Consider the following 54,800-nt stretch of genomic DNA (forward strand, 5'->3'; position numbering starts at 1 on the left):
CATTGCCTATTTCGTTCGGCGCTGGCAGATCGAGGTCACCTTCGCCGAAACGCGAGCGCATCTTGGCGTGGAAACCCAACGGCAGTGGAACGACAAAGCCATCATGCGCACGACCCCGTCGCTGCTGGCGCTCTACAGCCTCGTCACACTCTGGGCATGCGATCTGCTCGGTCATGGCGTCCTTCCCTATGCCGCCGCCTGGTACAAGAAAACAGAGTTCACCTTCTCCGATGCCATCGGTGCGGTTCGCATGATCCTGTGGGATCAGGATATTTATCGACAGCACCCGCCAGACCCGGACATTCCTGAAACTCAACCAAGCCGCCTCAAGCGGATGACACAAGCACTTTGCTTCGCTGCATAATGTACAAAGTCGAGCTAATGTCCAGGCGCGAAAATATATGACGCGAACGTAAACGTAAATGTATTTTTCGCCATTCGTGGCAACGGTTTTTCGCAATGCAAAAGCTTCGAAATCTTCCACTTCACGCAACTGGTAGTGATTTCGTGGTGAACGGAAGGTTGATTTTCAGATCTTAATATTCCGTAAAATTGTGTCGAAAATCCTTAATCTGCAGGGATCCCGATGTTTAACAAAAATCCAATTTTACCAAGCATTTGCACTTTGTTTGTCTCAAATTAATCATGCATTTTAGGCGTTTTTTGAAAGCCCCTTGGCATAGTGGAGCCATCAAACGAGCGGGGCAAACCCGCCGAACCGAAGGGTTCTAAAGCCGCGATAGACGGCAGGGTCCCAAAGGTAAAACAGGGCAAGTCGACAACAGGCTAAACAGGGATAAACCGATGGCACGCTTTGAAATGCACAATGCTGAAATGGCCACCATGGGTGGCGAGAACAACGCCGACATCTTCTGCGAAATGGGTCTGATGTATGCGACCGGCCGCGGCTGCGCCGTCGATCTGGTCGCCGCTCACAAGTGGCTGAATATCGCGGCGATCAAGGGCAACGACCGCGCCGCGGAGCTTCGCGCCGACGTTGCTGCAAGCATGGACAAGATGCAGCTCGTAGAGGCGCTACGTGCTGCTCGCGAATGGATGACGATCCACTGAGCACCGTCTGCCCGCCAGCGCGGGCGAAACCAATAACAACCTCAAAAGAGGGGTAGGCAGGCGCTTTGGACGGAGCCGATGCAACGAACGGCAGCAACCGCGACCGGCAGGAACAAGGCCGGCGCGGTTCTTTGCATTAACCCAGCGCCTTGAGCACCTGCGGCAATGCTTCCTCGAAAAGCGCCATGTCGGCCTCCGGTCCGACGCTGACGCGGATGCAGCGATTGAGCGGAGCCACACCCGGCATGCGGATGAAGACGCCATACTGCATCAGGCCATCGACGATGGCACGGGCATAGGTGCCGTCGCGTCCGGAATCGATCGCAACGAAATTCGTCGCGGAGGCGAGCGGAAGCAGGTCGTTAGCCTTAGCAATACCGGCGATCCGGTCACGCGCGCCGTGGATATTGGCAACCACCTCGGCGAGATAGGCCTGATCCTTGAGTGCGGCCAGCGCAGCGACCGTTGCCAGCCGGTTCATCCCGAAATGATTGCGGATCTTGTCGAAAGCGCGCGCCGTACCAGGTGTCGAAATGACGTAACCGACCCTGGCGCCGGCGAGGCCGTAGGCTTTCGAGAAGGTGCGCGTGCGCACGATGTTGGGCAGCTCGATCAGTGCGTCGATCGAGGGCAGAGATCCGGCCGGCCCGGTTTCGCTGTAGGCCTCGTCGAGGATGAGCATCGTGGTTTCGGGCAGCGCACGAGCAAATGCGACGATGCTTTCGCCATCCCACCAGCTTCCCATCGGATTGTCCGGATTGGCGAAATAGACCAGAGGCGCGTTCTCGCGCTTGACGGCCTCAAGGAGGCCGTCAAGATCCTCGCGGTCGCTCGCGTAAGGCACGGTGACGAGCCGCCCGCCGAAGCCGGTAACGTGGAAATTGAAGGTTGGATAGCCACCGAGCGATGTCACGACAGGTGCCCCCGGCTCGATCACGAGCCGTACGATCTGGCCGAGCAGTTCGTCGATGCCGCCGCCGATCGCGACAGACCCGATTGCGACGCCGAGATGGTTGGCAAGTGCTTCCCTGAGCACGTAGTTTTCAGGATCGTTGTATTTCCATATCTCGCCAGCCTGCTCACGCATGGCGGCGAGCACCGACGGGGCAGGGCCGAAGCCATTCTCGTTGGCGCCGATGCGCGCCTTGACCTGGAGGCCGCGCTGACGCTCGATCGCTTCTGGGCCGACGAAAGGAACGGTGGAGGGGAGGGCGCTAGCAAGCGGCGTGAAGCGCGAGAAGGCGGACATGCTGGGGCAATTTCCTGGATGCTGTGAAAAATCGGACCGACAATAGGCCCTGCTGCCGCCAAGGCAAGAAACATTATTCCCAGGTCCAGGCGATTTACATGCGCACGGATCCGCGAGCCTCGATAGCTTCCACATTGCCGCTCATGAAGTCGGCGCGAACGACTCGACGCAGAACTTCGGGCTCGATCGTATTGATGAACCGGACGCCGATCCGTTCGTTGTTGCGATAGACTTCGGCGCAACCGATCCGATAGGCAAGGCCAAGAATATTGAGGTAGTAGTGCTTCGGCAGGCCTGCGGTCGATGACACGATAAACGTGGCGCCACCGCGCGAGATATCGACGATCTCCGCACTGCGAATGGAGATACCCGTAAGGCAGGGTCGCACCGCGACGATCCGGGCTGGGCGCCTTACGGTGAATTGTTCCCAACGCGTCTCGTAAACCGCGGATTTCACGGTCGCAAGGTGTGTGGCGCGAAGCATCGACATCCCGCGTGTCTCCCTTGAACCAAGGTGATCTCGGTCCTCTTCGATTGGAGCCTCACACGAATGCTTTGCGCAATTGTCAAAGAAGAAAATACAATTTTAGCGATGCGGCCTTTTTCTGCCCGCACGCAGCCCTTCTGACTATATCCCCTTTACGTGCCGAACGCCGATTGGATCGCCAAGCACCGCGATTGTCGCGAAATGTCATCGAACTCTTTGCCGGCCCGCACGTTTGCCTAATTGTCGGAGACGTCCGGCGCTCCAAAATTGTAAAGCGAGGAAATCACAATGGTTGATGTCAGAGTTCCGTCGAAATCGTGGGTGGTCGTTTGCGATGGTGCCAAGGCATTGATCCTGCGGAACGCAGGCGATGTGGAATTGATGAACCTCAAGGTTGAGGAAATCTTGAGCCAGCCTAATGAACCGGACCGCGAAATAGGCACCGACAAACCGGGTCGAACCCACGCCGCCAATGGCCAGAGCGCTAGTGCTGTGGAGCAAACGGATTGGCACGAGCAGGCCGAAGCCGCGTTTCTGAAGCAGGTTGCCGCAAAGATGGATGAACTGGTGCGCGAAAAGAACGCGCGTCGCATCATTCTGGTTGCGCCGCCAAAGGCACTCGGCACGCTACGCGGCAATCTGACGGCCGATGTTCAGGCTGCGATTTCGGCTGAGGTGCCCAAGGATTATATCAATCTGCCGGTTGACCAGATAGAGCGGCATCTGGCCGCTTGACGCAATATCGTACAAGGTGGGTTTTACCGGTGCTGCGGGTTCTATGCCCCTGGCGCACCCCCTGCGAAAAGCGCCTCGTTTTCAAAAAAGAGCGCTACGAGTCGATCAATGACTGTGCGCACTTCCGGGCGCTGCCGCTCGTCGTCGTGAGCAGTGACCCACATCTCATAAGTCAGTTCATCGATGAGCGGGCCGGCGCGAACGAGGCTCTGATCGGCATCTCCGATGAAGCACGGCAATACCCCGCGTCCGGCACCGCCGCGGATCAGATAAAAGAGCATATGCGGCGTATTCGTCCAGCCTGTGATCCAATAATCCGGTTGCTCGAATGTCCACTTGTCGGCTGGCGTCGTGGCGATGTCGGTGCCGAGTGAAATCCAGTTGCGGTTGCGATCGTCGAAGCTGCGTGCCTGGTAAACGGCGTGTGCAACCGTAACGGATCGGCGGATGGCGACATTGCCGCTGTCGGGGCGGCTATGGCGTATGGCGATGTGCCCCTCGCGATAGGTGAAGTCGACGCCGGCATCGCAAGTCTTGTAGCACATGCGAAAAGCGTCCTTCGGGGTCCAGACGTTGGCAAGGCGGGAAGCGATAAAGCGTGATGTCCAGCTGTCCGCAGCCATTGAGACGATGGGATACGTCAGGACTTCGCCCCGCCAATCCGCAATGGACTGGGCCGCTTCCTGCATCAAGCGCACCCGCTCGAGGAGCGCAACGCCGTCCTTGGCCAGCAAGTATCCTGTCGGGCCGCGGCTGAAGAGCGCGCGTCCCGTCGCACGCTCCAGTGCCAGCATGCGACGGCCGATCGTAGGCGCGCTGAGGCCGGTTTGCGTTGCAGCAGCCGAAAGCCCGCCGCCGGTCGCGACATGAAAGAACAGTTGCAGATCGTCCCAACTCGCATCCTTCATGGATGAAAACCCCCTTTCTCCTGTGCGTCTACATCAAGAGCACCGGACGACTTAGCTCAGTCACTCCAGCAATAGATGGAGGCTGAAGCAATGGATCTCAACTGGGTGGCTCTCTGGAATGCGTTTCAAGATTGTGGTCGGAAAGTTCAAGGGGATCGGTTCGCCGACCCGCTTGAAGGGCTGGAATGGCAGGACCTTCAACTGATCGTTCGGCTCATCGCCTGGCGGGCCGCAAGGCGCAGTGCCGCGAGAAAGGCCGCGCTTTTGCAGGCGAAGTGTGAGAGCGGGCCGGATGGAGGCTACGTTTCGAAGTTCAGCCTCAAGACGTGATGCAGGAATTCCGGATTGATCAACATGTTGAAGCTGATCGTCACAAGGTCGCCCTCGCGCTTGACCACCGTCGAGCCGATCTCGTCATGGATGCCGAGGATCTCGAGGAAGAAGTGGTTCGGGACCTCGAGGTTCGGATTGACCTCCAGCACTGCGCCAGCAAGCGTGATGGTGCGGATCAGGCAGCGGACCTGCGTTCCCGTGCTGAGGTGATGCCCGACGAAGATGATCTTGCCGGGGCGGTCGAGCGCAAATTCCCGGTAAGCCTGCTCGGGCTGCGGGTGCTCTGTGTCGAGGTGCATCTGAAAGGCCATGGTAGCCTCCGCTTGTTGTAGGTTTCGAGATTAGCGCAAGATTGCTGACAACTTCTGAATAATCTCCCTACAATCCGAAGCTTATGCCTGTCTGAAGAGCAGAATGCGTCATTGTTGGGCAGGGATGGGCGGGGCTGAGGTTTAGGCGCCGCTTGACAGCCCGCCGTCCTTCAAGCATATCGGGCGTGGCTCGAGGCTCCGGCCGCTCGCGGACGACAAGTCCATGGTGAAGTCCTCGACAAGACCAGTCACAGCCAATTTGGTGCATGCTGACTGCAGGCAATGCGAGCTCCCTTGTACAGGTCGAAATGGCATGCCTTCCGAAAGGCTGAATCCGTGACCACTGCATATCCGACAATCGAAGAATTGAAATCGCAAGCCAAACGCCTTCGCCAGGCCATGGAAACACGCGGCACTGCGATCTCTCACAGCGCCGTGCTCGAGCTCGTTGCCCAGCAGCACGGCGTGCGCGACTGGAATACGCTCTCCGCGCTCGCCACTCGGCGGAACGAGGAGCCAATCTCCGCCATCTCCGTCGGCTCCCTGGTGAACGGCCGCTATCTGAACCAGCCGTTCACCGGCAAGGTGCTCGCGCTTGCGGGGCAGCCGGGAGGCGGGCTCCACAAGATCACCATCCACTTCGACGAACCGGTGAATGTCGTGACCTTCGAGAGCTTTTCCGCCTTCCGTCAGCGCATCAATGCACAGATCGACGGCAACGGCGTATCGCCGCGCAAGACGTCGAACGGCGTTCCGCATCTCGTGCTCGACATCTGGTGAGGCACCTAGTCTTTGCCGCGCGCGATGCTTGCGGCTGCCGAGGCCTCCTTCAAGGCCTCAGCACATTCCTGACAGCAAACCTCGACGGTTTTTCCGCCGAGTTTCACGCTGATGGTGTCGGGGCCGAGTTCACAGTCGCAGGCGGCACATGTGGTCTTCTTCATGGGATTATCCTCCGTTTGCCGTCCCGGCTTGGGACGATGCCATCAGAGCATTCCACCCACAGGACCGCTGTCGAAATCTTTAGCGATCATGCCCGCAAGCGCGCTGCGCGCTGGAATTCCGCTGGCGTCTGGCCGAAGGCCTGCCTGAAGGACGATGTGAAATGGCTGTGGCTGGAGAAGCCAAGATCGAGCCCGAGCGCCGTCAGATCCTCGTACCTGCCGAGCAGATCGAGCGCACGGGCAAGGCGCAGCCGCAACTGGTAGCGATAGAGCGGCGTCGCCTCCACTTGCTGGAAGACCTGGGTGAGATAGACCGGGGAGACGCCAACCTCTGCCGCGATATCGCTGAGCGTCCAGCGTCGCGAAAGATCGGAAGAGAGCACAAGCTTCGCGCGGTCGACGAGTTTCTGACGGCCGACGCTTGCGCCTGCGGCGTGCGACGTCCGCTCCCCGAGCGAACGTCGCACCAACGTGAGAACCAATGTCTCCGCCTCCAGGGTTTCGGCGGCGCCTCGATGCAGACCATGGCGAAGCAGCGCAACGAGCGCTTGCGCGCGCGGGTCGATGCGTCGCCGCTGGCGATGGAAGGAGACCGGAATGGAGGATTGCAACTGCTCTTTGGGGGCAAGTTCTGCCAACAGCGCCTCATCGATCGCAAGATCGAGGCAGGCATCCCCGCCCTCGACGGGATGGCTGATCCAGTAGCCTTGCGAAGCATTGAAGAACAGCACCTGATTGGCTTCCGCGACGGTGTCGTTACGTCCGGCATGGCGCATGAAGACACCGCGATAGGGATAAACCAAGCTGGTCTTGTGCGCGCATTCTTCATCACTTTTGTGGCGGCACTCGCCGCTGCAGACGACATCGCGAATCGCGATCGTTTTCGTCCTCAGCAGCAGGGCGGTCGAGAATTGCGACATCAGCTTCATTACCTTCTCGGACCGGGCAGCATCATCGGCCTATCCAATGCTAACCACAATCATTGCGATTGCTAGACGAATGCCGGCTGTAGATATGGACATCGCTTTCGGTCTGACCACGGGAGAGGCCGATATCTTTCAGCTGTTCGTCGGAAAGCTCCAGCAGCGCATTACGATCCCGACGTTCGCCCAGCTTGCGCGCGCTCCACCGGATCAGGCCGAGAAGCGTCGCGACCAACCATGGCCCGAACGTTTGCTTTGAAAAGGACCTGTGAAGGGGCAGTGTCTCGGTCGGGTGTGGCATGGCAATCCTCCATCCGTTGATGCTGATGGAGGAATTGAACCATCAGCGCCTTTGCGGCGCTGTCAGATTATTTAGCGATCGTCATCTCGCTTAGGCTTTCAGCAGCCACTCGTGTTCCGGCGCATTGTAGAACTTCCAGATGCGCTTTGGCCCAGCCATGACGTTCAGATAGTAGAGGTCATAGCCGTAGCAGGCCGCGCAAGGATGGTAGCCTTTCGGCACCAGCGTCACGTCGCCGTCCTCGAGCACCATCACTTCGTCCAGCGATCGGTCGTCGGTGTAGACGCGCTGGAAGCCGAAGCCCTGCGGCGGGTTGAGGCGGTGATAGTAGGTCTCTTCCAGCAAACTCTCGTTGGGAAGATCGTCCTGATCGTGCTTGTGCGGCGGGTAGCTCGACGTGTGCCCGCCCGGCGTGATGACTTCGACGACAAGCAGTGAATACGCCGAGGCGTCGTCTTCGGGCATAATGTTGTTGACGTGGCGCACATTGGTGCCCTTGCCGCGCGTCAGCGCCGGGTGGGTGCCGGGCGGAATCGCTTTCGCCTCGTAGGTGCCGCCGCCCGGAGCAGAGCAGACCGCGAGTTCGAGGTCCGTCTCGGCCGTCACCGACCACGCGGATTCCATCGGAATATAGAGCGCATGCGGTGCACCATCGAAGGGGCTCATGCGCTCGCCCAGCGTGCCGAAATCCTTGGTGCCGGCCTTGGCCTTGCCCTTGCCGCTGACCCAGACGAGGCAAACCTCGCGTTCGCCCGTTTCTCCCGAAACGGTTTCATTCGGTTTCAACCGATGCATGTCGAAGCCGACATAGGTCCAGCCGGCATTTTCCGGCGTGACATGAGTAACGCGGCCGTGCGCGCCCGACGGTTTCACCTTGAGGTTTGGCATTCGTGGTACTCCTTGATGATCTGGCTTTCTTGTCCTCGACCCCTCCGCGTTGCGGGAGGGGTCGTGGGAGGAGCAGAAATGCAATTGGCCACACCTGTCGCGGACGGCGCGCTATTCCTTGGGGAAGCCTTCGGTTTCCACCGTGTAACCGGCGGCGGTCATGACGCGCATCAATTCGGCGTGGCCAATCTCGGCCATTTTCTGCGGCGGAGCCCTGCGCGGATCCTGTTCGGCCTCGACGACGAACCATCCCTCGTAGCCGTGATCGGCCAGCCGCTGGACGATGGCGCCGAAATCGAGCGAGCCGTCGCCCGGCACCGTGAAAGCGCCGAGCGCCACCGCATCAAGGAAGGACTGCCGGCTGCGGTCCAACCCGTCCACCACGGGCTTGCGGATGTCCTTGACATGAACGTGGTTGATGCGGGCGTGGTGATTGTCTATGGCGCGCAACACGTCGCCGCCGGCAAAGGCCAGGTGCCCAGCATCGAGCAACAGCGGGATGCCTTGGCCCGAATTGCGCATGAAGGCGTCGAGTTCCGGCTCGGTTTCGACCACGGCGGCCATATGATGGTGATAGGAGAGCGGCATGCCCTCATCGGCACACCATTCCCCGAACTGGGTGACGCGGCGCGCATAGGCCTTCATCTCGTCGTCGGAGAGGCGCGGCTTGGTCGCCAGCGGCTTGGAACGGTCGCCCTGGATGGAGCGGCCGGTTTCGCCATAGACGATGCAGGGCGCATTGACCGCTTTGAACAGCTCGATCATCGGAGCGATGCGGTCCTTGTTGGCGGCAAGTTCCTCGTCGACCAAAGTGCCCGAGAACCAGCCGCCGCAAAGCGTCACGTCGGCGGCGCGTAGAATGGGCAGCATCTCCCTGGGATCGTTGGGGAAGCGGCGGCCCTGTTCCATGCCGGTAAAGCCCGCACTGCGCGATTGGCGCAGGCATTCCTCAAGGGATACATCGTCGCTGAGCTCAGGAAGGTCGTCGTTCCACCACGCGATGGGCGACATGCCAAGTTTGGCCTTCATCAATATTCTCCTTAAACGCATTTTCTGAGGAACGGCAATCGCTCTTCCGAAAAACGACAACAATCAACTAGCTGATACGCTGGGCGGCGCGCGCTTCGACGTAGGCCTTGCGCGCCTTGTTGACCTGCTCGCGCGGGCTGACTTCGGGGACGGCAACATCCCACCAGTAGCCGCCGGCTTCCGTGGTGATCAGCGGGTCGGTGTCGATGACGAAGACCGATGTGCGGTCGTTCCTCTTCGAGTCGGCGATTGCCTTCTCGAGCTCGGCGATCGACGCGACCTTCACGGCAACGGCCCCCATGCTCTCGGCATGGCCCCGGAAATCGATCTCCGGCATCACTTCGTAGTGCGCGTCCTTCAGAAGGTTGTTGAAGTTCGCACCCCCGGTTGCCATCTGCAGGCGGTTGATGCACCCGTAGCCGCGATTGTCGAGCAGGACAATGTTGAGCTTCAGGCCGAGCATGACCGATGTCGCCAGCTCGGAATTCAGCATCATGTAGGAGCCGTCGCCGACGAGGACGAACACTTCCTTTTCGGGATGCGCCATCTTGGCGCCAAGGCCGCCGGCGATCTCGTAGCCCATGCAGGAGAAGCCGTACTCCATATGGTAGCTGCCCGGTGCGGTCGCCGGCCAGAGCTTGTGCATCTCGCCCGGCAAACCGCCCGCTGCGCAGAGGCCGATGGCCTTTTCGAGATCAATCGAGCGTGTAACCGCGCCGATCACCTGGGCATCGGAGGGCAGGGCGGCATTGGTGCTCGCCATCGCCTTGGCGGCTGCCTCCATCCAGACCTGCTTTTCCCGTTCTGCCTTCTGCGCCAATGCAGCCGGTGCCTTCCAGCCGGCGAGGCCGCTCGACACGGCCTTCAGGCCTTCGCGGGCGTCGGCCACCAACGTCTGGCCGTCGTGCTTCGCGGCATCGTAGGCGGCGATGTTCAGGCCGAGAATATTCAGCTTCTCGTTCTGGAAGAGCGCCCACGAACCGGTCGTGAAGTCCTGGCAGCGTGTTCCGACCGCGATGATCAGGTCCGTTTCGACGGCAATCGCATTGGCTGCCGATGTGCCGGTGACACCAACCGAGCCAAGCGCCAGCGGATGCCGCTCGTCGATCGCCGACTTTCCGGCCTGCGTGACGACGACCGGAATGCGGTGCTCCTCGGCGAAGGCGGTCAGTTCCTTGGTCGCCTGCGAGTAGAGGACGCCGCCGCCAGCGATGATGACCGGCTTTTCGGATTTCTTGATGAGCGCAATCGCATTCGCCAGCTCATCGGCATCCGGGCGCGGACGGCGCGTCGTCCAGACGCGTTCCTCAAAGAAGCTCTCTGGATAATCGAAAGCTTCCGCCTGCACGTCCTGGCAAAGAGACAGCGTAACCGGGCCGCAATCCAGCGGATCGGTCAGCACCTGCATGGCACGCTTCAGCGCCGCGATGATCTGTTCCGGCCGCGTGATCCGATCGAAATATCGCGAAACCGGGCGGAAGGCGTCGTTGGCCGACACTGTACCGTCGCCAAAATCCTCGATCTGCTGCAGCACCGGATCCGGCGCGCGGTTGGCGAAGACGTCGCCCGGCAGGAAGAGAACAGGAATGCGATTGACGTGCGCGACACCGGCAGCCGTCACCATGTTGAGTGCGCCGGGGCCGATGGAGGTGGTGCACGCCATGAATCGCTGGCGGAAACTCGCTTTGGCATATGCGATGGCCGCATGCGCCATGCCTTGCTCGTTGTGGGCGCGAAAGGTCGGCAGTTCACCGCGCACCTGATAGAGCGCTTCGCCGATGCCGGCAACGTTGCCGTGCCCGAAGATCGCCCAGACGCCACCGAAGATCGGCACCTTCTTGCCGTCGACGATGGTCATCTGCTTCTTGAGGAAATGCGCAACCGCCTGCGCCATCGTCAATCGTACAGTCTTGCCCATGGGGCACCTCCCAAATGCTCTAATTAATGTAGGCCGCGGGTTTTCAACCAGGCCTCGGTCAATTGGCGGAAGCGTCCGGCCATATCGGCGATCGCCTCCTCGTCGTTCATCTTGCCGGACAGCCAGGCGCGTGCCGCATCGGCAAAAATCGTCCGCCCCACGGCAAAGCCTTTGACGGAAGGGGCGGCCAGCGTCGCCTCGAAGCCCTTCACCAGCTCGTCGGCCGGCGCTTCAAGGCCGAGCAGCACGATGCCGCGGCACCAGGGATCGTGCTTGGCGATCACGGCGTCGATCTTCTTCCAGGCAGCCGTCGAGGCCTGAGGCTCCAGCTTCCACCAGTCGGGCTTGATGCCAAGTGCATAAAGCTCTTCCATCGCCGTCGAGATCGTATCGTCCGTCAACGGCCCGTTCTTGCTTGCAATGATCTCGATGAGCAGTTCGCGGCCGACCTTGCGAGCGGCCTCGAATAGCGTGCGCAGCTTTTCCTGCTGCTCGGTCTTCAGTGCTGCCGGATCATCCGGATGGTAGAAGCACAGGCACTTGATGCAATGGTCGAGCGGCCATTCTACGAGCTGCGAGCCGATGTCCTGGCTGAACTCGAAGCGCAGCGGCTTTGATCCCGGCAGTTCCACAGGGCGACCGATCCAGGCGAAGTTCTTGGTCGCCGCATCGAAGAAGGCGTCGCGCCCGAAGCGCTCATCGATCAACATTCCATAGCCATTGCGGCCATCCGCGACACGCGCGGCGGCTTGAACGGCAAGGCGCTTGAAGGCGACGATTTTCTTGTAATCGACGCCGAGCTCGTCGCAGACGCTTGTGAGCTGCGAGCGATGGTCGATCGCAAGCGCCATGAGAAGCGGAATATCGCCCTTGCGGGTCGAGGCCCAATGGATGTGGTTGATCGCGTCGTCCTTGCGCAGCGCGCGATGCTTGCTGCCGTGCTTCAGGAAGAAATCGAGCTCGGCCCAGGTCGGATATTCCGGCGAGCAGAGCAGGCGGGAAACGGCGAAGGCGCCGCAGGCGTTGGCCCAGGTGGCGCAGGTCTTCAGCGGCTCGTTCTTCAGCCAACCGCGCAAGAGGCCGGACATAAAGGCGTCGCCGGCGCCGAGCACGTTGAACACCTCGATGGGGAAACCTTCGCCGACAATGCCGTCTTCCAGATTGTCGCTGATTGGACCGTCATAGACGATGCAGCCCATGGCGCCGCGCTTGAGAACGATCGTTGCCGGCGACAGGCGGCGGATTTCCTTGAGTGCGCCGAGCACGTCGTCGGCCCCGGAGGCAATCAGGATTTCCTCTTCGGTTCCGACGATCAAATCGCAGTCTGGAAGCGTTTCCTTCATCTTAGATGAGACGCGGTCAGACTTCACATAGCGCTCGAAGCCCTCGGCGTGGCCCGCGAGACCCCAGAGATTCGGCCGATAGTCGATGTCAAAGATCACCTTGCGGCCGTTGGCCTTGGCGATTCGGATTGCCTTGCGCTGCGCGGTTTCGGTGTTCGGTCGGGAGAAATGCGTTCCCGACACCAGCACTGCGCGCGACGATTTTATGAAGCTTTCGTCGATATCGCCTTCATCGAGCGCCATGTCGGCACAATCCGAGCGGTAGAAAATCATCGGCGAAACGCCTTCGGCCTCGACGGCGAGAAGCACCAGCGCCGTCAGGCGTTCCTTATCGGTCCTGATACCTTTCGTCTCGACCCCTTCACGCGCCGATTGCTCGATGATGAAGCGACCCATCTGCTCGTCGCCAACGCGGGTGATCAGGCCGGACTTGAGTCCGAGGCGCGCGGTTCCGATGGCAATGTTGGCGGGGCAGCCTCCGACCGACTTGGCAAAGGAGCCGATATCCTCAAGCCGCGAACCGATCTGCTGCCCGTAGAGGTCGACCGAGGAGCGGCCGATGGTGATCACGTCAAGCGACGGCTCCGGCTGCGAGCCCGGGTTCGGTTGTGCCATGATGTCCTCCCGCTAGATTTTAGCTACGGCTTGATGCCTGCCGATTGCCAGTAATGAAACATCGGTTCCGTATTGTTGTCAATTCGGAATGTTTATTCCATTTTTCATTTCACCGATTTTGCGTGAGTTCTTTTCCGCCGCCGCTCGGCAATGGCGACTGGCAGGGCCATCGTCAGTGCCATCGAGGCCGAGAGCGAGCGGAAACCGGCAAAGTCCGCCTCCGCCACCTCGAACCAGCAGGTGGCGCGAGCAGCAAGCGGCGAAAAAGCCGAATCGGTGATGGCGACGACAGGCACGCCGCGATCCGCCAGTGCTTCCGCCTGGCTCAGGCTATCGGCGGCATAGGGCGAGAAGCTTGCGGCGATTGCCGCATCGTTCGGCGTCGCGAATTGCACCATCTCCGGATCGACGCCGTTTGGCGAAGCGACGATCTGGTGCCGGATATTCAGCTTCGAGAAGGCGTAGGTCATATGCGCAGTCAGCGGATAGGAGCGCCGCTTGGCGATCAGGTAGATCGTCTCCGCAGCCGCGAGAATCTCGACTGCCTTGGCAAAGGTGTCCGTCTGCACCGTGGCCGCCAGCCGGTTGATCGATTGGCTTGCGGCGGAAATGAAGCCGGATAGCAGGCTGGCATCTTCGTCCTCGCCGCTTGCCTTCTCCAGTGTCACGAGCCGCTCTTCATATGACAGTGTGCGGTCGCGAAGGCGCTCGCGAAAGATACTCTGCAGGTCCGAGAAGCCCACGTAACCGAGATGGTGTGCGAGGCGCACGAGGGTCGACGGCTGCACCTCGGATGCCGCCGCGATGCTTGCCGTCGTGCCGAATGCAATTTCATCAGGATTGCCGAGCGCAAAAGCCGCGACCTGTGCAAGGCGCTTAGGCATGTTTGCTTTGCGTTCGATGATGATGCTGCGCAGGCTCTCGAAGTCGCGCGGAACCCTAGCGGTCGTTTTGCTGTCACTGTCCATGCATGCGGTCCATTGAACGAAATAAACATTCCACAATGATCACCATAAATGATTTTCATACCGGAACCCAATTGTTTTTATTGCCTTGAAATCCAAGAGTTTTGAACGGTTCTCAAGTTTCGTGGCGCAAGCGTGCGCGGCAGGGGCGCTTGTCAAAATGATCTAAATATTCCAAAAACCACTCGGCATCTGGAGGAGATATGATGAAAGCACTGGGAATCGGCCTGATCGGCACCGGCTATATGGGCAAATGCCATGCCCTGGCGTGGAATGCGGTCAAAACCGTCTTCGGTGACGTCGAGCGCCCGCGCCTGGTTCATCTGGCCGAAGCCAATGCCGAGCTTGCCGGGAAGCGCGCCTCCGAATTCGGTTTCGAAAAGGCGACGGCCGATTGGCGCACGCTGATCGCCGATCCCGAAGTCGACGTCGTTTCCGTCACGACGCCGAACCAGTTCCATGCCGAGATGGCGATTGCCGCGCTCGACGCGGGCAAGCATGTCTGGTGCGAGAAGCCGATGGCGCCGGCGTACGCCGATGCCGAGCGCATGCTGAAGACGGCACGGGCCTCGGGCAAGGTTGCCGTTCTCGGCTACAACTACATCCAGAATCCCGTGATGCGGCATATCAAGGCGCTGATCGAGGAAGGGGCGATCGGTGCCGTCAATCATATCCGCGTCGAGATGGACGAGGACTTCATGGCCGATCCCCATGTCTTCTTCTATTGGAAGAGCGAACTTTCTGGCGGCTACGGCGCTCTGGATGATTTCGCCGTACATCCGCTGTCGCTGCTCTGGTATCTGTTCGGTCACGTGGAGGCTGTTATCACGGACATGGTGAAGCCGTACGACAGCCGACCGCTGAGGGAGGGTGGCCGTCGCGACGTCGAGAATCACGATGCGGCCAATGTTCTGATGCGCCTCGGCGGGGGCATCTCTGCTGTGCTGATGGCGAACCGCGCCGCTTGGGGGCGAAAAGGTCGAATCGCGCTGCAGATCTTCGGCTCGAAGGGCTCGATTGCCTACGATCAAGAGCGCATGAACGAATTCGAGCTCTACCAGGCGCAAGGCCGCGGCTCCGAACAGGGCTTCCGCAAGATACTCGCCGGCCCGGCTCACCAACCCTACGATCGTTTTATTCCGGCGCCAGGCCACGGGCTCGGCTTCAACGACCTGAAAATCATCGAATGCCGCGAATTGATCCGCGCAGTTTCCGGTGAGCCGTCGTCGATCGTGACATTCGAAGACGGTCTTAGGATAGAGAAGTCCGTTCACGCCATGGCACAGTCGTTCCACGAGCGCCGCTGGATCGAGATCGACTGAGGTCGATCAGCTTCCGGTTGACGGCGCTGGGGGTAGGGGCTAGGCCTTTGCTGGAACGCGCGAATGGATGCTGGGAGTGGGAACGTGACGGACAGATTGGTGATCATCGGCGCGGGGCAGGCGGGCTTTGCGCTGGCCGCGAAACTGCGCGCGCTCAAGGATATGCGACCCATCACCATCATCGGAGCCGAAGATGCGCTGCCCTATCAGCGGCCGCCGCTCACGAAGAAATATCTGCTCGGCGAGATGACGTTCGATCGCCTGCTGTTCCGGCCGGAACACTGGTATGGCGACAACAATGTCGAGATCAGGCTTTCCACCTGGGCTGAGCAGATCGTGCGCGACAAGAAGCAGGTGCTGCTGCAGGACGGCTCTTCGCTCGACTACGGTACTCTGGCACTGACGACCGGATCGACGCCGCGCGCGCTGCCGGCGTCGATCGGCGGAGATCTCGAAGGCGTCTATGTGGCGCGCGATAAGCGCGATGCCGATTTGCTGGCCGATGAAATGCGCCCGGGTCGTCGTGTCCTTATCATCGGCGGAGGCTATATCGGACTAGAGGCAGCTGCCGTCGCCCGCCACCGTGGTCTCGAGGTCACGGTCATCGAGATGGCCGACCGAATCCTCCAGCGCGTCGCCGCCAAGGAGACGGCCGACATCATGCGCGTGATTCACGAAGCGCATGATGTCGTCATCCGAGAGAAGACCGGACTAAAACACCTTGTCGGCCATGATGGCAGGGTCATCGCCGCAGAGCTCTCAGACGGGTCTACAATCGAGGTCGATTTCGTGGTCGTCGGCATTGGCGTCGTCCCGAACGACCAGCTCGCCAAGGAGGCCGGTCTCGAGGTCGCCAACGGGATCATCGTGGACGAATTTGCCCGCACATCCGACCCCTCGATTTTTGCTGCCGGTGATTGCGCGGTCCTGCCGTGGCAAGGCGGGCGCATCCGTCTCGAATCGGTGCAGAACGCTGTCGACCAGGCGGAGGCCGTTGCCGCCATCATTGCGGGCGGCAACGAAGCATATGATCCCAGGCCCTGGTTCTGGTCTGATCAGTATGATGTGAAGCTGCAGATCGCCGGCTTCAATATGGGCTATGACGATACGGTCCTGCGCCCGGGAGCGCGCGACGGCGCGCACTCGATCTGGTATTTCAAGAACGGGTCGTTCATCGCCGTCGATGCGATCAATGACGCCAAGGCCTATGTCAGCGGCAAGAAGATGCTGGAAGCCGGGATCAATCCCGACAAGGCGATTATTGCCGATGCATCCGCCGATCTCAAACAGCTGTTGAACTGAGTAGCCCCAGCATCAGGTGAAAAAGCCGAAAAAGCGCTTGCGTCACCTGTCGAATGACTCTATCAGGCTCCCACCGGAGAGGTGGCCGAGTGGTCGAAGGCGCTCCCCTGCTAAGGGAGTATACGTCAAAAGCGTATCGAGGGTTCGAATCCCTTCCTCTCCGCCATCACATCACTTGTCCGGCCCGGAGACATAGGTAACAGATCGTCCCTAAGACATCGGTGACAACCTCGTGCCGAACGGGTTGTCGATGGTTTGCAAAGTCCTCTGCTCCAGGTCGATATATCCGAGATCATAGTGCATGAAGCTGACGAGCCAAATGCCGTCGTCGACTTCCTCGATGCCCAGTTTCTGGCCGGCCAGCACGGTCGAGATGTTGATCATCTTGCGATAGATGCAGATGCGGCCGCAATTGGTCACCAGCGCATCTCTGTCGTGGAACGGGTAGTCGATCTCGGGCAGTCCGTTATAGATCCGCGCTGATGTTGTGTAGATGTCTGCAGGGGCTCTCATATCCAGCGCCTCGTGCGGCCGTTCGGTATTGAATTCGCTGACGAATGCATCGAAGCGGGCCTGTTGCTGCAGGATGTTCCTGCCGGGTGGGCGCGTCGCCTCCCTTTTGAGTGTCAGGTGCATGCGCTCATGCCGGCCATTCTGTTGCGGATGGCCCGGCCTGATGCGCTCGAGGCCGATGCCGAGCCTCAGCCACCAGACCGACAGCTTCGACAGATTGTAGAGCCCGTTGGGGCTGGCGAACGGCAGGCCGTTGTCGCTACGGATCGCGCTTGGCAGGCCATGTTCGGCAAACTATCGGCGGAACGCCTCGAACACACCCACCTCCTTTGTCGATTCGACGGCCTCGCAGGCGAGCAGGTAGCGTGACACCTGGTCGGTGACCGTCAATGGGTAACAGTATCGACCATCGCCGAGCTTGAACTCGCCCTTGAAGTCGGCGCACCACACGTCGTTCGGCGAAAGGGCCTGTGATAAGGCCGTTCCCTCTGCCCGATAACGCTGTCGCTGGCGGGCATGAGCGACCAGTCCGTGCCGGTCGAGAATGGCATGCACCGTGCTTTTGGCGGGCACACGCACGTCGCCGGCAAGCTTCCTGACAAGCAGTTCGCGAATCTTCCGCGCCCCCCAATGCGGCTTGTCCTTCTTGCAGGAGACGATCTTCGCCTCCACCGGTGCGGGCAACTGGTTGGCATAGCGCACTGGCCGCCCCGAGCGATCCGTCAACGCCTCCGGGCGGTTGAAGATCTTGTAGCCGGTCTTGTGCGAGATGCCGAACTCCCGGCACACGTCGCTCATGCCTTCGCCCTCAAGCCGGGCGACGAAACGTAGACGTTGCTCCATCACCGAAGTCTCTTTCCACGGCATCAACACCTCCCGCAAAAAGCGAAAAGTGTTACCGATGTCTTCTCTATTTGGCGTGTTGGGGTCAAGCGCTTACGAGCGTCTCCGGTTCTTCGGGGCATGACATCTTCCGCAGGTCCTCGCTTCTCTTCGGGATCGGCGTTTCGCCCTCCCAGCATGGGGTTAGGAGGTTGAGGCGGTTCAATCTCCGGTACGTGATTACCGCGTGATGCGATCGGCACAGACATGGGTTCGAACTTGCCTCATCCATCGTCCTGCGAAGGACGTCCTTCCGCCGGCTGGCGGAACTTTGTGTCTTTCTCCTTCCGGCCTGTTGTCAGCTCGCTGATGTGGGGGCTTCCCGCATCCAGCGGAATTCAGTGCCGTCGAGCCACATGCGATGCATGACGACCGCTAGGCGACGAGCGGGCGCGACTTTCGCTTTCGCCATGCCGCGCGGTTTGGCGATCTTCATCGCCCAGGCTTTCAGCCACGACCATTTCCTCACGCGCGTCAGCAGCTGGGCAGCCTCATAGAGCAAAGTGCGCATCGTGCCGTCCCCGCATAGCGATATGCAGCCGACGCGCTTGCTTTCCCCGGACTCGTGGAGCTTCGGCGTTAGTCCCAGGATCGATCCCACCGCCTTGGAGTTCTGAAGCGCTGCGGAATGTCGATTGTCGCGGTATAGGCGAGCGCCACCACGGGGCCGACACCAGGGATCGTCATCAGGCGCCGGCAGGTGGCATCATCCTTCACGACCGCCAGAGCTTGTCTGTGGAGGTGCGCAAATTCGGTACGCAGCTTCCCTCGGGCGGCAAGCAGTGGCTCCATGATTGCCGCGAGATCGGGCATGCCTTCGGTGAGCTCGCGAATGCGCTCTTCGAACTTCGCCGTGCCCACGGCGCCAACCTTCAGCCCAAAATGCGCAGAAGGCCGCGGATGTCGTTCTCGATGGCGATCGCCTTTTCCTGCAACAGCTTGCGGGCCGCCAAGAGCGCCCGCCGCTCTGGCTCGTCAGCGTCTTCACATGCACTGGGCGATACAGATTGACGCGCATCATCTGCGCGATGCCGCGCGCATCGTTGCGATCCGTCTTGTTGGGCTGCGCCTTCAGGAATGCCTTCACATGGCGTGTCTCGATGCAGATGACCGGCAATCCCGCCCTGGCCAGCCCCTCAAATAACCACTGCGACAAAGGTCCGGCTTCAAGTCCGATCCGCTCGACGTTCCAGGTCTGGCCCTTCAGCGCCGCAATGAGATCGTCAGGGTGGCTGACAACCTTCACCTCACGACAGATCTTGCCGGATTCGTCGATAATGCAAACGGCGGTCTCTTTCACCGAGACATCGAGGCCAATAAAGTGCTTCATGCTGCGCTTCCTTTCCTGATGCTCGTGGCTGTTTGGACAGACCACGTTCTATCATCAGCTCGAAGCGCAGCACCTCCCTGCATCACCGCAGAAGATGGGGCGCAAGCCGAATACCCATCTCCGGTACGAAACCTCAGGTCGGGCAAATTTGTTTCGACAATGACCACGCCCTCGAGGCACTGTCCCTTTCGTTTGGCGCCTACCACCCCTGCGCTTGGCGCTCCGAATCTCGCGTCAGCAGAATCGAATTGAGAATCATCCGTAGTCAGCGAAACTGATTCTGCTCCGATTGAGGCTGCAGCCTGAGGCGCCGCCAACTCCTTGTCATCTGCGTCTCCTATGAAAGACGGGAATCTGGCGAGAAACTGGTTCCAATGTGGCACAATCCACAGCCCCGCACCGCTGCCCGATGCCGGTAAATTCCCGCAGAATCAGGGGTTTCTTAACAAAGTATAAAGAAACGGCAGGGGCGCGTGCCGCATTTGTGACCTTTCAGCAACAGCGCATGGGGAAGGCTGTGACAAATACCCCAAACGGGCAAGTTGGTGATTGCGTGACAGTCCCGGTCTTGTATTTTCAACTTCGGAAGCGAGGGCGGTTGATCGTCCGACTTCTTGAAACATGGGGATGGGGCAGGGAACGCTGCTCTAACGGCGAAAAACCCAGACCCGATCGAAACTTTGAATTGGAGGTCAATATGAACATCAAGAGCCTTCTTCTCGGCTCCGCTGCTGCTCTCGCAGTAGTTTCCGGTGCTCAGGCTGCTGACGCTATCGTTGCTGCTGAGCCGGAACCGGTTGAATACGTCCGCGTCTGTGACGCTTACGGCACCGGCTACTTCTACATCCCGGGCACGGAAACCTGCCTGAAGATCGAAGGTTACATCCGTTTCCAGGTTAACGTTGGACCGGACCAGGCCGCTCCTGGCACGTCTGACTGGGATGCGGTTACCCGCGGTCAGGTTCAGTTCACGGCTAAGAGCGACACCGAGTATGGTCCGCTCACTGGCGTGATCGTTCTGCAGGCCAATGCCGATAACGCTACCTTCCAGGAAACGATCCTCGACTCGGCTTACCTCGACATCGCTGGCTTCCGCGCTGGTCTGTTCTACAGCTGGTGGGATGATGGTTTGTCTGGCGAAACCGACGTTCTGGCAAGCGGCTCGACGCTGCATAACTCGATCCGCTATCAGTATGAGAGCGGCGACTTCTACGCCGGCATCTCGGTTGACGAACTGGAAGACAGCATCCACGGCACTCGCAATGTTGCGAACGTTGACGGTTCGTTCGGTGAGGGCGAGACCGCCAACAACGTTGGTATCGCTCTCGGTATCGGTGGCAAGGCTGGTGCCTTCACCTACCAGGTCATCGGTGGCTATGACACCGACACCGAAGATGGCGCGATCCGCGCCATGGGTACGGTTGCTATTGGTCCGGGCACGCTTGGCCTCGCAGCGGCTTGGGCATCTGGCCCGAACGCCTACTACGAAGAATCCGAATGGACGATCGCAGCTGAGTACGCCATCCAGGCGACCGACAAGCTGAAGATCACCCCCGGCGTTCAGTGGTTCGACAACTACCGCAATGGCAGCTACGGCGGTGGCGGCGTGACGAACACGACCGACTTCACCAGCGACGACGCTTGGAAGGTCGGCCTGACGGTTGACTACCAGATCGTAGAAAACTTCTACGCCAAGGCTTCGGTTCAGTACCTCGACGGTGACAACCTCGACGACGTCACGACCGGCTACTTCCGCCTGCAGCGTGCATTCTAATCTGATCTGACTTTGGTCAATCAGGGGAGCCCGGCTTTCGAGCCGGGCTTTTTTGTTTGCGGGACATTGCACGAGTGGGCTTCCTTGGAGCAGGCCCTACGCTTCCGCAGGGAAGCGCCTGATACGCTGGAACACTGGCTCCAGATGCAGCAGCGGTGCGTGTCCCTGCCCAGGAGCCTCCACTATCACGAGTGATGGATACCGAGCTTTCATCTCCGCAACCGTCTTGTCCGAGAGAAGATCGGAATGCTCTCCTCTGACGACCATCAGTGGTTCTGCAGCCAATCCATCGTAATACGGCCAGAGATCGGGTAGCGGCTGGTCGAAATCAATCATCTGCACCTGGGCGGCAATGGCGGGATCGAAATCGGCGACGGGCATGCCATCGACGTCGCGATAGATCGCCGTCGCCATCTCCTGCCAGTCATGCTCATCAAGGGCTGGGAAATACCGGCCATCGCAGGCCTTGAGGAACGCGACCGCTTCCGGCCAGTCGCGCGGCGGCGCGGCGGAATTGAGATAATCGCGAATCCGCTTCAGGCCTTCCGCCTCAATCTTCGGCCCAATGTCGTTGAGAATGGCACCGGCGATCAAGTCCGGCCTCATTTGCGCCAGCAGATGAAGAATCAGCCCACCGCGCGACGTGCCGATGAAGATGGCGCGATCAATTGCGAAATGCTGGCAGGCCGAGATGACATCCCGCGTTTCGACGCCGAGAGTGTAGTTGGCCTTGTCGGCATCCCAGTCGGAGTGGCCGCGTCCGCGAGAATCGAGGGTGATGACACGTCTCGGCGTCGCCGGCTCGGTCGACAGCAACAGTGCCAGCTGGTGAAAGTCGCGCGAATTCCGCGTCAATCCCGGCAGGCAGATGACCGGCAGCCGGTTCGCACGCTCGGGACCACCATAGTCTCGCGCATATAAAGTGAGTCCATCCTCAGTGAGGTAGGTTATCGCCCGGAATCGATCATCTCTTGCCGTGTCCACGCTCATCGTCCTCGTTGTGCAGAGGACAGATTAGCGAGGCCGGCAATATTCGCAAATCGCGATCAGGAGGAGCGGCCGTCGGTCAGGTCGCGGACGATGTCGCTCGGCTGGCCAAGCCGGGCCTTGTAGACTTCGTAGTTCTCCATCACGCGCTGCACATAATTGCGCGTTTCGGGGAAGGGGATCCGCTCGATCCAGTCGACGATGGCATCGATCGACTGTCCGCGTGGATCGCCATAGCGACCGATCCACTCTGGTACTCGCTTCGGACCCGCATTGTAGGCAATGAAGGTCATGATGTAGGAGCCGCCGAAAGCGTCGATCTGTTCGCCGAGATAATGCGCCCCGAGCGTCGCATTGTAGCCGGCGTCTGCCGTCAGCCGGTCCTTGGAATAGGCAATGTTGTGGCGCTTGGCGACGGCCTTCGCCGTTCCCGGCAAGATTTGCAGCAGCCCGCGGGCATCTGCAGCTGAAACGGCGGCCGGATTGAAAGCACTTTCCTGGCGGGCAATCGCGTAAGCAAGTGCCTTGCCGGAGCCGGAGATGTTGGCATTCGTCGGAATAACACCAAGCGGAAACGCCAGCGCCGCGACGTCGACGCCGCGGGAGTAGGCTATCTTGCCGACCTGCAGCGACAGATGGTGGTCGTCTGAACGCTCCGCCTGCGCACTTAAAACCGCAAGTTCGCCGGGGCTCTGCAGTTGCTCGGCGAGCGCCAGGTACAGGCCCTTGGCCCGCCAGCCATGGCCGGCTGCATCGAGACGGGCAATGGCCTGTACCGCTTCACGCGACAGATAGCGCTGGCGGTCGGCCTGGGTCGGCGATGGATAGCTCACATTCAATGTCTTGCGGCCAAGCTTGTCGCTGGCGAGCTGCCCATAGAAGGTCGTCGGATAGCTGGCGGCCTTCGCGTAGAATTCGGACGCCTTTCCAGGTCCGCCGGCCTCGGCAGATCGTCCCATCCAGTACCAGGCGCGCGATACGGAAATCGGTCCATTGGAAAAGTCGAGAATCTTGCGGAAATGCGCCTGCGCCGCTGCCGGATCCTGCAGGCCGCGCAGGGCATACCAGCCCGCGTGGAACTCGGCCTCGACGATGTCGGTCGGCGTCGCTGCGGCATAGCTGGCAACGATCCTGTAGGCGGCCTTGAAATCTCCCTGGTCGACCAGGCCTCGGCTGACGATCCGCTGCTCGTTCCACCACTCGCCTGCATTGACCAGTTCGTCCCGATTGCGAGGCGCCTGCTGCAGCAGCTTGGCGGCATCCGCATATTTGTCCTGTTTTCGGAGGTATTCAATGCGTGCAAAGAGGTAGCCGGCATCGCCCTTCCACTTGCCATCGACTGTGGCAAGAAGTGCGCCGGCATTGGGCGCCTTGCTCATCACGGCAGCCCAGGCCTTGTAGAGCGACTGGGCCTGACCCATGTCGCCAAAGCGCTTGGCCTGCACCGCGTGATTGCGATACATCAGGTAGTCCATTCGCGCCTTGTGATCGGCCGGTGTGAGCAGACGGGAAAACTCCGCCAGAATCTTGTCTTCGGTCGGCTTATCCAGCGTCTCGCCACACCAGACCTTGCGAATGTATTTCGCGGCCTGGCTCTGCTTGCCGGTCGCGACGAGTGCACGGGAAAGGATTATCGCGCCCGAAGTCGTCTCCGGCCCTGTCTGCCCGAAGGCCGCCAAGACCGCGGTCGGGCCAGGGTTTTCATCGTAAAGAGCGCGTTCGGAGTAAGCCCGTAGTTTCGCGAGCCCTGGCCATCCCTGCAATTCCTGCGCCGCTGCCGCAATCTCCGTCGAGGGAATGCCCTTCTGCCCGGAGACAGCAATCGCCCATGTCAGAATGTGCCGGTCCAGTGTCCCGCGTCCCATCCGGTCGCGGATGGAAAGCGCCTGCAGGGGATCGTTGTCCGAAAGCGCATCCAGGCCGGACTTCAAATCGCTGTTGAGGGGTGCAATTGCCTGCCCGCGCGGAATCGAGCCGGTGACGATCGATTCCGGCATTGTCGTCTGCGGCACAAAACCGATCGGCTTTACATCGGGAACCGGGGTGTCCTCGTTCGGAAGCGAAGACGCGGCGCTGCTCCACGCAGCGGCGGTAAAGCCGAGGGCGGACAGGATCAGGACTGCTTTCTTCATGGGACACTCACAACGAAAACACGCCCGTCCATTTGGCGGGAGCCATCTTAACGAAAGCTTACCAAAGTCAGTAAACTTCGTTCACATTTGCTAGCGGAATTTGCCCTAAACCGATCCATGCGCGCTTGTCGCGGCGATTTCGCCGCACTATGGTGCCCCACCAATATTCAAGGAATGCGGCCGAAGCGTGAATTCGGCCATGAGGAGTTCTGCATGTTTCAGGGATCCATTCCCGCTCTCGTCACTCCCTTCACTGATGCTGGACAAGTGGATGAGGCCTCGTTCGCGGCCCATGTCGACTGGCAGATCAAGGAAGGCAGCAGCGGTCTCGTTCCGGTCGGTACGACCGGCGAATCTCCGACGCTGTCGCATGCCGAGCACAAACGGGTGGTGGAACTCTGCATCGAAGCCGCAGCCAAGCGCGCACCCGTGATGGCCGGCGCCGGTTCGAACAATACGCGTGAAGCGATCGAACTTGCTCAGCACGCCGCGAAGGCCGGGGCGGATGCCATCCTTGTCGTCACGCCCTACTACAACAAGCCGACGCAGAAGGGATTGATCGCGCATTTTTCGGCAATCGCCGATGCCGTAAAGCTGCCGATCTATATCTACAACATCCCTGGCCGCTCGGTGATCGACATGACGCCGGAAACGATGGGAGCGCTTGCCAAGGCCCACTCGAACATTGTGGGCGTCAAGGATGCAACCGGCAAGATCGAGCGCGTGTCCGAGCAGCGCCTGACTTGCGGCAAGGAGTTCAGGCAGCTGTCTGGCGAGGATGCGACCGCGCTCGGCTTCAATGCCCATGGTGGTGTCGGCTGCGTCTCGGTGACGGCCAACGTGGCGCCGCGGCTTTGCGCGGAGTTCCAGGCTGCGACACTTGCCGGTGACTACGCGAAAGCGTTGGAATATCAGGATCGCCTGATGCCGCTGCACAAGGCAATCTTCCTGGAGCCCGGTCTCTGCGGGGCAAAGTATGGCCTGGCAAAGCTCGGGCGGATGAGCCGCAACTGCCGTTTGCCGCTGGTTTCGACACTGGAACCTGCCACGGAAACGGCAATCGATGCCGCGATGCGCCATGCCGGCTTGCTGAACTAGGACACGCCACGAGCCTGCCTTCACAGGCGGGCGATGTTCCCTTACATAGAAGGCAAGAGAAAAGGGCGCGGCAGTCGCGCCCTCAAGTATTTGGAATGTGTGTCATGGCCCCCAAAGGCAGCGAGCGCGTGGTCAAGAAGATCGTTGCGGAAAACCGCAAGGCGCGCTTCAACTATGAGATCATCGATACCTACGAAGCCGGATTGGTGCTCAAGGGCACCGAGGTCAAGTCGCTGCGCGAGGGTAAGGCCAATATCGCGGAATCCTATGCCTCTGATGAGGATGGCGAGATCTGGCTCATCAACTCCTACTTGCCCGAATATCTGCAGGCAAACCGTTTCAACCATGAGCCGCGCCGGCGCCGCAAGCTCCTCCTCTCGGGGCGCGAGATCAATCGCCTGCGGGCGGGGATCAATCGCGAAGGGATGACCTTGGTCCCGTTGAAGATCTATTTCAACGATCGCGGTCGCGCAAAGATAGAACTGGCGCTCGCCAAGGGTAAGAAGCTGCACGACAAGCGCGAGTCGGAGAAGGAGCGCGATTGGAATAGGCAGAAAAGCCGTCTTCTCAAGGACAACGGCTAGTCAACATCCGGGCCGGCATTTCTACCGGGACGTAATGGCACTCCATTGATCGGCTTAAGCTTCCAGATCGGTGGGCGTCGCGGTTTCGGTCGGCCGCGGTGGTCGCTCCGAGGGATCCCGCCCGATTTCGCTCTTCAAGGACAGAAGGTCTATGAAATGATCGGCCTGGCGACGCAGGTCGTCGGCAATCATCGGAGGTTGCGTTGCCATCGTTGAGATGACCGAGACCTTTCGGCCCTTGCGCTGGAGTGCCTCCACAAGCGTCGTGAAGTCTCCGTCGCCGGAGAATATGACGAGATGGTCGACGGTTTCCGATTGCTCCATGGCGTCGATCGCAAGCTCGATGTCCATGTTGCCCTTGATCTTTCGGCGGCCCATCGAATCCGTGAATTCCTTCGCCGGCTTCGTCACGACCTTGTAGCCGTTGTAGTCCAGCCAATCGATCAGCGGGCGAATGGAAGAGTACTCCTGATCTTCGATCAGCGCCGTGTAGTAGTAGGCGCGCAAGAGATAGCCGCGTTTCTGAAACGCCTTCAACAGCTTGCGGTAGTCGATATCGAAACCAAGACTTTTGGACGCAGCGTAGAGATTGGCGCCATCGATAAAAAGAGCAATTTTTTCGCGTGGATCAAACATCGCGTACCAATCCAATGTGAGCAATCTTGATGCTTCCGTCAAAATCCAAGAAAACAATGGGTTATGCGGTCGCTTGGAACAATTCTTACTTTATGAACTATTCATATAAGAAAGATTTAGGGCACGATTCGCGATATTCCAAGCAACTTTTGGTGGAAATCCGCTTTCCGTTCCAAAATTCGCCGTCTTCGCCGGTTGGGGCTTCGCGCAATGAAAACTTGAATTTGTCCGGTTTTAATTGTATCGGGCGTGTTAATCCCGAGATCACGACCGTAAAGGACAGGCAATGGCCCGTGTCACCGTAGAAGACTGCATTGATAAAGTTGAGAACCGCTTCGAGCTGGTTCTGCTTGCCAGCCACCGTGCCCGGCTGATTTCCCAGGGCGCCTCGATCACCATCGATCGTGACAACGACAAGAACCCGGTTGTGGCTCTTCGCGAGATCGCCGACGAGACGCTTTCTCCGGACGATCTCAAGGAAGATTTAATCCACTCGCTGCAGAAGCACGTCGAAATCGACGAGCCCGAGCCCGATCCGGCGAGCCTCATTGCAGCTGGCGGCGTCGCTGCGGCTGATAGCGAAGAGCAAGAGGATCTTCCCGAAACGATCACCTTCGACCAGATGTCGGAAGAAGAGCTTCTGGCTGGCATCGAAGGCCTCGTGCCGCCGGAAAAGAGCGACGATTACTAATCGTCAACCTTGCGCCGTTATTGCTTCGGCATATTATTGCATATCATGTGCGCCAATCCGTGATTGGCGCGCTTTTCTTTTTTAATGGAGTGGTTTCGGGATGATGCGGCAGTACGAGCTCGTGGAGCGGGTTCAGAAATATAAGCCCGACGCCAACGAAGCCCTGCTGAACAAAGCCTATGTCTATGCGATGCAAAAGCATGGACAACAAAAGCGTGCCAGCGGCGATCCCTACATCTCGCATCCGCTGGAAGTTGCCGCGATCCTGACCGACATGCACCTCGACGAGTCGACGATCGCCGTCGCGCTGCTTCACGACACCATTGAGGACACGACGGCGACGCGCGCCGAGATCGATGAACTCTTCGGCGAGGACATCGGTCGGCTGGTTGAGGGACTGACGAAGATCAAGAAGCTCGATCTCGTCACCAAGAAGGCCAAGCAGGCCGAAAACCTGCGCAAATTGCTGCTCGCCATCTCAGACGACGTGCGTGTGCTGCTCGTCAAGCTTGCAGACCGTCTGCACAACATGCGAACGCTGGATCACATGTCACCGGAAAAGCGTGCGCGCATTTCCGAGGAGACCATGGATATTTATGCGCCGCTTGCCGGACGCATGGGCATGCAGGACATGCGCGAGGAGCTGGAAGACCTCTCCTTCCGCCACATCAACCCGGAGGCCTACGAGACCGTCACCGGGCGGCTCGAGGAGCTTTCGAAGCGCAACGAAGGTCTGGTCAAGAAGATCGAGACCGAATTGGGCGATCTGCTCGTTGCGAACGGGCTGAATAGCGCGATCGTCAAGGGACGCCAGAAGAAGCCTTACTCCGTGTTCCGCAAGATGCAGTCGAAGTCGCTGTCCTTCGAGCAGCTTTCAGACGTCTACGGCTTCCGCATCATCGTCGATGATATTCCGGCTTGCTACCGGGCTCTCGGTATCGTTCACACCCGCTGGCGCGTGGTTCCCGGGCGCTTCAAGGACTATATCTCGACGCCGAAGCAGAATGACTACCGTTCGCTGCACACGACGATCGTCGGCCCGTCCAGCCAGCGCATCGAGCTTCAGATCCGCACCAAGCGGATGCACGAGATCGCTGAGTTCGGTATCGCCGCCCACACGCTCTATAAGGATGCCGCTTCGACCTCTGACAACGATATCCTGTCGCGTGAGTCCAACGCCTATTCATGGCTGCGACACACAATCGAGGCGCTTGCCGAAGGAGACAGCCCGGAGGAATTCCTGGAGCATACAAAGCTCGAGCTGTTCCAGGATCAGGTCTTCTGCTTCACGCCCAAGGGCAAACTGATCGCGCTTCCGCGAGGCGCGACCCCGATCGACTTTGCCTATGCGGTTCACACCAATATCGGCGACACGACAGTCGGTGCCAAGATCAACGGTCGTATCATGCCGCTCGTGACCCGGCTGGCAAATGGCGATGAGGTCGAGATCATTCGCTCCGGCGTGCAGGTGCCGCCTGCAGCCTGGGAAGAGATTGTCGTGACGGGCAAGGCGAGGGCCGCGATCCGCCGCGCCACCCGATTGGCCATCCGCAAGCAATATGCCGGCCTCGGCCATCGCATTCTGGAGCGCACCTTCGAGCGGGCCGGCAAGATCTTCTCGCGCGAAGCGATGAAGCCCGCGCTCCATCGGCTTGGGCAGAAGGATGTCGAAGACGCCATCGCCGCTGTCGGTCGTGGCGAAATGTCGTCGCTCGATGTGTTGCGCGCCGTTTATCCGGACCATCTGGAAGAACGCGTGACGGCCAAGCCGAGCGGTGACGACGGTTGGTTCAATGTTCGCAGTGCCTCCGGCATGATCTTCAAGATACCGGGCAAGGCGAAGTCGGGTGTCGACGGCGCGGCCGCAGACCTCAAAGCCGATATCGGTATGGATACGATGCCCATCCGGGGCATTTCGAGCAATGTCGATGTGCAGTTTGCGCCGACAGGCGCCGTACCCGGTGACCGCATCGTCGGGATCATGAATACGACGGAGAAGGGCAACGGCATTACGATCTACCCGATACAGTCGCCGACGCTGCAGCGTTTCGATGATCAGCCGGACCGATGGATCGATGTTCGCTGGGATCTCGATGAGGCCAACAAGTCGCGATTCATGGCGCGGATCATGGTCAATGCCTTGAACGAGCCCGGTACGTTGGCAAAACTCGCACAGACCGTTGCAGGTGTCGACGTCAATATCCGCGTGTTCAATACGGTGCGCGTCGCAACCGACTTCACCGAAATGACGCTTGATGTTGAGGTGTGGGACCTTCGGCAGTTGAATCAGCTGCTTGCTCAAATGAAGGATCTGGAATGCGTCGCGACGGTCCGCCGGCTCTACGAGTAGGCCGACAGAGCCGGTTGGCGAGCCATCTGCACATTTTGTGATCGTTTGGTGACGAAAATCGCACTGATATAAGGCTAGATATGCGTGCTGCGCATGGCTGCGCTTATGATAGAGCGTTGGTAATTGCTGCCGTGAGCGCCTATCTTCCAGTCATCAGGAAACGAACAGAAGATGAGGCAAAGAAATGTTTACACCGATCAAGAAGATCGCCCGCGCACTGCGCGCACCGACTGCTGAAGAACGCGAAATGGCTTACCTGAACGGCTCGTTTGACCGTATCGATCTTGAATATCGTCAGCGTCAGGTTGATCGCGGTCTGTTCCGCATTCGCTAATATCGGATCTATACTTGAAGAATAGAAGGGGCGTATTGCATATCACGCCCCTGGTGAGTGTTGCAGACTGCAGCAAGCAAATAGTGACTGAGATGGTTTGACGCTCTTGTCACGCCGGTGCGGGTTGCACTACATACGCGCCATGTTGTTCCGACGTCGAAAACCTGCTGGATTTCGTGAGAAAGTGCGTGAGGTGCTTTGGCCTCGCAAGGGATTCTTGCGGCCGCTCCGCTATTTCACGATGCGTGTTCTGCGCTTGACGGCGTCGCCGCACGCCGTCGCCATGGGCGTAGCCGCAGGGATTTTTGTGTCCTGGACGCCCTTTATCGGCGTTCATTTCGTTATGGCCTTCGTGCTCAGCTATCTCTTCTCCGGCAATATGGTCGCCGCCGCGCTTGGTTGCGCGGCTTTTGGCAATCCGCTGACCTATCCCTTTATCTGGGGGGCGACCTGGGAGATCGGTCACCTGCTGCTCGCTCGTCAGGATACGATGCAGGGGCACGCGATCGATCTTGGTGCTTTATTCCATGAGTTGCATTTCTCCGAACTCTGGCGCCCCGTTCTCGAGCCGATGCTTATCGGCTCCATCCCGCCGGCGCTTCTGACTTCCGTCATCGTCTACTTCGGAACCTTCTACGCCGTGAAGGGCTTCCAGACGCGCCGCCGCGAGCGTCTGATGGAGCGTGCCCGCATGCGGCTGCTAGACGCAGTACAGGAAACCGTATGATTATCGGCATCGGCAGCGATCTCATCGACATCAGGCGTGTCGAGAAATCCCTCGAACGCTTTGGCGAGCGCTTCACCAATCGCTGCTTCACCGAGGTCGAGCGGGCGAAGTCCGACCGGCGTGCCAACCGTGCGGCCTCCTATGCCAAACGCTTTGCGGCCAAGGAGGCCTGCTCCAAGGCGCTTGGGACAGGCATGGCGCAAGGTGTTTTCTGGAAGGATCTCGGCGTCGTGAACCTGCCGAGTGGCAAGCCGACGATGAAGCTGACGGGCGGGGCGGCCGAGATGCTGCAGTCGATGCTGCCGGCGGGCCACAGGGCTGCCATTCATTTGACGATAACCGATGATTACCCCTTGGCCCAAGCCTTCGTCATCATAGAGGCCATCCCGGAAAGTGCCTGATCAGCGACGTAGAGTCGCTTTTAATGTTGGCGCCATTGCCGCAATCGGCCGAAGCCGCTAGAGAGAAGCAAACAAGAGTTGCGCCCTTGACGGTGCATTGAAGGAATAAGACTGCGTGTCCGAAAAAGTCGAAACCAAGCCGAACGCCCTTTGGGAAAACATCAAGGTCATCGCCCAGGCGCTGATTTTGGCGATGGTTATCCGAACCGTGTTTTTTCAGCCGTTCACCATTCCCTCCGGCTCGATGATGCCGACTTTGCTTGTGGGCGACTACATCTTCGTCAACAAGTTCGCCTATGGCTATTCGAAGTACTCGCTGCCTTTCTCGCCGAACCTGTTCAGCGGCCGTATCTTCGCGAGTGAGCCGAAGCGCGGTGACATCGTTGTCTTCCGTTTCCCGCCGAATCCCGATGTCGATTACATCAAGCGGCTGGTCGGTCTTCCCGGCGACCACATTCAGGTCACGGAAGGCGTTCTCTACGTGAACGGCAAGCCGGTTCCGAAAGTGCCGGATGGCACGTTCAATTCCGACTACGCGCAGGATCCGGGCCAGGACGTGCCGGTTTTCCGCGAGACCCTGGATAGCGGCGTCAGCTACGATACACTGGACCAGTCCCCGGTTTCCCGTGGCGACAACACGCGCGAGTTCATCGTTCCCGAAGGTCACTACTTCATGATGGGCGATAATCGCGACAATTCGCTCGACAGCCGCTTCGATGTCGGCTTCGTGCCTGCGGAGAACCTGGTCGGCCGCGCCAGCGTCATCTTCTTCTCACTCGGCAACGACACCTCGTTCGGCGAGATCTGGAAGTGGCCGACGAACATGCGTTGGGATCGTCTTTTCAAGGGCGTTGAATGAGTAAGGCGCAGACGCTCTCGGCGGCGGATCGGACAAGGCTTGAAGCCCTGATCGGTCACGAGTTCGCCGAGAAAGAGCGGCTGGATCGGGCGTTGACGCATGCCAGTGCCCGCACGCAAAAAGGCGGCAACTACGAGCGGCTGGAGTTTCTTGGCGACAGGGTGCTTGGCCTCTGCGTCGCGGAACTGCTCTTCCGCACGTTCGGCGCGGCGACAGAGGGCGAACTTTCGGTGCGTCTCAATCAGCTCGTCAGCGCCGATACCTGTGCGGAAGTCGCCGATGAGCTCGGCCTGCACCTCTTCATTCGCACCGGCGCCGACGTCAAGAAGCTGACTGGCAAGCGCATGATGAATGTGCGCGCTGATGTGGTCGAAAGCCTCATCGCCGCGATCTACCTCGACGGCGGTCTGGAAGTTGCCCGCCGGTTTATCCTGAAATTCTGGGAGAAGCGGGCAGCACGCGCCGACGGCGCGAGGCGCGACGCGAAGACCGAGTTACAGGAATGGTCACATGCCAAATTCGGCATCACGCCGATCTACCGGGTTGAAGAACGCACCGGACCGGATCATGATCCGCGCTTCACGGTGACGGTGGAGGTCGCCGGTGTTCAGCCCGAAACGGGCATTGAGCGCTCAAAGCGGGCTGCCGAGCAGGTCGCAGCCACACGAATGCTGGAACGCGAAGGCATTTGGCAGAAATCCTCTGCCGGAAACTGACGGGATAAATGACGGAAGAACACGATATGGCGGATGACGCCCCTGAAACTGCGGGCGCGACACGATCGGGCTTCGTCGCTCTGATCGGGGCGACCAACGCCGGCAAGTCGACGCTGGTCAACCGGCTGGTCGGCGCCAAGGTCTCCATCGTCAGCCATAAGGTGCAGACGACGCGCGCCATCGTGCGCGGCATCGCGATCCACGACAATGCGCAAGTCGTGTTCATGGATACGCCTGGTATTTTCAAGCCGCGTCGGCGGCTCGACCGCGCCATGGTCACATCGGCCTGGGGCGGCGCCAAGGATGCCGACCTGATCATGTTGCTGATCGACAGCGAACGCGGTCTGCGCGGTGATGCGGAAGCCATCCTTGAGGGCCTCAAGGAGGTGCATCAGCCGAAAATCCTCGTCTTGAACAAGATCGACCGCGTCAAACGCGAAGATCTGCTGGCGCTCTCGGCAGCCGCCAACGAGAAGATTGACTTCACTCATACCTTCATGATCTCGGCCGAGAATGGTTCCGGTTGCGACGACGTCATGGACTATCTGGCAAAGACGCTACCCGAGGGACCTTGGTACTATCCCGAAGATCAGATTTCCGATCTGCCGATGCGCCAGCTTGCGGCGGAGATTACCCGCGAGAAGCTGTTCCTGCGGCTGCATCAGGAGCTTCCCTATTCATCGCATGTCGAGACTGAGAAGTGGGAAGAGCGCAAGGACGGCTCGGTCCGGATCGAGCAGGTGATCTACGTCGAACGCGACAGCCAGAAGAAAATCGCGCTCGGCAAGGGCGGCGAAACCATCAAGGCGATCTCGTCGGCCTCCCGACGGGAGCTCTCCGAAATCCTCGAACAGCCGGTCCATCTTTTCCTGTTCGTGAAGGTTCGCGAAAACTGGGGCGATGACCCCGAGCGCTTCCGCGAAATGGGGCTGGATTTTCCGAAGTAGGGCCGACCCTTCTACAGCTTTGTTTCTATAGTAAAAATTGCCTCCGTGTGGAACAACCCTCGGGGTTCGGGTGTTCCTATGTGAAGCGCGCCAAATCCGGCGGCGCTCTTCCTTTGAGCACAAGGGCCTGTATGGTGACCCAGCGCCCCACTTCCTCGTTCAAAACGCCGTGCGAGCGCTGTCCGTTGCGTGCGATCGCGACGTTCAGGGAGTTCAGCAGCGAAGAGCTCGAATTCGTTTCGAAGTTCAAGAGAGGCGAGCTGGCCGTGGATGCCGGTGCCACGATCCTCGTCGAGGGCGCACATAGTGCGCACCTGTTCACCGTTCTTTCCGGCTGGGGCTTCCGCTACAAGGCACTGGAGGACGGGCGCCGGCAAATCCTGAACTATGTAATGCCCGGTGATCTAATCGGTCTTCAGGGAACGATCATGGGGGAAATGCAGCATTCCGTCGAAGCGTTGTCGCCTGTGTCTCTTTGCGTCTTCGAGCGCGACAAGCTGATGACCCTCTATAGCAAGCATGCGTCTCTGGCCTTCGACATCACCTGGATTGCTGCCCAAGAGGAACGCATCCTTGACGAACACCTGTTGAGCATTGGCCGTCGGACGGCGCTCGAACGGGCCGCCTACCTCATCGCCTTTCTATTTGAGCGCGGGAGGGTGTTGAAGCTCTTCAACGGCCATCCGTCGATTCCGATCACGCAGCAGCATGTGGCCGATACGTTGGGGCTTTCGATTGTTCATACCAACAAGACATTGAAAAAACTCGCCAATCGTAACCTCATCCGCTGGCAGGAGCGTGCCTGCGAGGTGCTCGATGGCGAAGGCCTGATGGCTGCTGCTGGCTGGGAGGGGCTCGGAGAGAAAGTCCGTCCCTTCATATGATACGCGTCGCCGGTATGTCTTTTCTAAATGCGCATCACGCGAAGGGGACCTAAGATCCTCCGTGCCACCTTTCTTCCTGCTTTGCTTTTTATCGACGCGAAACGAAAAAGCGGCTATGCAAGCTAAGCGGTAAATGGTTGTCGGCCAATGAGCCATGGGGCGTCAGAGGTAGTAATCCGGGAAATGCAATGCCGAGCGTCTTCGATGACACTCAGCGAGGGGCGTATTGGGTATGAAGGCAAACCGTGTTCTGGTCCTTGAGGACAGTTTGATCATCGCGATGGAAGCCGAGGATATCCTTCGCCAGGTAGGCGTGGAAACGATTGGTATTGTCAGCAGCCTCGACCAGGCAATGGAGGCGACCAAGACCGAAACCTTCGATTTCGCGTTGCTGGACGTCAACCTCGGCGAAGTCATGAGCTTCGATTTCGCCCGTCATTTGGCCAACATCAACATCCCGTTTGGGTTTGTGAGCGGCTATTCGGACACGAAGGATTTTCCCGAAGATCTCCAGAATGTGCCCCTGCTCGTCAAACCGTTTGGCGAATCGGCGATGCGCGACTTCCTTCAGAAGCTCTTCCCAGCCAGCGTCTAATGCCTTTTCATGACAGAGCACCGGTGTTGCGGTAGGATCGAATCGAAGGTTAAAGGTTCGCTTCCGATGCAGTGGCACGACCGGGCAATCATCTTGGGCGTCAAGCGCCACGGCGAGACGAGCGTTATCGCCGAGGTGATGACGCGTGAGCGCGGGCGCCATCTGGGTATGGTCCGTGCCGGCCGGTCGCGGGCAATGCAACCTGTCCTTCAGCCCGGCAATGAGGTCGAGGTCACATGGCGCGCGCGCCTTGATGAGCACCTTGGAGAGTTTCGCATCGAGCCGCTGACGTTGCGGGCCGCGCGCCTGATGGAAACGGCGACTGCCGTCTATGGTGTACAGGCCATGGGCGCGCTGCTGCGGTTTTTGCCGGAACGAGATCCGCACCCGCATCTCTTCGAAGCGCTTGAGGTCATCCTCGACAATCTCCACAATCCGGCCGATGCTGGTGAGCTTTTTGTCCGGTTCGAGCTCGCAGTTCTGAACGACCTTGGTTTCGGCCTCGATCTGACCGAATGTGCCGCTACGGGCGCGCGTTCCGACCTTGCCTATGTGTCGCCGAAGTCGGGCAGGGCGGTCAGCCGGACTGCGGGGGCTCCATGGGCGGACAAGATGCTGCTCCTGCCGTCATTCCTGAGCAGCGAGGAAAACCGCGCAGCCGATATCGACAGCCTCAACGCTGCGTTCCGCTTAACGGCATTCTTTCTCCATCGCCATGTCTATGAGCCGCGCGGAGTGCAGGCGGCGGCTGCACGCGAGGGCTTCGTTCAGGCGGCGCTGAAAGCACTGAAGGCAGCCGCCACGCAGGACGAACTGCCGGCCTGATCGACCGTTTTTCATTGGTGAAAAATATCATGCAGAGCAGGTGCTTTACGCGCCTCACGCGCCTGCCTATTTCGATCGCATGCAGCCCAGCGATCGGAGGAGTAGACGATGCTGACCAAGCCCAATGTGACGACCACGATAAACCTCTGGAACAATTACGAAATACCCAGATTGGGTATGGGCTGCTGGGCGATCGGCGGGCCGTTCTATGCCGGCGATACGCCGCTCGGCTGGGGTGAGGTCGATGACGACGTGTCCGTCGCCGCCATTCATCGCGCAATCGAGCTCGGTATCCGTTTCTTTGATACAGCTTCAAACTATGGGGCGGGACATTCAGAGGAAATCCTCGGGCACGCGATCGGCAACCGCAGTGACATTGTCATCGCGACCAAGTTCGGTTTTGCCACCGACCCCAAGACAAAGCAGGCGACCGGGGCCTTCGCCGATCCAGTCTTCATTCGTCGCTCGGCCGAAACATCGCTCCGTCGGTTGAAGCGGGATCGCCTCGATCTGCTCCAGTTTCATCTGAACGATTTTCCGCTGGAGCAGTCAGACGCGGTCTTCGAAACGCTGGAGAAACTGCGCAGCGAGGGCAAGATCGACGCCTTCGGCTGGAGCACCGACTTTCCGGATCGTGCTGCACGACATGCCGAGCGTCGTGGTTTCGTTTCCATCCAGCACACGATGAACGTCTTCGAGCCGGTGCCGGATATGATCTCGGTGATCGAACGGCATGGACTGATCTCGATTAACCGCGGGCCGCTCGCGATGGGGTTGCTCAGCGGAAAATTCCGCGCCGACACGAAGGTCGGCGACAAGGATGTTCGCGGCGCGAGCCTCGATTGGATGGTCTATTTCAAGGAGGGGCGCATCGCGCCTGAGTTCGCGGCCCGACTGGAGGCGATTCGCGAGCTGTTGAGGTCCGACGGTCGAACTCTCACGCAAGGGGCTCTGGCGTGGCTCTGGGCGCGCTCGCCTCGAACCTTGCCGATCCCGGGCTTCCGCACCGTCGCCCAGGTTGAAGAAAACGCCGGCGCGCTGGCCAAAGGACCGCTATCGCCAGCGGTCATGACGGAAATAGACGAGACGCTTGCCAAGGTTCGGGCCTAATTTAGTCGCGGTTCCGGATCTTGAAAGCCCAGCCCGCGGGCCTCTCTTCGATGACTTTGACCGGGTCGCCGACCGTTATCCGGCCGACTCCACGAGGCGTGACATTCCAGCCAAAGAGCGGGCCGGGTACGCGCCGGTCCGCCGACATCCGAATGCGGCCCATGGCTGGCATCGGGTTGGGAACGTCGCGCGATCCGGTCGATTGGTCCTGCGTCGTCATGATGCAGCGCGCGCAGGGTTTGACAAGATCGAAACGAATGCCTCCGATTTCGATCGCTGCCCAACGATCTTCCTGCCAAGCTTCATCGGTATCGAGGACGATGTTGGGCCGGAACCGCTCCATGCCGACACCATCTTCGCCGTGCCTTTCGAGGTCGGCATTCAGTGCCCGTAGGGAGGCGGTCGTCGTCACCAGGATCTGGTAGCCATCGGTAAATGTAACCGGTGTGCCTTCGCCGGCCCATTCTGCGCTGGCGGAGCGCCTGGCATCCCCATCGAAAAACACCAGTCTTACGTCTCGCCCCAGCCAAGCGGAAAGTTGGTTATTCGCCACGTCATCGGCAACCGCAGCATCGACGATGGACTTCCAGATCGAAACGTCCATTCGCCTTGCGGCAATCGGGATCTGCGCAATCATCTGCTTGTCACCACCCATGGTGAGATGGAGCTGAGACGGCCCGGCCTGCACGGCAATGCGCGCAAGCTCGGGCAATTCGCGCTGTGTGATAAAGTGTCCGTCCCGATCGGTGATCATCGCACGCCGGTCGCCCGGCAGCCCGAATGCATCGATCTCGGAGGACGGCAGGGCATACCTCGAGCACTCTTGAGCGGATAGATGAAAAGATCGGTGATACGCATCAAGTGCTCCTAGATTTCGTCCATGAATGCCGCGAGGAAGTCTCGCAGCCGTTCGTCGCGTGCGGCCGCAAGCGCCCGCCCTGCTTTCGTCTGAAAGCCATCCGCCAGTTTGAACAGCTTGGTCTGGAAGTGGTCGATGACATATCGTTTGTCGTCAAGCTCTCGATAGCTGCCAGCCGGATCGAACGGGTCGTAGAGCGCTGACGACATCCGCCCACCGATATAGAAGCAACGCCCGGCGCCGACCATGCCTATCGCGTCCAGCCGGTCGGCATCCTGCAGTATCTTGGCTTCCAGGGTCTCCGGCGCGACGTTGGCGGAGAAGCTGTGCGCGACGATCGCGTGCGCGACTGATGCGATATCATTGCCGTCCCAGCCAAGCTCGGCGAGAATAGCCGATGCCTTTTCTGCCGCCAGTGCAGAGGCCCTCGATCGTATGGGGGAGTTCTTTTCCACGGCGACGCAGTCATGCAGAAGGACGGCAGCCGCAAGGATCCTTGCATCGCCACCCTCCAGAGCCTGGATTCGCATCGCGTTCTTGAAGACACGCAAGACATGCGCAAGGTCATGCGAGCCGTCGTCGCCTTCAGACGAATGCGGCACGAGCTCGATCGCAAGATTTTCAAATGGAGCAAAGGCCTTCGCCTGGAACATGGGATCACCGCATTAGAAGGGGGTGTCCTTCCATAAACGCAGGAACCACGAGTCGCAACGAAGTGCGTGTCAGCTCGCCCTGGTGCTGGTGTGTTCCGGTGGCTGCGACAACAGGTCGGGCACGTCGACGACAGGCCGCGGCGGACTGATGTGATAGCCCTGGATCTCATCGCAGGCTTCACGCTGCAGCAGCGCCAACTGCTCGGCCGTTTCCACACCTTCCACAGTTACGCGCATGCCGAGCGCATCGCCGAGAAGGATGATGGCGCGCATGATCGCAAAGGCTTCCCTGTCTTCGACGATACCGTTGACGAACGACTTGTCGATCTTGATCTTGTCGAACGGGAACCGCCGGAGATAGCTCAGCGATGAGTAGCCGGTGCCGAAATCGTCCATGGCGATGCGAATGCCGCTTTGTTTGAGCACGTGCAGGATGGGCAGGGCCTCATCGAGGTTTTCCATCAGCACACTTTCGGTGATCTCGATTTCCAAACGGCAGGCCGCAAGCCGTGCTTCCGCCAGTGCTGCGGCGACATCGGCCGGCAGATCGCTGTTCGTGAATTGAATGGCTGAAACGTTGACTGCGACCTTGATATCTTTCGGCCAGTGCACCGCATCGCGGCAGGCGCGGCGCAGCACCCAGCGCCCGATGTCGACCACGAGCCCGACCTCTTCCGCAAGAGGGATGAATTCCAGCGGCGGCACCCGACCACGCGTCGGGTGGTTCCATCGCACGAGCGCCTCGAAACCGCAGATCCGCTGCTGGCCGAGATCATAGAGCGGTTGATAATGAAGCTCGAACTCCTCGCGTTCCACCGCTTTGCGCAAATCCGCTTCGAGCGCATGCCGCGCTTCGATTTCAGCTTCCATCTCGGCGGTGAAGAAACGCTCGCCGTTGCCGCCGCTGCTCTTGGCGTGCGACAGCGCGACGCCGGCATGTTTCAGCAGGACATCCGTCTCCGTTCCGTCTTGCGGACTGATGGCGATACCCATCGACACGCTGAGCTCGACGGCTTTGTCGCCGCGAAAGAACGGCTCGGAAAGTTCCCGCCGGATCTGGTCGACAAGAGCCGTGACATTCCAAGGCTGCTGCCGCCCGGATTGGAGAACCGCAAATTCGTCCGAGCCAAGGCGTGCCAGCACATTGCCAGCGCCGGCCGACATGCGGATGCGCTCGGCCACCTGCCGCAGGATCTTGTCCCCGGCCGAGACGCCGAGCGTGTTGTTGATCGATTTGAAGCGATCAAGATTGAGGTGCACGAGGGCGATGTGTTCGTCCGGCTTGCGGCCGGCCAGCGCGGCGTCGATGCTCTCCCTGAGGCGGATGCGGTTCGGCAGGCCTGTCAGCGGATCGTGATGAGCGAGATAGGCAATACGCTCGGCCGCTTTTCGGTCTTCGGTGATGTCGGCGTGGATGGAAATATTGCTCCCATCGGGCAGGACGGTGATAACGCTCTGGATCGTGCGGCCGTCTTCCATCACCCATTCGCGGTGACGGATGTGTCCGCCCTCCGAGGCGGCGTCACGCAAACGGGAAACCTTTTTCTCACCGCGCTCGTTGCCGCGGATCTTTGCGATCAGCGATCCCAACGAAGCGCTGGGAGAGGCCTCCTCGCTGCTGAACCCGAAGAGTTGCCGGAAGCGGATGTTGCAGACCATCAACCGCTGCTGTGAGTCGAAGACACTCAGGCCCTGAGGCAGGTTGTCGAGAACGTTCCCGAAGAGGCGCTTCTGCTCCGCAAGATCTTCCTTTGAGGCGACGAGGTTGCCCTTCAGCTCGCCGTTTTCCTTGACGAGCAGCCGAGAACGATCCTCGGCAGCGCGCTTCTTTCCTGCCTGCAGCCGATATGTCTCGACGACAAGAGCCATCAGACGCTCGGCGTTGGCAGACCCGTCCTCATTGATAGCGGTTGTGCACTGTTGCCGAAAAAGGGCTTCAGCGTCCATTTGCGGCAATCTCCACGTCGGGAGAGAAAGGAAGATATGCGGAGCCCAGTGAACCGCCTGCTAACCTGCAATTGCGACGCGGCGCGTCAAACATGAAAGGACTTTCTGAAACAATCGAAAAAACTATCGTCAATACAATCTTAAACTCAACCGGCAGGTGCCGCCGCGGCAAAGATAATCCGTTGGTCGCATTAAAATTCTATTGCGACGCAAACGAATATATCGCTGGGAGGATATTTGGCTGCTTCAGCCGAAATGCGCGCAAATGCAGGCGATCTGGGCCCGGACCACACGTCGCTGATGCGCCGAGATCACACTTTGTCAATCATGGTTAATGGCATGTTAACAGCTTATTGACGCAGTGCGCAAATCAGTTTAACGACCGATTAGTCTTTGATTTTCCCCATTTCGTATTGCGTACAAACATCACCGAAACGGCGGTGAATGGAGGTTTGTATGAGCCAAGTTTCATCGGCTGGTGATACGTCTTACGCGTATCTCGCGACGCTGTCGCGGCTGGACACAAATGGCGACGGCCTGCTGAGCAGGGGCGAGCGGGCGGCTGACGATAGGCCGGGCGTTTTAAAGCAGTTGGGCGAAGAAGATACGATCCAGGAATTTGCGCCCAAGCTGTCTGATGGCGTGCTTACATTCATGATGGGCACGCGCGAGAGCGGAAGCGTCAACTTCTATCAGCAGCATAACGCTTCTAACGATCTGTATAAGAGCACCTACGGTCAGTACGATCTCGATCCCGTCGCCTGATCGCGCCGTGCGCCAAATTCGCAAGGCCGGCCCAGGGGCTAATGCAGTTCACTTAGTGAGCTGCGGGCAAGTTTGATGGTTCAGGATGGGGATTCGTTTTCCCATCCTGTTTTTGTTTGTGATGTCACGCACCCTTGGACATTCGGCCGAATTATCGGCTCTTTCGCAGGCGATCGACCCGGACTGGATCGCTCAGGCTCTCGCCACGACAGGCAAGGCGAGCATCCGCAAGCGCAAGCTGCCAGCCGAGCAGGTCGTCTGGCTGGTGATTGCGTTGGCCCTTTATCGTCATCAGTCGATCCCGGAGGTGGTGGCCCATCTTGATCTGGTTTTGCCCGATGAGGTCAACGCGGATATTGCCAAGAGCGCGTTGACACAGGCACGGCAGCGCTTGGGTCAGGCACCGTTGGCGCAGTTGTTTGCAATGAGTGCATCATGCTGGGATGAACGCCACCAATCCGGGCGTGCCTGGCGGGGTCTTTGTCGTTATGCCGTGGACGGCAGCACGCTGCGGACGTCCGACAGCCCGGAGAACCGGGCGCATTTTGGAGCGCAGGCCTACGCGTCTGGCGTTGTCGCAAGCTATCCGCAATTGCGGCTGCTGACGCTGACGGCGCTGGCGACGCATCTGGTGCGTGATGCGGTGTTCGGAGCCTATGGCACAAACGAGATGCTCTATGCCAAAAGCCTGCTCGACCGGGTTCCGGACCATTCGCTGACGGTCTTCGACAAGGGCTTCTTCAGTGCCAGCCTTCTCTTGCAATTGCAGACGAAGGGACATGAGCGTCACTGGCTGATTCCGGCCAAAGCCAACAGCACATGGGAACGACTGGATCCGCACCCCACCGATTATCGGGTGCGCATGAAGGTCTCGCCCCAGGCGCGGCAGGCAGAACTGGACTTGCCGGCCTTCTGGGAGGTCAGGGCCATCGAGACGACCACCAGCCATGGCAAAAAGAGCATATTGTTGACATCGCTGATGGACAGACAAAGTTTATCTGGCAAGCGAAATGGTCCATCAGTTTGAAGAGAGAGGGCGAATGGAGCCAAGTTATCGCGAACTCAAGCAGGAGTTTATGGGTAGTGAACTGACCCTGCGAAGCGGCACGCCGGAGACTGTATATCAGGAGGTGTGGGGCGCGTTGGTGGCCTACAATGTGGTGCGGCTCGAAATGGCAGAGGTCGCGACCGAAGCCCAAGTCGAGCCAACCCGACTAAGCTTTATCACAGCCCTGCATTACTTGCGTCACGAATGGGGATGGATGGCGATTGAAGCACCCGGCAAAATCCCCCCCCACCTCACCAGATTGAGAAACAGATTGGCAGACTTGCTGCTGACAGAAAAACGGGGGCGATCATGCCCCCGTGTCGTCAAAAAACTGCGTGCCAGATACCCGATAAGAGCCGTAAGCAAACCTAAGTGAACTGCATTACGGCCCAGGGGCCGTCTTTTCTTTGCTGCCATTTCAGGAACAGGTTCACGCCTCGCACGTTGAAAGCAGCGATGCAAGAGAAGGAAGCTCCAATGAAAACAGTCCTCTCGATTGCCGCTCTGGCGTTCATTGCGGTCTCTTCGGCCACGTTGGCTCAGGACAAGCAAACGGCCACCGCGGACTTCGTCGGCGGTGACGGAAAGGCAAGCGGTCGAGCCACTCTGACGGCTGCAGCGAACGGCGGTGTACTGATCGAGGTCGAAGTCGCTGGATTGCCTGCGAACAAATGGGTCGCATTCCATGTCCACGAGACCGGCAATTGCGACGCGGCCGTGCATCACGAGTCGGCTGGAAAACACTTCAATCCGACCAATGCTGAACATGGTCTGTTGTCTGCAAAGGGACCCCACGCCGGTGATATGCCTAATCAGTATGTTGACCAGGATGGCGTTCTGCGGGCGCAAATCTTTGACAGCATGGTCACCCTCGACGGCAAGACCGATGGCATCCGCGGTCGAGCGCTGATCGTTCACGCCAATTCCGATGATTATCGCAGCCAACCTGCAGGGGATGCAGGCAAGCGCCTGGCGTGCGGCGTCATCAAGTAGCGTCGCTGCAACGTCAGCGATAGTAGTATCGCTCGGCGTACCACTCGCTTGATGCCATGGGCTTATCCGTCGCGACCCATTGCCCGGCACTGCTCGCTTCGAGCAGATCGGCGGTGGCGTGGTCCTCCAGCCCGACAAATATGATATTGGTGTTTTCGCGCAGCAGGGGATCGATGCCGAAGCCGATGCGGCCGTCTTCTCCCGAGTACAGCAGGTTCATCCTGACATAGAAGAACTCAGCCTGGTATTCAGCGCCTTCTTCGCTGAAGGCTTGCGCGACGTCGATGACAGACTTCTGCGGCCCATCATAGACGGTGATAGCCTCGTTCAGGCCGAATGTTGCCCCATAAAGCGTGATCGAGCGCGTCGGAACCGAGCTGGTGGCGCCGGTGGTCACGTCCATCTGCTGGCCGAAGAAGCTGGTTTTGACACCATCCAGATCTCCCCGGAAGAAATAGGAAAATCGGTCACGCGTGAGATAGATCGCTTGCCACCGAAACCGCGCATATTCGTCGGACGCGCTTGTCAGGCTCTTGAGTGTCGCCAAACAGCTCACAAACGTATCGCGATAGTTCTGCAGCGACATCGATCAACCTCCTCTGGAGGTTAACCGGTATCGACTGAAAACGTTCCGGCGGTCGGCTCTTCCACGTTCAGCGTAAACGGCGCGTTTCCGTCCGCATCGGCGCCTCTGCCGATAACGCGAACCGCATCGACCAGCCGTCCCCTGCGGCCGAGCATGTCGTCACCGATTTGAACGAGGCGCGCATTGGGTGTCGCATAGGGGGAGGCAGCGCGCAGCCGGCGGACGAGCCCCATGTCCTCTTGCTCCGGCGACACGGAAAGAGCCGCAATCAAGGCGGCGGCGGGCGACCGTGACACGCCCATCCAGCAGTGGATGAGAAGAGGCGCGCCCCGATCCCAATCGCGCGTAAAATCGATGATCTCCTGCACATGGGTTTCATCAGGCGCGACAAGGTTGCCGGTTCCCCTGAAGGCGATGTCATTCATATTCAGGAGAAGGTGCCGGTGCGCCTGGATCACGGCAGGCCGGTGAAAGGCTTGCTCCTTCGCCATCAGGCTGATCATCTCGCGCGCGCCATGCCTGACCGCCATCTCGGCGATCCGGGAAAGGGGCGCAACAACGATCCTGGTCATGCTTTGCCGCCTCGAATGGCCTCGATTGCCTCGAAGCGCGCGCAAAAGAGGCGTTGCGCCTCGACAGCAGGCAGCGGGGTCATTAGCAGCATGTCTTTGCTGATCCCACGTGGCTGGCCGAAGAACTTCTGCGCCTCCGCCGAGGTAAAGCCGGCAAGCTGCGTCGCCTCGAAATAAGCGGCGATGGTGTCGGCGTTCTTTATCCTGTCCTTGAGCTCGCGTGTTGGGTGAGGTGGCAGGCCGAAGCGAAGATGGATAGCAGCCTCCAGCCGCTTTTCGACGGCCTTGTATCCGCCGCCGACGACCGACTTGAATGGTGAAATCATGTCGCCGATCACATATTCCGGCGCATCGTGCAGCAGCGCCATCAGGCATTGTTCGGCGGTCGCTTCGTTGAGGCGGCGGAAAATGTCCTCAACGACAAGGCAATGCTGGGCGACGGAAAAGGCGTGATCCCCCGAGGTCTGTCCGTTCCAGCGGGCGACGCGCGCAAGTCCATGTGCGATATCGCTCACCTCGACGTCGACGGGAGAGGGGTCGAGGAGATCGAGCCGGCGGCCTGAAAGCATGCGTTGCCACGCGCGCGGCGCCTTTGCGGTCACGCGCTTGCCTCGTCCGCCGTCGACGGGAATGTCAGCCCCGTCCAGGCAGGCAATTCCAGGGTAACGGATGTGTCGCCTGCCAGCAGCGGCGTGTGTGATGCCATGGCTTCACCGGCACGGTCGATGCGAACGATCGCAAGCCCGCCTTTTCCCACGACCGAGCCGAGTGCGCCGACCGGCTTGCCCGCGGCCGTTATCTCCGTCCCCGATGACGGGAGTGCCACCTCGGCCTTCACCGTAACGACGCGGCGGCGCGCTGTTCCACGATGCTGCATGCGTGAGACGACCTCCTGGCCGACATAGCAGCCCTTCTTGAAGGAGAGGCTGCCGTTGAAATCCATCAGGACATCGTGCGGGAAGGCATCCTGCAGGGCATAATCCTGTCCGGACACGGCGATGCCGTTTGCAATGCGCAACGCATCGTAAGCCTCGAGATCGTCGGTGCCGTGCTGACCCGGTTGCCGGACAAGAGTGATGCCGGCCTTGGTAAAACGGCTGTCAGCAAGCCCATTGTTTGTATTTTCCCAGGAAACCGTCATGCCTTCGCCGGCAGGCGACAGGTCGATGGCAGCCCGGAGCTTATACATCGTCAGGCGCTTGAGCAGGGCATCCCGCTGATGATGATCCGTCTCGATGACGAACCGGTCGCCGTCCCGCCAGATCATGAAGTCGAAGAGGATTTTGCCCTGAGGGGTCAAGAGCGCGCCTGGCCGCGCTTCGTCGGCCGAAAGTGCGGCGATGTCTGTGGTGATCAGGTTCTGCAGGAAGGATTGAGCCTCTGAGCCGCTGACCCGGATGAGCGAGCGGTTCTTCAGAAATACGGCTGGCATGGCGGCACCTGTCGCGTTCGTTATCGCTCAGAAGTATGTCTTCGTTTAAGGGTTCGCAAGCCTCAGTCGCCGGCGGTGAAGTACTTCCACTTGCCGTCGGGGGTGATGCCCAGCCGATAGAAATTATAGCCGCCGAATTCCTGCATGTCGGACAGGTCACCTGCTGTAACGATGCGTAGCAATTCGACCCGCTCGGGGGGTGTCAGCGCCTTGAGATCCTTCTCCGCGAAGTAGGGCCAGACGTACATCTCGTCAGGCGTGCCTTGGCCAACATGAACGAACCCGGTGGAAATGATGTCGAGCATGATCGCCAGGATCTCATCGCCCTCCGGATCGCCCGAAAGGTCCTTGAGAGCGCTGATTGGATCGTCGGTCGGCTCGCCGACTGTTACCTGGGTCTGGCCGGAGCCTGTGCCGAGCAGAGGCCGCAGCCGCTCGAGATCGCCCGAAGCGGCAGCTTCGACGATCTGCTCGCGCATCTTGCGAACGGGCTCGGGGACCTTGCTGATATCGTAGATGACTTCGACAGGCTTCGTGCTGTCCTGGGCGCCGGGTGTCTTGTCGTTGCCCTGGCCGGCCTGCGAGTTGACCAGCGGGTCGGGCATCGGAACACCGGGCGCGGTTGGCGATGCTGCAGGCTTTTCGCTGCCTTGCCCCGGAGCGCTTTGTTCAGCTTGGCCCGGGGTCTTCTGCAGCTCGGAAAGTGCCAGGGCCGAGGTCCCGGTCAAAAAGCTGCTGGCGCTAAGGCCGATTGCAAGCAAAAGCGGCGCGATCGCGGGCCGCGAAGCATTGTCCCTAGCGGTATGCATGAAGCTCTCTGTGATCGTTATTGCAAGGTGCGGTTCGGAGAAAACTCGCCGGCAAGCATACGCTCGCGCAAAGAATCCAGCAGCGCTTCGGCACTGTTTTCGCCATGGAGGCGAATGGTTTCACGTAGCGCATGGATGATTGCTGTATCGGCGATGATCTCGGGTTCGATTCCGTCTGCCATGCCGTCGGCCCAGGCTTCGTTATGGTACTCCAAGGCCGCCTGAGTCTTCTCATGAACGATCATGTCGTCGATGTCATTGAGGCTTGGTTCCATTGTCATTTCCTCAAACTGCATGCCTTACTGCCTAGTTAACAACCTTATCAGCCTTTTCCCAAAACGACACGGCCGGGTGTGAAAAGAGGTTAATTAACCGTTAATTTCCGAACCGTGACGTAATTTCTGTGGCAAGTGTTGCACCTTCGGCACGGTATCGCTCTTCTGCCACGATGGCTGCCGACGTGCAATCCGTATAAACCGACGCGAAGGCGCGGTAGCCGCGATTGAAGGCCGCGGTCAACTGTTCCTTACGCTGTGGTTCGTCTTTGGCTTCTGAATCAAGCAATTGCTGCATGCGCCCTCGCCATTCGCCGCTGTTTTCCGCTTTGCACAGAGTCCTCAGGTAGTGAACTGAGCCCAGCACTTCGGCAAGCCGCGAGAGCTTGTCGTCATAGGGCACGATGACCGCTTTTGGCGCATTCTCCTCCGGCAGTGTTGGCGTCGGGCCCTGTGCCCATGCGGGGTCGGGTAGGGCGGCGCTTGCGCACAATGCAAGAGACAGGAGCGCGCATCGAACGGGAATCATGCTCATAGTTGATACGCTGACAGTGACGGGAACAAGGCGCATGCAGGAATTTCCACTTGCTTATTCACTGCCGGACGCCAGGCGTTCGGCGCATTCAAGCACGCTTTGAGGGGCGGGCAGTCGGCGGATCTCTTCGACGCTGAACCAGCCGAGGTCGGCTGCGTCGTCGGCGGCGATGGCGACAGTCTCGTCGTCCGCCTCGACTTGAAACACCGAAAGGAAGAAATGGCTCACGACAGTGCCGTCGGCGGAATGTGTCTTCAGATCGTATGTTGCGACGAGCCGAGGGCCGCGGGCCTTTATGCCGGTCTCCTCCTCGAATTCCCGCAGCGCGGTTTCCGCGGGCGTCTCGCCGGGTTCGGCCCGTCCTCCCGGAAAGGCATACATGTCGGCCGACGGCGGATTGCGCCGGAGCACGAGGAGGAACCGGTCGCCGCGCTGCAGGATGGCGGAGGATGCCGCCTTCGGAGTGCAAGTCATAGACGGATCCGCGTCGATTGGTGGTGGCTGTGCTTGGCGCAACCGACGTTGCGCCGGATATTGAGTTCGGCGATTCGAAGGAGCCGTGACTTATATCATCTATGTCGCTGCAGCTGTTTTCGAGATTGCCGGTTGCTTTTTTATTCTGGGCATGGCTGAAAGATGGCAAAGCCTGAATGGTGGCTCGCGCCAGGCATGGTGTCTCTGGCGCTGTTCGCCTGGCTTCTCAGGCTTGTGCCGAGCGAGGCCGCCGGCCGCACATTTGCCGCCTATGGCGCATCTACATCGTCGCCTCGGGACATCGGCGGCGCGCTCTTTGGCCGCGGTGGGCACTCCAATCATACTGGTCGCCCCGCGTGGCTGAGTGAGCCTTGACCATAGCGGGTCTGAGTGCAAAGACATCCCCATGTGTGGACGTTATGCGCTGACGATTTCCCCCGAAGAACTCAAGGAAATCTTGGGGATCATGGATCTCGAGGATTTTCCCGCGCGTTTCAACGTTGCCCCGACCCAGCCCATTCTGGTCGTCGTCTGCGATGAAACAAGGGAGAAAGGCAGCAACCTTCCCGAGCGGCGCGCGGTGCTCGTACGCTGGGGCTTTACGCCCGGCTGGGTAAAGGATCCGAAGCAATTTCCGCTCCTGATCAATGCCCGCGCCGAAACGGCGATTGGCAAGGCATCGTTTCGCGCCGCCATGCGCCATCGGCGCGTGCTCGTGCCCGCTTCCGGATTCTATGAATGGCATCGCCCCAGCAAGGAGAGCGGCGAGAGGTCCCAGGCCTATTGGATCAAGCCGCGCGGCGGCGGTGTTGTCGCGTTCGCGGGCCTGATGGAAACGTGGTCCTCCGCCGATGGTTCGGAGGTCGATACCGGCGCGATCCTGACGACCGCGGCAAACGCTGGCATCGCACCGATCCACGACCGCATGCCCGTCGTCATCAAGCCGGAGAACTTTTCGCGCTGGCTGGATTGCAAGACACAGGAGCCGCGCGACGTGGCCGATCTGATGAAACCGGTGGAAGAGGATTTCTTCGAGGCAATCCCAGTTTCCGACAAGGTCAACAAGGTGACCAACATGGGGGCCGATCTGCAGGAAAGAGTGGCCGTCGAAAAGCCGCCGTCGCCTGAAAAGAAAAAGCCGGACGATGGCCAGCTGAGCTTCTTCTAGTCCGCTACTCCCACTGCATCATTTCCGGAAAATCGCATGATCTCCTTCTCGGCCGCGCTTGCAGGCTTCTTTCTCGGCGCCTCGCTCATCATCGCAATCGGTGCACAGAACGCGTTCATTCTGCGTCAGGGCTTGCTGCGGTCGCACGTCTTTATCCTGTGCCTGATCTGCGCTCTATCGGATGCCGTGCTGATTACCGCCGGCGTTGCCGGGCTTGGAACGCTCGTCGCCCAGTCGCCGACGCTCATCTCGGTCGTGACGCTGGGGGCGCGATCTTCCTCGGCACATATGCCGTGATGGCATTTCGCCGGGCCCTCCATCCGGGCGCCATGCAGGCGGGTTCTCCACAAGCGCTGGGCCTGAAAGCCGCCGTGGCGACCTGCCTGGCCTTCACCTTCTTGAACCCGCATGTCTATCTGGACACGGTTGTTCTGCTCCGCAGCCTATAGCGGCCCGGACCGCTTGGCCTACGGCCTCGGCGCGGCGACCGCATCATTCGTCTGGTTCTTTGGATTGGGTTACGGCGCTCGCCTGCTGCAGCCAGTCTTCGCAAAACCCGCCGCCTGGCGGGTTCTCGATATCATCATCGGCGTTGTCATGGGACTGCTGGCGATCAGCCTGGTCGTCGGCTTTTTGGCAGGTTCTTAGGCAGGCTTCTTGATCAGAGTCGGCTTGCTCTTGAGCATCAGGGCCGCCGCAAGGACGGCCTTCAGGCCGAGCGGGCGGTAGTTAGCGCTGAGGTCGGACTTGGCCGGCTGTTCGACGCTTGTCTTCTTCGGGGTCACAATACTCTCCTTACGTGCTGTCCCTAGACTCTTATATTTATTGCTCTTTTGCCTGTAATAGCGACAAAATAGAGGCGCCGCATATCAGGAATTATGTATCTAATGCATAATTCGCGAGGCTTGAGTCAGGCATTCTTCCGCAACAAGAGTCGTAAAATGTCAGATGTGTCGGCCGATATCGTCTTCGCCGACGCCGGGTTCCTCGATCGTCAGCGTGCCGTACTTGCGCTTCCATTTGCGGGCGCCGAAGGGCAACGTGAGGAGGTAGAGAACCGCGGTCACGACCATGACTTCCCAGGTGAAACTCGATAGCAGCGCAACGTAGAGAACGACGCCGAGCATCACCGGCAGCACCAGATCACGCCGCAGTCTGCTGCCTTCGGACTTTCCGGACCAGACCGGAAGACGGCTGATGAGGAGGAACGCGATCAGAACCGTATAGGCCGAGGAGAGATAGGCGAAGGTGCGATCCGTCGTCAGGCCGAGAAAGCCGAGATAGACAGGCAGCAGCACCAGCATCGCGCCGGCTGGCGCGGGCACGCCGACGAAATACTCCGACTGCCACGTTGCCTTGTTCTCGCGCTCGGCCATGACGTTGAAGCGGGCTAGGCGAAGACCCGCCGCAATCGAATAGATCAGGGCGGCGATCCAGCCGATCGAGCGTGCCTGATCCAGTGCAAAGACGTAGACGACGAGTGCCGGCGCGACGCCGAAATTCACGATGTCCGCCAGCGAATCCATTTGCGCGCCGAACTTCGACGTCGCCTTCATCAGGCGGGCAACACGGCCGTCGATCCCGTCGAGGAATGCAGCCAGAAGCACCATGCCGACCGCCAGCTCGTACCGGTTCTCGAACGCGAGGCGAATGCCGGTGAGGCCGGCACAGATCGCCAGAATCGTGATGAGGTTGGGTATGATGAGGCGAAGCGGAATCTCGCGAAGCCGCGGTCCGCGGCCCGAATCATCAGGAGGGCCGTTGGGCTCGAAGGGCGGGAAGGGCGTTTCCATGTCGCTCTCCAGTACTGTTAGCTTCGGCGGCTGACGACCGGACCCTTGGCCGCGCCGAATTCGGCCAGCACGGTTTCTCCGGCAATGGCCGTCTGGCCGAGTGTCACCCGTGGCGCTGCGCTTGCCGGCAAAAACACGTCAAGGCGTGAGCCGAAACGAATGAGGCCAAAGCGCTCGCCAGCATCCAGCGGCTCGTTCGGGTTTGCCCAGCACAGGATACGTCGTGCAACAAGGCCGGCGATCTGAACGACGCCGATCTGGCCGTGCTTTGTTTCGATAACAAGGCCGTTGCGCTCGTTGTCCTCGCTTGCCTTATCGAGTTCGGCATTCACGAAGCTGCCCGACCGGTAGTTGACGCTGACGATCCGTCCGCGCACCGGGGAGCGGTTCACGTGGCAGTTGAAGACATTCATGAACACCGAGATACGCAGCAGCGGCTCGCTGCCAAGGCTCAGTTCGGCGGGCGGCACGACCATCTGGACCGATGACACCTTGCCATCGGCCGGGGAGATGACGAGATCGTCGTCCTGAGGCGTCATTCTCTCGGGATCGCGGAAGAAATAAGCGCACCAGAGCGTCAGGATCAGTCCGATCCAGAACAGCGGCTTGAAGATCCAACCGAGGACCAGCGAGGCGACGAAGAAGGCGGCGATGAAGGGATACCCTTCCTTGTGCACCGGAACGATCGTGTTGCGTACCGTATTGAACAAGCTCATTTATACCGCGCTCCTAAAGCATGTCTCCCGAAGGCGGGAACCGGCTTCGGGCCAAAGACATGCGTGAAAACAAAGAACTAAAGCGCGACAAGCGAATCTCAAAGATCGCGCCGTGCTTGGCGTTCTTTTCTCATCGCTGGTTACAGCGAAACCGCCGCCGGGGCAATGCTGCGGCTCCTTGACCCACATCTATGACGGGCTCCTGAACAGCAAAGCAGCCCGATTGCCGTCCATTCAGGTTAGCTCGCGGGCGCAAGCCTGTTCACGACGCCCATGTCGTCGCTCTCGCGCACCTGCTTCAGATGCTCTTCGGCCTGCGTTGCCTCGCGCTGGCGGTTCCACATCGAAGCATAAAGGCCATTCTTCTGGAGAAGCGCGGCATGGGTGCCGCGCTCTGCAATCTCACCGCTCTTCAGAACGATGATCTCGTGCGCGCCGATGACGGTGGACAGGCGGTGGGCAATGACCAGCGTCGTGCGGTTCTTGGATACGACATCGAGCGCGGTCTGGATGTCCCGCTCGGTGGTTGTGTCGAGGGCCGACGTCGCCTCGTCGAGGATCAGAATCGGTGGCGCCTTCAGGATCGTCCGCGCGATCGCAACGCGTTGTTTCTCGCCGCCCGAGAGCTTCAAGCCGCGCTCGCCGACCTTAGTCTCAAAGCCCTGTGGCAGCAGATCGATAAAGTGGGCGATCTGCGCGATCTCGGCCGCGGTTTTTACCTCGGCTTCGCTGGCGGAAGGGCGCCCATAGCGGATGTTGTAGGCGACCGTATCGTTGAAAAGGACGGTGTCTTGCGGAACCATCCCGATTACCGATCGCAAGCTTTTCTGGGTCACCGTCCTGATATCCTGACCGTCGACCGAGACCGAGCCGCTCTGAATGTCATAGAAACGGTAGAGCAGACGCGACAATGTCGATTTTCCAGCGCCCGACGGCCCGACGACGGCAACGGTCTTGCCGGCAGGCACCTCGAAGGAAATGCCTTTGAGGATCGGACGGGCAGGGTCATAGGAAAAATGCACGTCCTTGAACGAGATGGCGCCTTGCTTGATGTTCAGAGGTGCGGCATCGGGCGCATCCATCACTTCAGCCCTGACTTCGAGGAGATCGAACATCTGCTCGATATCGGTCAAGCCCTGGCGGATTTCACGGTAGACGAAGCCGATGAAGTTTAGCGGGACGGAAAGCTGCAGCAGCATGGCGTTGACGAAGACGAAGTCGCCGACCGTCTGCTCGCCGCGTTGGACCGCAAGGGCCGACAGGATCAACATCACCGTCGTGCCTAGCCCGAAGATCACCCCTTGGCCGAAGTTGAGCCAGCCGAGCGAGGTCCAGACATCGGTGGCCGCCTTCTCGTAGCGTTCCATCGACCTGTCGAAGCGCCGGGCCTCCATCTCCTCGTTGCCGAAGTACTTGACGGTCTCGAAGTTGAGGAGGGAGTCGATCGCCTTGGTGTTGGCGTCGGTATCGCTGTCGTTCATCGTGCGGCGGATGGCGATGCGCCAGTCGCTGGCGCGGATCGTGAACCAGATATAGGCCCAGACCGTGAACGCGGTGACGGCGAGATAGGAGAAGCCGTAGCCCCACCAGAAGATGATGGCGGTCAGCAGGAACTCGATCAGCGTCGGGACGGAGTTGAGGATCGTGAACCGCACGATGGTCTCGATCCCCTTCGTGCCGCGCTCGATCACACGCGAAAGCCCACCGGTCTTTCGTTCGAGGTGGAAGCGCAGCGACAGTTCGTGCATGTGCACGAAGGTCTTGTAGGCCAACTGCCGCACGGCATGCTGCCCGACACTGGCAAAGAGCGCGTCGCGCAACTGGTTCAGACCGAGTTGGAGCAGGCGGGTGAGATTGTAGGCGACGACCAATGCCGTTGCACCAACAAGCAGGTCCGGCACCTTGCCGGCCAGATCCATCCTCCCGTTCAGCGCATCCGTCGACCACTTGAAGAAATAGGGGACGAGCAGCAGCACGAACTTGGAAACGAGCAGGTAAACTGAGGCCCAGACGACGCGCATCTTGAGATCCGGGCGACCGGTCGGCCACATATAGGGCCAGAGATTGAACAGCGTCCGCAGAAGATTGGAATCCGAGACTGTTTTGTCGTTTGCCATGCGAATCTCCCGCCGAAAGGCGCTGATGGCGCTGCGTTGCCGACAAATTGGGGGCGGCGGAAATACCGAAAAGGCCTCGCCGGACATGATCGTCGTCACCGCCAGATAGGGGCTGGCGGGAGCAATACAACAAATGGACACTGCAGGAAAAGAGCGGCCGGGCATGATATGCGTCCGGCCGCTCTATTCAGAATATGATTGCCTAGAGATGCTCGCCCGAAAGCCGCTTGCGGTGAAGCTCTTCCGCGTTTGGCAAGGCGTCCTTGGGAAGGCCGAAGATCTGGCCCGGCAAGATCCGATCCGGGTTTGTGATCTTGTCCTCGTTGGCGACGTAGATTGTCGTATAGCGCACGCCCGCGCCGTAGATGCGCCGCGATATCTGCCAGAGCGTGTCGCCACGGCGGATGATGACCGTCTCGTTACTTGGAGCGAGCGGAGCCTGCTCGATCGTTGTCGGTCCGCCTTGGGCTCCTGCGACCTGGTTGGTTGCAGGTGCGTCCGGCGTGGCCGGCGCGCCCGCAGGGCCGGTCAACTGGGCGATGTCGCCGCCGAGCTTGCCCAGTGCCGTGCCGACCGATTCCGCATCCTTCGGCAGAGCCTGCAGTGTCTGCAGGGCGCCGGCGGCGGCCTGGGCCGCCGTCGAAGCCTGTTGTTTGAAGTCGGCTGTCGCATCGGCTGCCGCGCGGAATTCCATGATGGCACGCAGGGCGAACTCGTTGGCGGAGCGGGCTGCGGCGAGCTGTTCTGCTCCCGGCAATTTGCCGTCGGCGAAGAGCCCGCTGAGCAGAGAGAAGGCCTTGGTGGCATCGTTCTTCAGCTTTCCGAGCGCGCCTTCATCCAGTGGCACCAACCCTGCCGTGTTTCCGGTCTGGGGATTGGCCCCTTGCGCGGCAACCGTCACCTGATTTCCTTCCGGACGGTTGAAATTCACCGAGGCGCGCACGGCGACCTTGCCGGCGTCGTCGAGAACGTCGACGCGAATCTTGTGATCGCCGACGGAAAGCGGCATCACGCCATCGATCACGAAATGGCCATCGGG

Annotated in this window: 56 protein-coding genes, 1 tRNA gene and 5 pseudogenes (2 of these 62 cut by a window edge); 29 read left to right on the forward strand and 33 right to left on the reverse strand. The window is 59.8% G+C overall.

The genetic code is table 11. The annotated features are described in order from the left end of the window. Positions 1-364, forward strand: the final stretch of a protein-coding gene (locus tag LPU83_RS44760; protein ID WP_037068948.1) for an IS701 family transposase. 1,019 nt of this gene lie to the left of the window's left edge; only the last 364 of its 1,383 coding nucleotides appear in the window; the start codon falls outside the window, past its left edge; it ends in the stop codon at positions 362-364. Positions 365-804: 440 nt separating this feature from the next. Continuing rightward, on the forward strand, positions 805-1,071 hold the full coding sequence (locus tag LPU83_RS44765) for a sel1 repeat family protein (RefSeq protein ID WP_024313720.1): 267 nt from the start codon (positions 805-807) through the stop codon (positions 1,069-1,071). A 136-nt stretch (positions 1,072-1,207) separates the two neighbouring features. On the opposite strand, the gene LPU83_RS44770 is transcribed toward LPU83_RS44765, so the two are convergent. Next, positions 1,208-2,320: a pyridoxal phosphate-dependent aminotransferase gene (locus LPU83_RS44770; RefSeq protein WP_024313719.1), complete on the reverse strand. Its 1,113-nt coding sequence runs from the start codon at positions 2,318-2,320 to the stop codon at positions 1,208-1,210. A gap of 94 nt (positions 2,321-2,414) precedes the next feature. Beyond that, the gene (locus LPU83_RS44775) at positions 2,415-2,810 is read right to left on the reverse strand and encodes a hypothetical protein (RefSeq protein ID WP_024313718.1); all 396 of its coding nucleotides are present in this window, start codon (positions 2,808-2,810) and stop codon (positions 2,415-2,417) included. Positions 2,811-3,095: 285 nt separating this feature from the next. Here LPU83_RS44775 and LPU83_RS44780 point away from each other — a divergent pair, with 285 nt between their 5' ends. Further along, a complete protein-coding gene (locus LPU83_RS44780; RefSeq protein WP_024313717.1) occupies positions 3,096-3,542 on the forward strand; it encodes a baeRF12 domain-containing protein in 447 nt (148 codons plus the stop codon). Between the two features lie 41 nt (positions 3,543-3,583). On the opposite strand, the gene LPU83_RS44785 is transcribed toward LPU83_RS44780, so the two are convergent. Both LPU83_RS44785 and LPU83_RS44790 read right to left on the reverse strand, forming a co-directional pair. Continuing rightward, positions 3,584-4,450, reverse strand: coding sequence for a LysR family transcriptional regulator (locus LPU83_RS44785; protein ID WP_024313716.1), 867 nt, complete (start codon positions 4,448-4,450; stop codon positions 3,584-3,586). Between the two features lie 299 nt (positions 4,451-4,749). Continuing rightward, complete coding sequence (locus tag LPU83_RS44790) at positions 4,750-5,082, reverse strand: hypothetical protein (RefSeq protein WP_024313714.1); 333 nt, start codon at positions 5,080-5,082, stop codon at positions 4,750-4,752. Between the two features lie 348 nt (positions 5,083-5,430). Between LPU83_RS44790 and LPU83_RS44795 the strand changes: the two genes are divergently transcribed. After that, the gene (locus LPU83_RS44795) at positions 5,431-5,874 is read left to right on the forward strand and encodes a glyoxalase superfamily protein (protein WP_024313713.1); all 444 of its coding nucleotides are present in this window, start codon (positions 5,431-5,433) and stop codon (positions 5,872-5,874) included. Between the two features lie 5 nt (positions 5,875-5,879). Here LPU83_RS44795 and LPU83_RS73010 read toward each other — a convergent pair whose 3' ends face one another. The 8 genes and pseudogenes from LPU83_RS73010 to LPU83_RS44835 form a co-directional block, all read right to left on the reverse strand. Further along, positions 5,880-6,038, reverse strand: coding sequence for a hypothetical protein (locus LPU83_RS73010; RefSeq protein ID WP_167546202.1), 159 nt, complete (start codon positions 6,036-6,038; stop codon positions 5,880-5,882). Between the two features lie 86 nt (positions 6,039-6,124). Next, a complete protein-coding gene (locus tag LPU83_RS44800; RefSeq protein ID WP_024313712.1) occupies positions 6,125-6,958 on the reverse strand; it encodes a helix-turn-helix transcriptional regulator in 834 nt (277 codons plus the stop codon). 49 nt (positions 6,959-7,007) lie between these two features. Beyond that, a pseudogene (locus LPU83_RS44805) lies at positions 7,008-7,169 on the reverse strand (DUF1127 domain-containing protein); the annotation flags it as partial. 183 nt (positions 7,170-7,352) lie between these two features. Further along, positions 7,353-8,150: a 5-deoxy-glucuronate isomerase gene (gene iolB, locus LPU83_RS44810; RefSeq protein WP_024313711.1), complete on the reverse strand. Its 798-nt coding sequence runs from the start codon at positions 8,148-8,150 to the stop codon at positions 7,353-7,355. Between the two features lie 111 nt (positions 8,151-8,261). Continuing rightward, a complete protein-coding gene (iolE, locus tag LPU83_RS44815; RefSeq protein WP_024313710.1) occupies positions 8,262-9,179 on the reverse strand; it encodes a myo-inosose-2 dehydratase in 918 nt (305 codons plus the stop codon). A 67-nt stretch (positions 9,180-9,246) separates the two neighbouring features. After that, positions 9,247-11,097: a 3D-(3,5/4)-trihydroxycyclohexane-1,2-dione acylhydrolase (decyclizing) gene (gene iolD / locus LPU83_RS44820; RefSeq protein WP_024313709.1), complete on the reverse strand. Its 1,851-nt coding sequence runs from the start codon at positions 11,095-11,097 to the stop codon at positions 9,247-9,249. A 23-nt stretch (positions 11,098-11,120) separates the two neighbouring features. Next, positions 11,121-13,055, reverse strand: coding sequence for a bifunctional 5-dehydro-2-deoxygluconokinase/5-dehydro-2-deoxyphosphogluconate aldolase (locus LPU83_RS44825; RefSeq protein WP_024313708.1), 1,935 nt, complete (start codon positions 13,053-13,055; stop codon positions 11,121-11,123). A 104-nt stretch (positions 13,056-13,159) separates the two neighbouring features. Then, positions 13,160-14,023 (reverse strand): MurR/RpiR family transcriptional regulator, encoded by an 864-nt coding sequence (locus tag LPU83_RS44835; RefSeq protein ID WP_024313707.1) that lies wholly within the window; start codon positions 14,021-14,023, stop codon positions 13,160-13,162. Positions 14,024-14,226: 203 nt separating this feature from the next. On the opposite strand from LPU83_RS44835, the gene LPU83_RS44840 reads away from it, so the two are divergent. The 3 genes from LPU83_RS44840 (at position 14,227) to LPU83_RS44850 (ending at position 16,810) form a co-directional block, all read left to right on the forward strand. Next, entirely contained in the window at positions 14,227-15,342 is a 1,116-nt protein-coding gene (locus tag LPU83_RS44840) for a Gfo/Idh/MocA family protein (RefSeq protein WP_024313706.1), read from the forward strand. Between the two features lie 84 nt (positions 15,343-15,426). Continuing rightward, positions 15,427-16,644, forward strand: a complete 1,218-nt coding sequence (locus tag LPU83_RS44845) for an NAD(P)/FAD-dependent oxidoreductase (RefSeq protein WP_024313705.1) — start codon at positions 15,427-15,429, stop codon at positions 16,642-16,644. A 75-nt stretch (positions 16,645-16,719) separates the two neighbouring features. Further along, positions 16,720-16,810, forward strand: a tRNA-Ser gene (locus LPU83_RS44850). Positions 16,811-16,854: 44 nt separating this feature from the next. Here LPU83_RS44850 and LPU83_RS44855 read toward each other — a convergent pair. Together LPU83_RS44855 and LPU83_RS44860 are read right to left on the reverse strand one after the other, a co-directional pair. Further along, positions 16,855-18,024: pseudogene (locus LPU83_RS44855) on the reverse strand (integrase core domain-containing protein). 313 nt (positions 18,025-18,337) lie between these two features. Further along, positions 18,338-19,369 (reverse strand): annotated as a pseudogene (locus LPU83_RS44860) (IS110 family RNA-guided transposase). Between the two features lie 697 nt (positions 19,370-20,066). Here LPU83_RS44860 and LPU83_RS44865 point away from each other — a divergent pair. After that, a complete protein-coding gene (locus LPU83_RS44865; protein ID WP_024313701.1) occupies positions 20,067-21,143 on the forward strand; it encodes a porin in 1,077 nt (358 codons plus the stop codon). A 96-nt stretch (positions 21,144-21,239) separates the two neighbouring features. On the opposite strand, the gene LPU83_RS44870 is transcribed toward LPU83_RS44865, so the two are convergent. Both LPU83_RS44870 and LPU83_RS44875 read right to left on the reverse strand, forming a co-directional pair. Continuing rightward, the gene (locus LPU83_RS44870) at positions 21,240-22,127 is read right to left on the reverse strand and encodes an alpha/beta fold hydrolase (protein ID WP_024313700.1); all 888 of its coding nucleotides are present in this window, start codon (positions 22,125-22,127) and stop codon (positions 21,240-21,242) included. 62 nt (positions 22,128-22,189) lie between these two features. Then, positions 22,190-24,262: a transglycosylase SLT domain-containing protein gene (locus LPU83_RS44875; protein WP_024313699.1), complete on the reverse strand. Its 2,073-nt coding sequence runs from the start codon at positions 24,260-24,262 to the stop codon at positions 22,190-22,192. A 213-nt stretch (positions 24,263-24,475) separates the two neighbouring features. Here LPU83_RS44875 and dapA point away from each other — a divergent pair, with 213 nt between their 5' ends. Beyond that, entirely contained in the window at positions 24,476-25,360 is an 885-nt protein-coding gene (gene dapA / locus LPU83_RS44880; protein WP_024313698.1) for a 4-hydroxy-tetrahydrodipicolinate synthase, read from the forward strand. 104 nt (positions 25,361-25,464) lie between these two features. After that, positions 25,465-25,944: an SsrA-binding protein SmpB gene (smpB, locus tag LPU83_RS44885; protein WP_024313697.1), complete on the forward strand. Its 480-nt coding sequence runs from the start codon at positions 25,465-25,467 to the stop codon at positions 25,942-25,944. 54 nt (positions 25,945-25,998) lie between these two features. On the opposite strand, the gene LPU83_RS44890 is transcribed toward smpB, so the two are convergent. Continuing rightward, on the reverse strand, positions 25,999-26,580 hold the full coding sequence (locus LPU83_RS44890; RefSeq protein WP_024313696.1) for a LabA-like NYN domain-containing protein: 582 nt from the start codon (positions 26,578-26,580) through the stop codon (positions 25,999-26,001). A gap of 286 nt (positions 26,581-26,866) precedes the next feature. Between LPU83_RS44890 and rpoZ the strand changes: the two genes are divergently transcribed. From rpoZ to LPU83_RS44950, 12 genes are all read left to right on the forward strand, one after another. Continuing rightward, positions 26,867-27,271 (forward strand): DNA-directed RNA polymerase subunit omega, encoded by a 405-nt coding sequence (gene rpoZ / locus LPU83_RS44895; protein ID WP_016553376.1) that lies wholly within the window; start codon positions 26,867-26,869, stop codon positions 27,269-27,271. A gap of 100 nt (positions 27,272-27,371) precedes the next feature. Next, positions 27,372-29,621 carry a RelA/SpoT family protein gene (locus LPU83_RS44900; protein WP_024313695.1) on the forward strand — a complete coding sequence of 750 codons (2,250 nt, stop codon included), beginning with the start codon at positions 27,372-27,374 and terminating at the stop codon, positions 29,619-29,621. 184 nt (positions 29,622-29,805) lie between these two features. Next, entirely contained in the window at positions 29,806-29,955 is a 150-nt protein-coding gene (locus LPU83_RS44905; RefSeq protein ID WP_065814341.1) for a DUF3563 family protein, read from the forward strand. Positions 29,956-30,097: 142 nt separating this feature from the next. Beyond that, positions 30,098-30,682 (forward strand): DUF2062 domain-containing protein, encoded by a 585-nt coding sequence (locus tag LPU83_RS44910; RefSeq protein WP_024313694.1) that lies wholly within the window; start codon positions 30,098-30,100, stop codon positions 30,680-30,682. Next, a complete protein-coding gene (gene acpS, locus LPU83_RS44915) occupies positions 30,679-31,083 on the forward strand; it encodes a holo-ACP synthase (protein WP_024313693.1) in 405 nt (134 codons plus the stop codon). Before LPU83_RS44910 ends, acpS begins: the two co-directional genes overlap by 4 nt. Before the next feature lie 115 nt (positions 31,084-31,198). Further along, positions 31,199-31,942 (forward strand): signal peptidase I, encoded by a 744-nt coding sequence (lepB, locus tag LPU83_RS44920; RefSeq protein WP_024313692.1) that lies wholly within the window; start codon positions 31,199-31,201, stop codon positions 31,940-31,942. Beyond that, positions 31,939-32,658, forward strand: coding sequence for a ribonuclease III (rnc, locus tag LPU83_RS44925; protein ID WP_024313691.1), 720 nt, complete (start codon positions 31,939-31,941; stop codon positions 32,656-32,658). Before lepB ends, rnc begins: the two co-directional genes overlap by 4 nt. An 8-nt stretch (positions 32,659-32,666) precedes the next feature. Continuing rightward, the gene (gene era / locus LPU83_RS44930; protein WP_024313690.1) at positions 32,667-33,605 is read left to right on the forward strand and encodes a GTPase Era; all 939 of its coding nucleotides are present in this window, start codon (positions 32,667-32,669) and stop codon (positions 33,603-33,605) included. Positions 33,606-33,736: 131 nt separating this feature from the next. Next, positions 33,737-34,489, forward strand: coding sequence for a Crp/Fnr family transcriptional regulator (locus tag LPU83_RS44935; protein ID WP_024313689.1), 753 nt, complete (start codon positions 33,737-33,739; stop codon positions 34,487-34,489). A gap of 232 nt (positions 34,490-34,721) precedes the next feature. After that, entirely contained in the window at positions 34,722-35,084 is a 363-nt protein-coding gene (locus tag LPU83_RS44940) for a response regulator (protein ID WP_024313688.1), read from the forward strand. Between the two features lie 66 nt (positions 35,085-35,150). Next, the gene (gene recO / locus LPU83_RS44945) at positions 35,151-35,909 is read left to right on the forward strand and encodes a DNA repair protein RecO (protein WP_024313687.1); all 759 of its coding nucleotides are present in this window, start codon (positions 35,151-35,153) and stop codon (positions 35,907-35,909) included. A gap of 108 nt (positions 35,910-36,017) precedes the next feature. Further along, positions 36,018-37,019: an aldo/keto reductase gene (locus LPU83_RS44950; RefSeq protein WP_024313686.1), complete on the forward strand. Its 1,002-nt coding sequence runs from the start codon at positions 36,018-36,020 to the stop codon at positions 37,017-37,019. Position 37,020: 1 nt separating this feature from the next. On the opposite strand, the gene LPU83_RS44955 is transcribed toward LPU83_RS44950, so the two are convergent. The 3 genes from LPU83_RS44955 to LPU83_RS44965 form a co-directional block, all read right to left on the reverse strand. After that, complete coding sequence (locus LPU83_RS44955; RefSeq protein ID WP_374046209.1) at positions 37,021-37,773, reverse strand: MOSC domain-containing protein; 753 nt, start codon at positions 37,771-37,773, stop codon at positions 37,021-37,023. A gap of 113 nt (positions 37,774-37,886) precedes the next feature. Next, on the reverse strand, positions 37,887-38,531 hold the full coding sequence (locus LPU83_RS44960; RefSeq protein WP_024313685.1) for an HD domain-containing protein: 645 nt from the start codon (positions 38,529-38,531) through the stop codon (positions 37,887-37,889). Between the two features lie 69 nt (positions 38,532-38,600). Then, positions 38,601-40,478: a putative bifunctional diguanylate cyclase/phosphodiesterase gene (locus tag LPU83_RS44965; protein WP_024313684.1), complete on the reverse strand. Its 1,878-nt coding sequence runs from the start codon at positions 40,476-40,478 to the stop codon at positions 38,601-38,603. A gap of 456 nt (positions 40,479-40,934) precedes the next feature. Here LPU83_RS44965 and LPU83_RS44970 point away from each other — a divergent pair, with 456 nt between their 5' ends. The 4 genes from LPU83_RS44970 to LPU83_RS44980 all read left to right on the forward strand — a co-directional run bounded on the left by LPU83_RS44970 (position 40,935) and on the right by LPU83_RS44980 (position 43,284). Further along, entirely contained in the window at positions 40,935-41,243 is a 309-nt protein-coding gene (locus LPU83_RS44970; protein WP_024313683.1) for a hypothetical protein, read from the forward strand. Positions 41,244-41,328: 85 nt separating this feature from the next. Next, entirely contained in the window at positions 41,329-42,270 is a 942-nt protein-coding gene (locus tag LPU83_RS44975; protein ID WP_197901949.1) for an IS4 family transposase, read from the forward strand. Between the two features lie 13 nt (positions 42,271-42,283). After that, positions 42,284-42,667: a hypothetical protein gene (locus LPU83_RS73425; RefSeq protein WP_197901950.1), complete on the forward strand. Its 384-nt coding sequence runs from the start codon at positions 42,284-42,286 to the stop codon at positions 42,665-42,667. Between the two features lie 101 nt (positions 42,668-42,768). After that, entirely contained in the window at positions 42,769-43,284 is a 516-nt protein-coding gene (locus LPU83_RS44980; protein ID WP_024316430.1) for a superoxide dismutase family protein, read from the forward strand. Between the two features lie 13 nt (positions 43,285-43,297). Here LPU83_RS44980 and LPU83_RS44985 read toward each other — a convergent pair whose 3' ends face one another. The 8 genes from LPU83_RS44985 to LPU83_RS45020 all read right to left on the reverse strand — a co-directional run bounded on the left by LPU83_RS44985 (position 43,298) and on the right by LPU83_RS45020 (position 47,967). After that, positions 43,298-43,870: a hypothetical protein gene (locus LPU83_RS44985; protein ID WP_024316431.1), complete on the reverse strand. Its 573-nt coding sequence runs from the start codon at positions 43,868-43,870 to the stop codon at positions 43,298-43,300. 20 nt (positions 43,871-43,890) lie between these two features. Then, a complete protein-coding gene (locus tag LPU83_RS44990) occupies positions 43,891-44,442 on the reverse strand; it encodes a tyrosine phosphatase family protein (protein WP_024316432.1) in 552 nt (183 codons plus the stop codon). Beyond that, complete coding sequence (locus LPU83_RS44995) at positions 44,439-45,011, reverse strand: YfbR-like 5'-deoxynucleotidase (RefSeq protein ID WP_176703593.1); 573 nt, start codon at positions 45,009-45,011, stop codon at positions 44,439-44,441. The genes LPU83_RS44990 and LPU83_RS44995 overlap by 4 nt, the downstream gene beginning before the upstream one ends. 29 nt (positions 45,012-45,040) lie before the next feature. Continuing rightward, positions 45,041-45,874: a CAF17-like 4Fe-4S cluster assembly/insertion protein YgfZ gene (gene ygfZ, locus LPU83_RS45000; RefSeq protein WP_024316434.1), complete on the reverse strand. Its 834-nt coding sequence runs from the start codon at positions 45,872-45,874 to the stop codon at positions 45,041-45,043. Positions 45,875-45,936: 62 nt separating this feature from the next. Further along, complete coding sequence (locus tag LPU83_RS45005) at positions 45,937-46,683, reverse strand: hypothetical protein (protein ID WP_024316435.1); 747 nt, start codon at positions 46,681-46,683, stop codon at positions 45,937-45,939. A gap of 17 nt (positions 46,684-46,700) precedes the next feature. Next, a complete protein-coding gene (locus LPU83_RS45010) occupies positions 46,701-46,958 on the reverse strand; it encodes a hypothetical protein (RefSeq protein ID WP_018857413.1) in 258 nt (85 codons plus the stop codon). Between the two features lie 100 nt (positions 46,959-47,058). Further along, on the reverse strand, positions 47,059-47,529 hold the full coding sequence (locus LPU83_RS45015) for a TIGR02301 family protein (RefSeq protein ID WP_037069200.1): 471 nt from the start codon (positions 47,527-47,529) through the stop codon (positions 47,059-47,061). Positions 47,530-47,547: 18 nt separating this feature from the next. Next, positions 47,548-47,967, reverse strand: a complete 420-nt coding sequence (locus LPU83_RS45020; RefSeq protein WP_037069202.1) for an NUDIX hydrolase — start codon at positions 47,965-47,967, stop codon at positions 47,548-47,550. A gap of 85 nt (positions 47,968-48,052) precedes the next feature. Here LPU83_RS45020 and LPU83_RS45025 point away from each other — a divergent pair. From LPU83_RS45025 to LPU83_RS45035, 3 genes and pseudogenes are all read left to right on the forward strand, one after another. Further along, a pseudogene (locus tag LPU83_RS45025) lies at positions 48,053-48,331 on the forward strand (YnfA family protein). Between the two features lie 42 nt (positions 48,332-48,373). Further along, positions 48,374-49,135 carry an SOS response-associated peptidase gene (locus LPU83_RS45030; protein WP_024316438.1) on the forward strand — a complete coding sequence of 254 codons (762 nt, stop codon included), beginning with the start codon at positions 48,374-48,376 and terminating at the stop codon, positions 49,133-49,135. 36 nt (positions 49,136-49,171) lie between these two features. Further along, positions 49,172-49,783 (forward strand): annotated as a pseudogene (locus LPU83_RS45035) (LysE/ArgO family amino acid transporter). Here LPU83_RS45035 and LPU83_RS73015 read toward each other — a convergent pair. From LPU83_RS73015 to LPU83_RS45055, 5 genes are all read right to left on the reverse strand, one after another. Beyond that, entirely contained in the window at positions 49,780-49,920 is a 141-nt protein-coding gene (locus LPU83_RS73015) for a hypothetical protein (protein WP_167371545.1), read from the reverse strand. The pseudogene LPU83_RS45035 and the gene LPU83_RS73015 overlap by 4 nt on opposite strands. 159 nt (positions 49,921-50,079) lie before the next feature. After that, positions 50,080-50,928 (reverse strand): CDP-diacylglycerol--serine O-phosphatidyltransferase, encoded by an 849-nt coding sequence (gene pssA, locus LPU83_RS45040; RefSeq protein ID WP_024316439.1) that lies wholly within the window; start codon positions 50,926-50,928, stop codon positions 50,080-50,082. Between the two features lie 17 nt (positions 50,929-50,945). After that, entirely contained in the window at positions 50,946-51,644 is a 699-nt protein-coding gene (locus LPU83_RS45045) for a phosphatidylserine decarboxylase (RefSeq protein WP_024316440.1), read from the reverse strand. Between the two features lie 239 nt (positions 51,645-51,883). Continuing rightward, positions 51,884-53,761, reverse strand: coding sequence for an ABCB family ABC transporter ATP-binding protein/permease (locus LPU83_RS45050; RefSeq protein ID WP_024316441.1), 1,878 nt, complete (start codon positions 53,759-53,761; stop codon positions 51,884-51,886). A gap of 202 nt (positions 53,762-53,963) precedes the next feature. Beyond that, a protein-coding gene (locus LPU83_RS45055) for a LysM peptidoglycan-binding domain-containing protein (RefSeq protein WP_024316442.1) crosses the window boundary here: on the reverse strand, positions 53,964-54,800 show its end. The gene runs 1,164 nt beyond the window's last position; 837 of the gene's 2,001 nt are visible here — the last part of the coding sequence; its start codon lies off the right edge, out of view; its stop codon occupies positions 53,964-53,966.

This window comes from Rhizobium favelukesii (genome assembly GCF_000577275.2).
GTDB classification, from domain to species: domain Bacteria; phylum Pseudomonadota; class Alphaproteobacteria; order Rhizobiales; family Rhizobiaceae; genus Rhizobium; species Rhizobium favelukesii.

Excerpts from the sequence above, each read along its gene's own strand:
- LPU83_RS44765 (WP_024313720.1), top strand. The coding sequence starts at position 805 with ATGGCACGCTTTGAAATGCACAATGCTGAAATGGCCACCATGGGTGGC.
- LPU83_RS44770 (WP_024313719.1), bottom strand. The coding sequence starts at position 2,320 with ATGTCCGCCTTCTCGCGCTTCACGCCGCTTGCTAGCGCCCTCCCCTCC.
- LPU83_RS44775 (WP_024313718.1), bottom strand. The coding sequence starts at position 2,810 with ATGTCGATGCTTCGCGCCACACACCTTGCGACCGTGAAATCCGCGGTT.
- LPU83_RS44780 (WP_024313717.1), top strand. The coding sequence starts at position 3,096 with ATGGTTGATGTCAGAGTTCCGTCGAAATCGTGGGTGGTCGTTTGCGAT.
- LPU83_RS44785 (WP_024313716.1), bottom strand. The coding sequence starts at position 4,450 with ATGAAGGATGCGAGTTGGGACGATCTGCAACTGTTCTTTCATGTCGCG.
- LPU83_RS44790 (WP_024313714.1), bottom strand. The coding sequence starts at position 5,082 with ATGCACCTCGACACAGAGCACCCGCAGCCCGAGCAGGCTTACCGGGAA.
- LPU83_RS73010 (WP_167546202.1), bottom strand. The coding sequence starts at position 6,038 with ATGAAGAAGACCACATGTGCCGCCTGCGACTGTGAACTCGGCCCCGAC.
- LPU83_RS44800 (WP_024313712.1), bottom strand. The coding sequence starts at position 6,958 with ATGTCGCAATTCTCGACCGCCCTGCTGCTGAGGACGAAAACGATCGCG.
- iolB (WP_024313711.1), bottom strand. The coding sequence starts at position 8,150 with ATGCCAAACCTCAAGGTGAAACCGTCGGGCGCGCACGGCCGCGTTACT.
- iolE (WP_024313710.1), bottom strand. The coding sequence starts at position 9,179 with ATGAAGGCCAAACTTGGCATGTCGCCCATCGCGTGGTGGAACGACGAC.
- iolD (WP_024313709.1), bottom strand. The coding sequence starts at position 11,097 with ATGGGCAAGACTGTACGATTGACGATGGCGCAGGCGGTTGCGCATTTC.
- LPU83_RS44825 (WP_024313708.1), bottom strand. The coding sequence starts at position 13,055 with ATGGCACAACCGAACCCGGGCTCGCAGCCGGAGCCGTCGCTTGACGTG.
- LPU83_RS44835 (WP_024313707.1), bottom strand. The coding sequence starts at position 14,023 with ATGGACAGTGACAGCAAAACGACCGCTAGGGTTCCGCGCGACTTCGAG.
- LPU83_RS44840 (WP_024313706.1), top strand. The coding sequence starts at position 14,227 with ATGAAAGCACTGGGAATCGGCCTGATCGGCACCGGCTATATGGGCAAA.
- LPU83_RS44865 (WP_024313701.1), top strand. The coding sequence starts at position 20,067 with ATGAACATCAAGAGCCTTCTTCTCGGCTCCGCTGCTGCTCTCGCAGTA.
- LPU83_RS44875 (WP_024313699.1), bottom strand. The coding sequence starts at position 24,262 with ATGAAGAAAGCAGTCCTGATCCTGTCCGCCCTCGGCTTTACCGCCGCT.
- dapA (WP_024313698.1), top strand. The coding sequence starts at position 24,476 with ATGTTTCAGGGATCCATTCCCGCTCTCGTCACTCCCTTCACTGATGCT.
- smpB (WP_024313697.1), top strand. The coding sequence starts at position 25,465 with ATGGCCCCCAAAGGCAGCGAGCGCGTGGTCAAGAAGATCGTTGCGGAA.
- LPU83_RS44890 (WP_024313696.1), bottom strand. The coding sequence starts at position 26,580 with ATGTTTGATCCACGCGAAAAAATTGCTCTTTTTATCGATGGCGCCAAT.
- rpoZ (WP_016553376.1), top strand. The coding sequence starts at position 26,867 with ATGGCCCGTGTCACCGTAGAAGACTGCATTGATAAAGTTGAGAACCGC.
- LPU83_RS44900 (WP_024313695.1), top strand. The coding sequence starts at position 27,372 with ATGATGCGGCAGTACGAGCTCGTGGAGCGGGTTCAGAAATATAAGCCC.
- LPU83_RS44905 (WP_065814341.1), top strand. The coding sequence starts at position 29,806 with ATGTTTACACCGATCAAGAAGATCGCCCGCGCACTGCGCGCACCGACT.
- LPU83_RS44910 (WP_024313694.1), top strand. The coding sequence starts at position 30,098 with ATGTTGTTCCGACGTCGAAAACCTGCTGGATTTCGTGAGAAAGTGCGT.
- acpS (WP_024313693.1), top strand. The coding sequence starts at position 30,679 with ATGATTATCGGCATCGGCAGCGATCTCATCGACATCAGGCGTGTCGAG.
- rnc (WP_024313691.1), top strand. The coding sequence starts at position 31,939 with ATGAGTAAGGCGCAGACGCTCTCGGCGGCGGATCGGACAAGGCTTGAA.
- era (WP_024313690.1), top strand. The coding sequence starts at position 32,667 with ATGACGGAAGAACACGATATGGCGGATGACGCCCCTGAAACTGCGGGC.
- LPU83_RS44935 (WP_024313689.1), top strand. The coding sequence starts at position 33,737 with ATGGTGACCCAGCGCCCCACTTCCTCGTTCAAAACGCCGTGCGAGCGC.
- LPU83_RS44940 (WP_024313688.1), top strand. The coding sequence starts at position 34,722 with ATGAAGGCAAACCGTGTTCTGGTCCTTGAGGACAGTTTGATCATCGCG.
- recO (WP_024313687.1), top strand. The coding sequence starts at position 35,151 with ATGCAGTGGCACGACCGGGCAATCATCTTGGGCGTCAAGCGCCACGGC.
- LPU83_RS44950 (WP_024313686.1), top strand. The coding sequence starts at position 36,018 with ATGCTGACCAAGCCCAATGTGACGACCACGATAAACCTCTGGAACAAT.
- LPU83_RS44955 (WP_374046209.1), bottom strand. The coding sequence starts at position 37,773 with ATGATCACCGATCGGGACGGACACTTTATCACACAGCGCGAATTGCCC.
- LPU83_RS44960 (WP_024313685.1), bottom strand. The coding sequence starts at position 38,531 with ATGTTCCAGGCGAAGGCCTTTGCTCCATTTGAAAATCTTGCGATCGAG.
- LPU83_RS44965 (WP_024313684.1), bottom strand. The coding sequence starts at position 40,478 with ATGGACGCTGAAGCCCTTTTTCGGCAACAGTGCACAACCGCTATCAAT.
- LPU83_RS44970 (WP_024313683.1), top strand. The coding sequence starts at position 40,935 with ATGAGCCAAGTTTCATCGGCTGGTGATACGTCTTACGCGTATCTCGCG.
- LPU83_RS44975 (WP_197901949.1), top strand. The coding sequence starts at position 41,329 with ATGGGGATTCGTTTTCCCATCCTGTTTTTGTTTGTGATGTCACGCACC.
- LPU83_RS73425 (WP_197901950.1), top strand. The coding sequence starts at position 42,284 with ATGGAGCCAAGTTATCGCGAACTCAAGCAGGAGTTTATGGGTAGTGAA.
- LPU83_RS44980 (WP_024316430.1), top strand. The coding sequence starts at position 42,769 with ATGAAAACAGTCCTCTCGATTGCCGCTCTGGCGTTCATTGCGGTCTCT.
- LPU83_RS44985 (WP_024316431.1), bottom strand. The coding sequence starts at position 43,870 with ATGTCGCTGCAGAACTATCGCGATACGTTTGTGAGCTGTTTGGCGACA.
- LPU83_RS44990 (WP_024316432.1), bottom strand. The coding sequence starts at position 44,442 with ATGACCAGGATCGTTGTTGCGCCCCTTTCCCGGATCGCCGAGATGGCG.
- LPU83_RS44995 (WP_176703593.1), bottom strand. The coding sequence starts at position 45,011 with ATGCTTTCAGGCCGCCGGCTCGATCTCCTCGACCCCTCTCCCGTCGAC.
- ygfZ (WP_024316434.1), bottom strand. The coding sequence starts at position 45,874 with ATGCCAGCCGTATTTCTGAAGAACCGCTCGCTCATCCGGGTCAGCGGC.
- LPU83_RS45005 (WP_024316435.1), bottom strand. The coding sequence starts at position 46,683 with ATGCATACCGCTAGGGACAATGCTTCGCGGCCCGCGATCGCGCCGCTT.
- LPU83_RS45010 (WP_018857413.1), bottom strand. The coding sequence starts at position 46,958 with ATGGAACCAAGCCTCAATGACATCGACGACATGATCGTTCATGAGAAG.
- LPU83_RS45015 (WP_037069200.1), bottom strand. The coding sequence starts at position 47,529 with ATGCGCCTTGTTCCCGTCACTGTCAGCGTATCAACTATGAGCATGATT.
- LPU83_RS45020 (WP_037069202.1), bottom strand. The coding sequence starts at position 47,967 with ATGACTTGCACTCCGAAGGCGGCATCCTCCGCCATCCTGCAGCGCGGC.
- LPU83_RS45030 (WP_024316438.1), top strand. The coding sequence starts at position 48,374 with ATGTGTGGACGTTATGCGCTGACGATTTCCCCCGAAGAACTCAAGGAA.
- pssA (WP_024316439.1), bottom strand. The coding sequence starts at position 50,928 with ATGGAAACGCCCTTCCCGCCCTTCGAGCCCAACGGCCCTCCTGATGAT.
- LPU83_RS45045 (WP_024316440.1), bottom strand. The coding sequence starts at position 51,644 with ATGAGCTTGTTCAATACGGTACGCAACACGATCGTTCCGGTGCACAAG.
- LPU83_RS45050 (WP_024316441.1), bottom strand. The coding sequence starts at position 53,761 with ATGGCAAACGACAAAACAGTCTCGGATTCCAATCTTCTGCGGACGCTG.